The sequence below is a fragment of the Aeromonas sp. CD genome (genome assembly GCF_033349375.1).
GTDB classification, from domain to species: Bacteria; Pseudomonadota; Gammaproteobacteria; order Enterobacterales; family Aeromonadaceae; genus Aeromonas; species Aeromonas hydrophila.
Genome location: NZ_CP137631.1, coordinates 3,798,085 through 3,854,131 on the forward strand (window position 1 = coordinate 3,798,085; position 56,047 = coordinate 3,854,131).

Genomic DNA, 56,047 nt, shown 5'->3' on the forward strand with positions numbered 1-56,047 from the left:
AGTGGCGGTGGTGGCGCCACCGGTTTCGCAGCCCTGTTGCTGCTGCCGCTGGCCTGGTTGCGCCGGCGCCGCTAAGGCAAAACAACAAGGGATGACCGAGGTCATCCCTTGTTTCATCTCCGTTTCATCGCATCAGGCTTATTCGCCGACGTACTCCACCACTTCCAGACCGAAACCGCCAAGGGCATGGTACTTCTTCGGCGAGCTCAACAGGCGCATCTTGCCCACACCCAGCGCCTTGAGGATCTGGGAACCGACGCCGACCCGGCGCGAGGTGCCCTGCCACTTGGCCCCTTCCGGTGCCAGCCCCTTGTCCGCCGCCTCGAACCCCTTGACCCGGGCCAGCAGCTCGGCGCCGTGGGCTTCCGCCCCCAGGATCACCAGCACCCCGCCTTCGTCGGCGATGCGGGCCATGGATTTGGGCAACGGCCAGCTGCGGGCGCTGTGGCGATCGGTCAACAACAGATCGCTCAGCACGTCGTGCAAATGGACCCGCACCAGGGTCGGCTGTTCGGCCTGTACCTCACCCTTTTTCAGGGCGAAGTGCACCTGGTTGTCGATGGTGTCGCGGAAGGTGATGAGGTCGAACTCGCCAAACTCGGTGGGCAGCTTGCACTCGGCCACCTTCTCCACCGTAGTCTCGTGCTGGTTGCGGTATTCGATAAGGTCGGCGATGGTGCCAAGCTTGATGCCGTGCTGCTCGGCGAACAGCTCCAGATCAGGGCGGCGCGCCATGGTGCCATCTTCGTTGAGGATCTCGACGATGACGGACGCCGGCTCGTAACCCGCCAACCGGGCCAGATCGCAACCGGCCTCGGTGTGGCCGGCGCGGGTCAGCACGCCACCGTCCTGCGCCATCAGCGGGAAGATGTGGCCGGGCTGCACCAGATCGGCGGCCTTGGCATTGGGCGCTACCGCCGCCTGCACGGTCACCGCGCGGTCGGCGGCGGAGATGCCGGTGGTTACCCCTTCGGCCGCTTCGATGGTCACGGTAAAGGCGGTGGAGAACTGGGCATTGTTGCGATCGACCATCAGCGGCAGCGCCAGCTGCTTGCAGCGATCCCGGGTCAGGGTCAGACAGATGAGCCCCCGGCCGTAGCGGGCCATGAAGTTGATATCTTCCGGGCGGACACAGGAGGCGGCCATGATGAGGTCCCCTTCGTTCTCCCTGTCTTCGTCATCCATCAGGATCACCATCTTGCCAGCCTTGATATCGGCAATGATTTCCTGGGTCGTGCTTAGCGCCATGGGCTACTCCATCAACATGCTTGGGGGTGTGAGCCTGCCGGCTCGGCTTGATACTGCCTATTGTGCTCTAGATGGGGGCGCTGGGCCCCATTTCAATCGGAGCGGGATCACAGAAAGCGTTTTTCCCGCACCGTGCCGCGTCACAGGAAGCCGGACTGGGCCAGCTTCTCCAGAGTCAGGCTGGATGCGCTCTGCTCCTGTCCCCTGCCCTGCATCAGCCGCTCCAGATAGCGGGCAATCGGATCCACCTCGAGATTGACCCTGTAGCCAGGTTTCCACTGGGCGATGGTGGTCTCCTGGGCGGTGTGGGGCACTATGGTCAGCCGGAACAGATCCCCCTGCACCGCATTGACGGTGAGGCTGATGCCATCCACCGCGATCGAGCCCTTCTCGGCGATGTAGCGGGAGAGCTCGCCCGGCGCCTTGATCCAGTACTCGATGGCGCGGCCGCTGGCGGACTTGCTCTTCACCTCGCCGATGCCGTCCACATGGCCGGAGACCAGGTGGCCGCCAAGGCGGGAAGTGGGCATCAACGCCTTCTCGAGGTTGACCCGATCCCCCACCCTGGCGGTGGCGAAACCGGTGCGGGAGAGGGTTTCCAGCGACACGTCGGCGGTATAGCTCTTGTCGCCGAGCGTAATCACGGTGAGGCAGACGCCGTTGGTGGCGATGGAGTCACCCAGCTTGACGTCGCCAAAGTCCAGGGTCGGCGCGTGCACGGTGAGGGCCATGTCCTCACCCTGACGGCGCAGCTCGGCCAGGGTTCCCACCGCTTCGATAATTCCGGTAAACATGCAGATCACCTTGCTGATGACGGGGGCGGCACCGCCCCCTTTAACATTGATAAATCAGGCCAGTCTGGCCGTAATGCGGATATCCGGCCCCACCATGCGCACATCCTTGATGTTGAGCTTGGGCGCCAGGAACAGCCGGGTCAGCGCCGGCAGGTGGAACAGGCCACGCCCCTCATCCCCCATCAGTTTGGGCGCCTGATAGAGCACCAGCTCGTCCACCAGCCCCTTGTCCAGCAGGGCGCCGCACAGCCGCGGTCCCGCCTCCACCAGCACCGAGTTGACGTTCTGCTTGGCCAGCAGCATGAACAGGCTGACCAGATCCAGCTTGCCGTCCAGCAGCGGCACTTCCAGCTGCTGCACCCAGGCGGGCCACTCACCGGATGCCTTGTGGCGAGCCAGCAGTACCGGGCCCTCGCTCTGGAACAGCGGCAGATCCGGGGTGAGCCGGTTTTGCGAATCGACGATGACCCGCAGCGGCTGGCGCAGAGTCTCTTTGGGATAAGCGGCCTTGACCGAGGCAGGCAGCTCGTCCCAGCGTACGGTGAGGGAGGCGTTATCCGCCAGCACGGTTTCTGCGCTGGAGAGCACCGCATCGTGGCGAGCCCGCAGCCGCTGCACGTCGCGACGCGCCTCCGGGGAGGTGATCCACTGGCTCTCGCCGCTCGCCATGGCGGTGCGACCATCCAGGCTGGCGCCGAGCTTGACCGTCACCTGCGGAAACGCGGTGCGCATCCGCTTGAAAAAGCCCGGGTTGAGCGCCTCGGCTTCGCTTGCCAGCAGGCCGAAATCGGTCTTGATGCCCGCCTCGGAGAGCATGCGCAGGCCGCGCCCGCCCACCTGAGGGTTGGGATCCACCATGGCGGCGACCACACGGGTCACCCCGGCCTTGATCAGTGCCTCGGCGCAGGGCGGGGTGCGGCCGTGATGGGAGCAGGGCTCCAGGGTCACGTAGGCGGTGGCGCCGCGGGCGTTGTCACCGGCGGCATGCAGGGCGTACACCTCGGCATGGGGCTCGCCGGCGCGCTGGTGCCAGCCCTCTCCCACCACCACACCGGCCTTCACCAGCACGGCGCCGACGCAAGGGTTGGGGGCCGTGGTGTAACGGCCGCGGCGGGCCAGTTCGAGGGCCCGGCTCATCCATTGGTAATCGTCTTGACTAAACATCTGGGCTCCTCTGACAGCACATCCAGGCTTATGCAATATCGTAGGTTCGATTAGCGCTGCGTAATCGAACGCGGCAACCTGGTTTGGAAGAAAGACTTACTTCTCCAGCTTGGCGATCTCTTCGCCGAACTCGCGAATATCTTCAAAGCTGCGATAGACGGAGGCAAAGCGGATATAGGCCACCTTGTCCAGGCTCTTGAGCTCGTCCATCACCAGGTTGCCCACCAGCTGGGAGGCGACTTCGCGCTCGCCGGTGGCGCGCAGGCGGGACTTGATGTGGTTGACCGCCTTTTCGATGGCCTCCATGCTCACCGGCCGCTTCTCCAGCGCCCGCAAGATGCCGGCGCGCAACTTGTCTTCGTTGAACGGCTCGCGCGAGCCATTGGACTTGATGACGCGGGGCATCACCAGCTCGGCCATCTCGAAGGTAGTGAAGCGCTCGTGGCAGAGCAGGCATTCGCGACGGCGGCGCACCTGATGGCCTTCGGCCACCAGACGGGAATCGATCACCTTGGTATCTACCGCACTACAGAAAGGGCAATGCATCGGACCTCCGGCGTTGACGGAAAAGGGCGCCGGCCCCGGGGGCTGGCGCTAGGCCGGCCAGTGTAGCACGGCCATCCGGAACCGGTAAAAGCCCGTGGAAACAAGGGATGTGACAGATGCCATCAGCAACCACGGAGTGCATCAATGGCGACATCAGACAACCAGAGCACAGTATTGGCGTCGCTCTCTATCAACTCGACAATGGCTTCTCTCGGACCTGTCCGCCATGCTTCAGTGGCATAGAATGCCGCCTGTGAACGGTTCAATTCCTCAAGGTCATCGTAAGCCCGCATCAAAAAATAAACGTCCGGATCATGTAGGGAGGGTCCGTGATTCACCACATCCATCCCCCACTCACGATGTAGAGGCAAACTCTGCTCTGCCACCAACTTATGAAAAATCGCTCCACTCCCGACTTTGAGCCGATAGTTCCGAATCTCTAGCACTCTCTTCACTGAGCTATCTCCTGCAATCCATCTCTTGAAAATAGTGTTTCCGATGTTCACCCTGACTATCCAATCAACCGAGCTCAATCATCATAAGGCAGGGTATCGGGGTCGCAGCCCTGATAATCGGGTTCGGGATCCACGGCAAAGCGACGCGCCTCGATATGGCAGTGACCCAGCAGCAACGCCTTGCCCACCCGATGCATGCCATCCATCACCCGACCGGCGCTGTCCAGCAGGATGGGATAGGCGAGATCGGCCGCCATCATCAACTGGCAGTGCTCCACCACGCTGCGCACCGTGGGGCTGGCGGCGTCATGGCCATACCAGTGCACCTGATCGAGCTCGGCAATCTCGCCAAGCGCCACCGCCTGCACCGGCAGATCGCGGCTCAGTCGCACCAGCCGGCGCACATCCCAAGCCAGCAGCCCCTGTTCGCTGGCGCGAAAGTGGTACTGGGCGCGGATCGCCTGCCTGAGCGCAGCCTCCAGCGCCAGCTCTTGCTGTTCCCTGGCCATGGTCAGATTGCCTTGCCCGCTATGCTCTTCGCCGTTCAGCGTCATCAGGCCCTCCTGTGTTGCCAAACGCCACAAAAAAACAATGCCACCCGTGGGTGGCATTGGTCTCAAACCGGATGGTCTGACTTATCAGCCATAAACCGGGAAGCGGCGGCAGATATCCAGCACCTTCTCACGCACGGTGGCCAGCACGGCATCGTTGTCGTGGTTGTCCAGCACGTCGCAGATCCAGTTGGTCAGCTGGATGGACTCGGCTTCCTTGAAACCACGGCGGGTGATGGCCGGGGTACCGATCCGCACACCGGAGGTGACGAACGGGGAGCGCGGGTCGTTGGGCACGGAGTTCTTGTTGACGGTGATGTTGGCTTTGCCAAGGGCCGCATCGGCCTCTTTGCCGGTCAGCTCGCGGCCGATCAGATCAACCAGCATCAGGTGGTTGTCGGTACCGCCGGAGACGATCTTGTAACCGCGCTCGATGAAGGTCGCTGCCATCGCCTTGGCGTTTTTCACGACCTGAGCCTGGTAGGTCTTGAACTCGGGTTCCAGCGCCTCTTTGAAAGCCACCGCTTTACCGGCGATGACGTGCATCAGCGGGCCACCCTGACCACCCGGGAATACGGCGGAGTTGAGCTTCTTGTAGAGCTCCTCGTCGTCGGCGGCAGAGAGGATCAGACCACCGCGCGGACCAGCCAGGGTCTTGTGGGTGGTGGAGGTGACCACGTGAGCGTGGGGAACCGGGTTCGGGTAGACACCAGCGGCGATGAGGCCGGCCACGTGAGCCATGTCGACGAACAGCCAAGCACCGACCTTGTCGGCGATTTCGCGCATGCGAGCCCAGTCGACGATGCCGGAGTAGGCAGAGAAGCCACCGATCATCATCTTCGGCTTGTGCTCGACGGCCTGACGTTCCATGTCGTCGTAGTCGATCTTGCCGGACTCGTCGATGCCGTAGGGGATGATGTTGTACAGCTTGCCGGAGAAGTTGACCGGGGAGCCGTGGGTCAGGTGACCACCGTGGGCCAGGTTCATGCCCAGCACGGTGTCGCCCGGCTGCAGCAGGGCCATGTAGACGGCGCTGTTGGCCTGGGAGCCGGAGTGCGGCTGCACGTTGGCGTAGGTGGCACCGAACAGCTCTTTGGCGCGCTCGATAGCCAGGGTTTCAACCACATCCACATACTCGCAACCACCGTAGTAACGCTTGGAGGGGTAACCCTCGGCGTACTTGTTGGTCAGCTGGGAGCCCTGGGCTTCCATGACACGGGGGCTGGTGTAGTTCTCGGACGCAATCAGCTCGATATGCTCTTCCTGACGACGGGTCTCGTCTGTGATGGCCTGCCACAGCTCTGGATCATAGCCGGCAATGGTCATGTCACGTTTCAACATCCGTTTCTCTCCTGAAAATCGTTTGCGCGATAGGTGAAGTGGGCAGGCGCATTGTAACGTGAGCTGGATCAAAGAGACAGTCCAACCACCCAAAAATTTGTTTAAAAAATGTAAAATGTGTCGCGAAATTCACAATGCCCATGCTCCCCAATCGGCTAGACCGTCATCACCCGACACCCACGCCAGCCGTGCCATCCCCTATTACCGCCCGGGCAACATGACCGGGCCCGGACTGGCCGAACTGCCAAAACCAGAGCCAGATCATGGATATAGCATTTACTAACAGATAACATCTTTAGCTGGCACAGCGGTTGCCCGGCATGCGCAGCAACGACGCGACCGGCAACAGAAGGGCCCTCTCATCGCATCCGGTCAACTGCTGCTCACGTCACCCCCTTGCCTCTTTGCACCGCAGACCTCATGGGAGTAAGCCATGCTGGATAACCTGATGCTGTTTCTGATTATTTCGGTATTCGCGCTGTTCTATTGGATCTACTATACCGGCACTCGCAAGAGTCCCTTTGTCACGCAGTGGGATCAACTGCCCACCCGCGAGCAGTATCTGGCAGCGCACCCGGAAGCCATCGATGGCGACATCATCTTCTGTATTCACTGCGGCCACCATCAGCAACTGGATGTGGGCCTGGTGCACCAGACCGATTTCCGGCGCCAGCATATCTGCACCCGCTGCAAGAAGACGCTCTATCGCGAGGAGCTCTGACCCATCAGCCAAGGATCCGCAAGATGACATCATTGACCGCCAGCTGCCTGTGCGGCGCCGTCGCCCTTAGCCTGCCCGACCGCTTCGACTATCTGGGCAACTGCCACTGTTCCGAGTGCCGCAAATTTTCCGGCGCCGATTACGCCCCGGTGGGCGGCCTGGATGGCGCGCTCGTCACCATCACTCGAGGAGAGGAGGCCATCAGCCGCTTCCAGAAATCCCCCGAGACCACCCTCGCCTTCTGCCGCCACTGCGGCTCCAGCCTGTTCAGCGAGAAGCGCAGCAGCGGCAAGCTGAATCTGCGCCTCGGCATTCTCGACACGGCGCCGAGCCAGCGACCCGGCTTTCACATTTTCGTCGGCTCCAAGGCTCCCTGGCACGAGATCACCGATGAGCTGCCGCAGTTCGAGACTCGCCCCACCGCCTGACACCGTCGCCGACATGCCCTGAAAAGGCCGCCTCTGGCGGCGTTTTTCCCGACTTGTTCGGCGGATTGTCACCTATGGGTTAACTTTTCTGCCAAAGCCGTTAGAATCGGGCTCAGTCTGCTTCCCGCTTGCCATCCACGGAGGAAAAATGCAGGAATTTCTGGCCACTAGCGAACGTCGGGCCGAACTTTACTGGTGGTTTGCCACCCTGTTTACCGCCCAGCTCAGTGACGAACAGATCGCCGAATACGACAGCTATGATGTGCGAAGCTTCCTGAAGAGCCTCTCCACGCTCGATCCGATGCGCCCGGCCGTGGCCGAGCTCAATGACGCCATCGCCCGCCTGCTGGTGCGCCCCGAGCGGGCCAACGCGCTGGCCGGCGACTTCCATGAGCTGTTCCTGGCCAACGACGCCGTCTCTCCCCATGAATCCGCCCACCAGGACGCCGCTGCGCTCGAGCGCATGCAGGCGCGGCTGAGCCGGCTCAATATCGATGTCAGCGCCAAATACCAACAACCGGTCGATCATCTGGGGGTCGAACTGGATCTGATGGGCAATCTCATCATCCGCGCCGCCGAAGCCGCCAGCGCCGATCTGCGCGAACAGTGGCTCGGCGAGCAGGAGGCCTTGCTGCACGGCCATCTGCTGGCCTGGTTCCCGCATTTCGAGCGCGCCTGCCGCGCCGCCGATCCGTTTGGCTTCTACGGCGCCAGCGCCCGCCTGCTGGGGGTATTCCTCACCATGGATGCCAACTACCTCAGCCTGGTCAAACCGGCGCCAGCCGCCGACTGAGTTCGACATGAAGACGGCCCTGCTGCTGATCGCCTGCTGGCTGCTGGCCCTGATCCCGCTGGATCAGGGCCTTACCCCCCTCGTGACCCTGCTGTTCAACCCGGACCGCGTCCTCTACGGCACCGCCCAGCTCACCGGTTTCGCCGGCATCCTGCTGACCCTCTACCTCGCCAATCTCGGGGTGGAGGTGGTACTGCGCCGTCGCTTCCAGATAGCGGGCATGCTGGCCCTGCTGGCCGCCTGGGTCGACTTCATCAACAGCAGCGGCAGCGAGGCCCACTGGCTGCTGCTGCTCGCCCTGGCGCTGCCGTTTCACGGGCTCGGCCTGCTGGTGCTGGTGCGCGGCATCCAGGCCTTCGGCCGCCAGAAAGGCTGATAAACCGCCAAAACTATTACAAATCATGACAGCCCGATCCGCCCATCCGCCCTTGTCACAAGGGCAGACCCTCAATTGCTGGTAACATTCGCTTACATTCAGCTCCCGTTCAGTTTCGCCGCAACCGTTATAGTGCCGCTCCTTTTCCAACCAATGCAGGAGCATCAGCATGCCTCCACAGGATGCACGCATCACGGGTCTCGACCTGTTGCGAGGGCTCGTCATCTTCATGGCCGTCTTCGAGCACTACACCGGCTACCTCAACTACTGGTACATCGACTTCTTCAACCGGGAACACGCCCTGTGGGACAGCTTCTATCTGTCGCACAAGGCGATGGCCGGCCAGCTGCTGCCCATGGATCACACCACGGCTCAGGTCTCGGCCTGGCTCATTCCCTGGGTCAGCCAGATCTACCTGGCACTGGCCGCCTTCAATCTCAGTCGCCGCGATCAGGCCAGTTTCAGACCGCAACTGGGCGGCAAGCTGGTGCTGTTCGCCAGCATCATTCTGGTGCTCTATGTGGAAGGGCTGGTGATCGCCCCCAACTTCGGCGAGGCCATCTCGTTCTACCCGGTGATGCTGTGGATGTGCCTGCTGGCGCTCTTCTCGCTGGTCTACGCCTGGTTCGGCATTCGCGGCATGCTGCTGCTGACCCTGCTCAGCCTGCTGCTGGATCAGCTCGGCGTGCAGGATCTGCTCGGTCACATCGACGGCTGGATGAAGCTGCACGTGCACCCCGACTACGAGCTGGATGCCCGCCTCGACCTCTTCATGGCCAGCGGCTGCTTCGGCTTCCTCTATGGCTGGTGCTGGCATCAGCGGCCCCAATGGCGGGACCGCCTCAACGGCCTGGTGCTGACGCTCTCGCTGGTGGCGCTGGCCGTCTATCTCATGTTCGGCGAGACCAGCACGGTCGAGCTCAGCGACATCTACGCCAACGAACACGAACTGGCGATGGACATGGTCGGCCGCGCCGGCATCTGGGGCATGGAGTTTCTGGTGATCGGGGCCGTGCTCTGGCTGCATCAGCGCAACATCCGGCTGTGCTGGCGCCCGCTCAACTGGATCGGCATGTACTCGCTGACCGTCTTCATCTTCCACAAGAGCATCTTCGTGCACCTGTGGGGCCCGCTCTTGCTGTGGTGGACCGCCCGTCAGGGCACCATCTTGCCCAACAACTTCGGCCTCATCATGGCGCTCAGCGCCACCAGCGTACTGCTCATCTATGCCTTCCAGCGCTCCGGCATCATCTGCCACCTGATGGGCATGCATCAGGACCGGGACTGGGTGCGGCTCTATGGCAAATAAGTGCTGGCTGCCGCTGCTGTTCCTGACCCTGTCCCTGTCGGCCAAAGAGCCGGACAACCAGTGGCAGCTGGGCGGTCAGTGGCAGCTCGGCAGCAATCAGGCGGGGGTCAGCGCCGATGCCAGCATGCAGTTCTGGCTCGCCTATGAGCGGGAAACCCAGGTCGGCCTGCTCTTCGCCGATGGCCAGAGCGCCGGGCTGGCCTTGCCGCTCTACAAGAAGAGCTTCTTCGCGGTCGGCGTCGCGCCCATGCAGGTGGTCGATCGCAACCGCTTCAGCGCCTTCTGGCGCCTCGGCTGGCAACTGGACGACGATCACCAGCTCACCCTGGGCCAGCTCTATGACGTCAGCGGCCGTTATGGCCAGCTCTGGTACATGGAGCACAGCCTGCCGCTGCCGGCCGAGATCTCCCTCAACCTCTGGCTGACCCGAGGCAGTCAGGCCCACATGGCCGCCTATGGGGCAGATGAGGGCCTGCGGGACTGGGGAGTCACGCTGGAACGCAGCTGGCGCTGGCAGCAGTGGCGGCTTGGCACCGAGTTCGGCGCCAAGCAGTGGCTCATCAAGGAGCACGACTGGCAACCGATGATCAACCTGACCCTGAGCTATCACTTCAGCTGGTAACACCGTAAAAAAGGGGGCGAATGACGCCCCTCTCTTCCCTCCAGAATGCTTCATGCCATACTGACAGCAGTTTAAATGACAAAGAAGTCAATTCAGGAGCGCGCGATGGGCGAAGAGACTTTCAATGCCATGCCGGATCCCCCGCTGGCGGGGCAATTGAACATGAACGAGCTGCAGCAGCTGTTCGAACTGGCCCCGTTTGGCATAGGCGTGTTTGACCGCCACTTTCGCTGCCGCAGCGTCAACCAGACCCTGGCCGATCTCAACGGCCTCTCCCGAGAAGAGCACTACGGCAGATACCTGCGCGAAATCGTCCCCACGCTGGCTCCGGTGCTGGAACCCCTGTTCCAGCAGATCATCAGCAGCGGCGTCCCCCGGGTCGAGCTGAACCTGAGCGGCCATACCGCGGCCCATCAGGGTCGGCAACGCCACTGGCAGGCCATTTACAGCCCCATGCTGGACGAACAGGGGGTGCCCGACCGCATCCTCACCATAGTGCGGGACGTCACCGAGCAGGTCGAAGCGCAGCAGCGGCTGCAACTGGCCATGAGTGCCGGCCAGATCGGGGTGTGGGAGTGGCATGTGACGGAGGACAGGCTGCAGTTTGACGGCCAGGTCGAGCGCCTGCTCGGCACTGCGGCCAACCAGTTTCAGGGGGGGATGGAGCAGTTCATCAAGCGCTTCGACCCGCTCTCTGGCGAGCAGTTCAGGGCGGCGGTCAACGGCACGGCCCCCATTCACCTCACCCTCGGCTATCTCGGGCCGGATCAGTTGCGGGGCTGGGTCGACATTCACGCCGATCACGTGGCAGCCACCGACCATCAGGGGCGGCGCATCACCGGGGTGATCCACGATGCCACCAGTCGCTGCAACCAGGAGGACAAGCTGCGCCAGGCCAACGTGGTATTCGAGACCGCTGCCGAAGGCATCATCATCATGGATGGCCAGCGCCAGATCATCTCGGTCAACCCGGCCTTTTCCAGCATGACCCAATATGAAGAGGCGGAGATCGTGGGCAAGTCGCCGGAGGCCATCATGCATCCGCGCCGCCACACCGACATCGATTATCCCTGGCATACCCTGCTGCCCGGCAGTCACGCCTGGCATGGCGAGATGATGTGCCTGCGCAAGGATGGCGGCTACTTCACCTCCTGGCAGCATGTCAGCGCCGTGCACGACAGTCGCCACAACACCACCAACTACGTCATCGCCTTCTCCGACATCAGCGCCATTCGCAAGGCCGAAGCACAGCTCAACCACCTCGCCTATCACGATCCCCTGACCGAGCTCGGCAACCGCAACCTGCTGCAGGAGCGGCTGGAGCTGGAACTCAAGACCGCCCAGCTCAACCACCAGCAACTGGCCCTGCTGTTTATCGATCTGGATGGCTTCAAACTAATTAATGACACCCTGGGCCATAGCGCCGGCGATGAGCTGCTCAAGCTGCTGGCCGAGCGGATCCGCCGCGTCCTGCGCCACAACGACGTGGCTGCCCGGCTCGGTGGCGATGAATTCCTGGTGCTGATCCCCTTCTTTGAACGGCCACAGGAGCTGGAGCGACTCGCCGAACAACTGCTGGCCAGCCTGCGCGAGCCGGTCGAACTCGGCCACGAGCAGGTGGCCGTCTCCGCCAGCATCGGCATCGCCCTCTATCCAGAACACGCCACCAGCCCGGATACCCTGGTCAGCGCCGCCGACAGCGCCATGTACGAGGCCAAGAACCGGGGCCGCAACGGCTATCTGTTCTATACCCCGGACATGACCGAGCAGACCCGGGAGCGAATGAGCATGGAGCAGGGACTGTTCAAGGCCATCGAGCAGCATCAGCTCTGCGTCCTCTATCAGCCCATGACGGAGCTAGCCAGCAACCGCATGAGCGGGCTGGAGGCCCTGCTGCGCTGGCAGCACCCCAGCGAGGGGATGATAGGGCCCACCCGCTTCATCCCGGTGGCCGAGGAGTGCGGGCTCATCGAACAGATCGGTGAGTGGGTGATGCGCACCGCCTGCCGGCAGGGACAGGCGTGGCTGGCCGCCGGGCTGGCGGTCCCCAGGCTGTCGATCAATGTGTCGGTGCGGGAGATGCGCTCGGCAGGTTACGTGGAGCGGGTCGCCGCCATCCTGGCCGAGACCGGCTTTCCGCCAGCGAAGCTGGAGATAGAGGTCACCGAGAGCATCATCCAGCGGGTCGATCAGAGCCTGCAGCTGTTCAGACGCCTGAAAGCGCTGGGGGTACAGATCGCCATCGACGACTTCGGCACCGGCTTCTCATCCCTGAGCCTGCTCAAGAGCCTGCCCATCGATCGCATCAAGATTGACCGTACCTTCGTGCAGGCACTGCCCGATGACAAGCACAGCCGGGAGCTGTGCCGCACCATCATCAACCTGGCCGACAGCCTGGGCATGGTGGTTACCGCCGAAGGGATTGAGACCCAGGCCCAACGCCAGTTTCTGCAATCACTGCACTGCCAGGAGGGGCAAGGCTATCTGTTCAGCCACCCGCTGGCCGAGCCCCATCTGGCCGAGCAGCTGGGCTCGCGCAAGGGCGCCTGGTGCTAGCGGTGCGCCGGGATCCGCGCCGCGCCAGCGGTTCAGGTGACGCTCATCAGTTGAAGGTCAGCCTGGCATCCCACCCTTCGTCCTGCTGCCGGCGTGACTCTTCCAGCAACGAGCCCTGCGGATAGGAGGATTTTTTCTCTTCGAGGGTGACGGACACCGACGGCTTGCGCGCCAGCCAGGCCTCGCTCAACTGACCGCTGATGTGGTCCCGCAGGGATGGCGAAGCGGGCTGTGCCGGTGTCAGCGCAAGGTCGTTGGCATGGGGGGCAGCCAATGCGGCCTCATCGGTGGCCTGCGGGGCCTCGAACTGCCAGAGGGAGGAGCACAATAGCAGGGTCAACATGGGACTATCTCCGTCGCTAAAACGACGTTTTACCCAATCAGCGATGAATTGTCATCGACTCGACTGTAAGCGGATGTTGCCATCTATCCAAAAGTCTAATTGCCCTCCCCCGCCAAAGGTATAAGTTGTTACCTAATCATTACAAGAATGTATTCAAAGGAGTGACACATGAGCGAGAGCAAGGTCTACCCGGTCAAAGCCCACATCAGCAACGGCGCCCTGCTGGACAAGGCAGGCTATGAAGCCATGTACCGGGCCTCGGTGCAGGATCCGGATGCCTTCTGGGGCGAGCAGGGCAAGATCCTCGACTGGATGAAGCCCTACACCAGGGTCAAGAACACCTCCTATGATCCGGGCCACGTCTCCATCAAATGGTATGAAGACGGCCTGCTCAACGTCTCTGCCAACTGTCTGGACCGCCATCTGGCCCAGCGCGGCGACAAGGTTGCCATCATCTGGGAAGGGGACAACCCGGCCGAAGATCGCAAGCTCACCTACCGCGAGCTGCACACCGAGGTGTGCAAGTTTGCCAACGTCTTGAAGGCGCAGGGAGTGCATCGCGGCGACGTGGTCTGCCTCTACATGCCCATGGTGCCGGAAGCCGCCATCGCCATGCTGGCCTGTACCCGCATCGGCGCGGTGCACAGCATCGTGTTCGGCGGTTTCTCGCCGGAAGCCCTGGCCGGTCGCATCATAGACTCTGGCTCTTCCATCGTCATCACCGCCGATGAAGGGCTGCGCGGCGGCCGTCCGGTGCCGCTCAAGAAGAACGTGGATGAAGCGCTCACCAACCCGGAGACCAAGGTCAACAAGGTGATCGTGCTCAAGCGCACCGGCGGCAACATTGCCTGGCACAACCACAGGGACATCTGGTGGCACGACGCCGTCGCCACCGTCAGCGCCGACTGCCCGCCCGAGGCGATGGGGGCCGAAGATCCGCTCTTCATCCTCTACACCTCCGGCTCCACCGGCAAACCCAAGGGGGTGCTGCACACCACCGGCGGCTATCTGGTCTATGCCACCCTCACCTTCAAGTACATCTTCGACTACCACGAAGAGGACATCTACTGGTGTACCGCCGACGTGGGTTGGGTCACCGGCCACTCCTATCTGGTCTACGGGCCGCTTGCCAACGGCGCCACCACCATCATGTTCGAAGGGGTGCCCAACTACCCGGCCACCAACCGCATGAGCCAGGTGGTGGACAAGCACCAGGTCAGCATTCTGTATACCGCCCCTACCGCCATCCGCGCGCTGATGGCCAAGGGCAACGAGGCGGTAGCCGGCACCTCCCGTTCGAGCCTGCGCATCATGGGGTCGGTAGGCGAGCCCATCAACCCGGAAGCCTGGGAGTGGTACTACCGCACCATAGGCGAGGAACGCTGCCCCATCGTCGATACCTGGTGGCAGACCGAGACCGGCGGCATCCTCATCAGCCCGCTGCCCGGCGTCACCGACCTCAAGCCAGGCTCGGCTACCCGTCCCTTCTTCGGCGTGCAGCCAGCGCTGGTGGACAACATGGGCGAACCGCTGGAGGGGGCCACCGAGGGCAACCTGGTGATCACCGACTCCTGGCCGGGCCAGATGCGCACCGTGTTCGGCGATCACGAGCGATTCGAGCAGACCTACTTCTCCACCTTCCCCGGCCGCTACTTCACCGGCGACGGTGCCCGTCGCGACGAGGATGGCTACTACTGGATCACCGGACGGGTGGATGATGTACTGAACGTCTCCGGTCACCGCATGGGCACCGCCGAAATTGAATCCGCGCTGGTTTCCCATCCCAAGATCGCCGAAGCGGCGGTGGTGGGCGTGCCGCACGAGATCAAGGGTCAGGGCATCTACGCCTATGTCACCCTGATCGCCGGCGAGGAGCCGAGCCGGGAGCTGCACAAGGAGGTGAAGGAGTGGGTCCGCAAGGAGATCGGCGCCATCGCCACCCCGGACGTGATCCACTGGGCCGAGGGGCTGCCCAAGACCCGCTCCGGTAAGATCATGCGGCGAATTTTGCGCAAGATCGCCACCGGCGAGACCGACAGCCTGGGGGATATCTCCACCTTGGCGGATCCCGGGGTCGTGGACAAGCTTATCCGCGAGAAGTCAGAAGCGGCTTGATCATGCGCACCATATTTCCGCGCAAGATCGCCACCGGCGAGACCGACAGCCTGGGGGATATCTCCACCCTGGCGGATCCAGGGGTCGTGGACAAGCTTATCCGCGAGAAGTCGGAAGCAGCCTGATCCTGACTGCGTTCCTGCCTCCAAAGCCGGCCTCGAGCCGGCTTTGTCGTCTTTGCTACTGAGCGTTTCAATAACGCACCAATTAGCGCAAAAAATAGACAGATGTAGAGATTAGACCAGTAAAATGCTGCTAATTTTCACGAAATCAATATAATTGCGAAATCTGTGTGCCAGTGCACATCGATTTGCGCAGAAAATGACTAGATTTCTGATAGTCCACAAGATGGCTGACAGATAGCAGCATTATCATCGAGGATGTACTCAATATGTCGCAAAAACACCGAATTCTCCTGCTCAACGGGCCGAACCTGAACCTGCTGGGCAAACGGGAACCGGGCATCTACGGCAGCAAGACGCTCGATGAGATCGTCGCCGATCTGACGCACAACGCCGGCGAACTCGGGGTCACACTGGAACACCTGCAATCCAATGCCGAACATGAGTTGGTCGGCCGCATCCACCAGGCCATGGGTCAGGTGGATTTCATCATCATCAACCCGGCCGCCTTCACTCACACCAGCGTCGCCATCCGCGATGCGCTGCTGGGTGTGGCTATCCCCTTTATCGAGGTTCACCTGTCCAACGTCCATGCCAGGGAACCCTTCCGCCATCACTCCTATCTGTCTGATGTCGCCAAGGGGGTCATTTGTGGGCTGGGGGCCGATGGCTACCAATTCGCTTTAACCGCGGCCGTGCACCAGTTGCGCGCGGCTTGATAATCACTGATCAGATAAAGAAGAAAGAGAATGCTAATGGATATCCGCAAAATCAAGAAGCTGATTGAACTGGTTGAAGAGTCCGGCATCGCCGAACTGGAGATCTCCGAAGGTGAAGAGTCCGTTCGCATCAGCCGCAACTTCTCCGGTCAGGTGACCGCTGCTCCGCAGATGATCATGCAACAAGCTGCCGCCCCGGTTGCCGCGCCTGCCGCCGCACCGGCTGCTGCTGCCCCGGCTGCCGACGCCATCCCGAGCGGTCACCTGATGCGCTCCCCGATGGTTGGCTCCTTCTACCGCTCCTCCAGCCCGGAAGCCAAGCCGTTCGTGGAAGTCGGTCAGCACGTCAATGTCGGCGATACCCTGTGCATCGTCGAAGCCATGAAAATGATGAACCAAATCGAGTCTGACAAGGCCGGTGTGATCAAAGCGATCCTGGTTGAAAATGGTCAGGCCGTCGAATTCGACGAGCCGCTGTTCATCATCGAATAAGGGAAGTCGCCACCCATGTTGGACAAAGTAGTCATCGCCAACCGCGGTGAAATTGCCCTGCGGATCCTGCGCGCCTGCAAAGAGCTCGGGATCAAGACAGTGGCCGTTCACTCCACCGCCGACCGGGAGCTCAAGCATGTGCTGCTGGCCGACGAAACCATTTGTATCGGCAAGCCGGCCAGTACCGACTCCTACCTCAATGTGCCGGCCATCATCGCCGCCGCCGAGGTGACCGGTGCCGTCGCCATCCACCCGGGTTACGGTTTCCTCTCCGAGAACGCCGACTTCGCCGAAGTGGTCGAGAAATCCGGCTTCATCTTCATCGGCCCGCGCGCCGAGACCATTCGCCTGATGGGTGACAAGGTCTCCGCCATCGAGGCGATGAAGAAAGCGGGCGTGCCCTGCGTACCGGGCTCCGACGGTCCGGTCGACAGCGATGCCAAGCACAACGCCGCCATCGCCAAGCGCATTGGCTATCCGGTGATCATCAAGGCCGCCGGTGGCGGTGGTGGTCGCGGCATGCGCGTGGTGCGCAGTGAAGCCGAGCTGTCTGCCGCCATCGCGCTGACCAAATCCGAAGCGGGCCAGTTCTTCAAGAACGACATGGTCTACATGGAGAAGTACCTGGAGAACCCGCGCCACATCGAAATTCAGGTGTTGGCAGACGGCCAGGGCAACGCTCTCTACCTGGGCGAGCGCGACTGCTCCATGCAGCGTCGTCACCAGAAGGTGGTCGAAGAGGCGCCGGCACCCGGCATCACCGAAGAGATGCGCAAGTTCATCGGCGAGCGCTGCGTGCGCGCCTGTATCGAGATCGGCTACCGCGGTGCGGGCACCTTCGAGTTCCTGTACGAGAACGGCGAGTTCTATTTCATCGAGATGAACACCCGTATCCAGGTTGAGCACCCGGTCACCGAGCTGGTCACCAGTGTGGATCTGATCAAGGAGCAGCTGCGCATCGCCGCCGGTCAGCCCCTGTCGATCACCCAGCAGGACATTCGCATCCGTGGCCATGCCATCGAATGCCGGATCAACGCCGAAGACCCGGCCACCTTCATGCCGTCTCCGGGCCTGATCCAGCGCTTCCACGCGCCGGGCGGTCTGGGCGTACGCTGGGATTCCCACATCTACGCCGGCTACAAGGTACCGCCTTACTACGACTCCATGATCGGCAAGCTGATCTGTTACGGTGAAAACCGCGACGTCGCCATCGCCCGCATGCGTCAGGCGCTGGACGAGCTGGTGGTGGAAGGGATCAAGACCAACGTCTCCCTGCAAAAAGAGATCATGAAGGACGAAAACTTCCAGCACGGTGGGACCAACATCCACTACCTGCACAAGAAGCTGGGTCTGTAAGGATCCTTGACGAAGACCGCCATGTCGGTGGGCGTCGGCTCCACAAGGAGCCTCTGTTGAAAAAGGGCCATGGCGACATGGCCCTTTTTTGTTATCCTTGCGCCCCTCAAAATTGTCGGAGGCCAAGGTGAATCGTTTCGCGCTCGCTCGCCGGGAAGCAGCCCTCTGCCTGCTGCTGACCCTGCTCTACTTCCTTGCCTGGTATGGCACGGCCTATTTCATCCCCGCAGAGATCGAATGCTGGGACATGCCGCTCTGGTTCCTGCTCAGCTGCATCCTGATGCCGCTGCTGTTCATCGTGCTGTGTGGCCTGATGGTGGATCGTCTGTTCGTGGACATCCCCCTCGACTCCCCTCCCCTCGATGCCAAGGAGCCGTCCCATGAATCTTGAGCTGATGCTGCCGCTGTGCATCTATCTGGTGCTGGTGCTGGGAGTCGGCTTCTGGGCCAGCCGCCATCGGGTAGGCGGCGACTTCGTGCAGGAGTACTTCATCGGCAACCGCAGCATGGGCGGGCTGGTGCTGGCCATGACCCTGGTGGCTACCTACACCTCTGCCTCCTCCTTCATCGGCGGGCCGGGGGCGGCCTACAAGATCGGGCTGGGCTGGGTGTTGCTGGCGATGATCCAGCTGCCCACCGTCTGGCTCACCCTGGGGGTGCTTGGCAAGAAGTTCGCCATCATCGCCCGCCGGGTCAATGCGGTGACCATCAACGACATGCTGTGGGCCCGCTACCAGAGCAAGGCGGTGGTGGTGCTAGGCTCGGTCACCATCATCCTCGCCTTCATCGCCACCATGGTGGTGCAGTTCATCGGTGGCGCCCGTCTGCTGGAGACCGCCACCGGCCTCAGCTATCAGCAGGGGCTCCTGCTGTTTGCCAGCTGCGTGCTGCTCTACACGGTGATCGGCGGCTTTCGCGCCGTGGTGATGACCGATGCGCTGCAGGGGATCATCATGCTAATTGGCACCGGCGCGCTGCTGGCGGGCATTCTGGTGGCCGGTGACGGCCTGCCCAACCTCATCCACCAGCTCAAGGTAATAGATCCCAAGCTGGTGAGCCCGCAGGGAGCCGGCGACCTGCTGACCCAGCCCTTCATGCTGAGCTTCTGGGTGCTGGTCTGCATCGGGGTGGTGGGGCTGCCCCACTCGGCGCTGCGCTGCTTCGGCTATCGCGACAGCAAGGCGCTGCACCGCGGCATCCTCATCGGTACCATCGTCAGCGCCTTGCTGATGTTCGGCATGCACCTGGCCGGCGCCCTGGGCCGCGCCATCCTGCCCGGCATGGACAGCCCGGACAAGATCATGCCCTCCCTGATGATGGAGGTACTGCCCCCCTGGCTGGCGGGGGTCTTCCTGGCGGCGCCCATGGCGGCCATCATGTCTACCATCGACTCCCAGCTGATCCAGGCCTCCGCCACCCTGGTGAAGGATCTCTACCTCAACTACCTGAGTCCGGAGAAGGCCGGCCAGGAGAAGCTGGAGGTGCGGGTGCCGCGCCTCTCCCTGCTCTGCACCCTGATCCTGGGCACCCTGGTGCTGCTGGCGGCGCTGCAGCCCCCCGAGATGATCATCTGGCTCAATCTGCTCGCCTTCGGCGGCCTGCAGGCGGTGTTCCTGTGGCCGCTGGTGCTCGGCCTCTACTGGTCGCGGGCCAATGGCCCGGGGGCCCTGGCCAGCATGGTGTGCGGCATCCTCTGCTACGCCATCCTGAGCCAGTGGGAGATCAAGCCGGCCGGTCTGCACGCCATCGTGCCGAGCCTGGCGCTGGGGCTGATTGCCTTCGTGCTGGTCAGCCTGCTGACCCCGGCCCCGAGCCAGCATGTGCGGCGCTTGTTTGAGCCGCAATCATCGATGGATTAATAAAGGGTTCCGAAACTATCCCAAAATGGGTGTTTTACGGGTAAACTGTGCGCCATGTCACAAAATGCCGCGCCCTTATGCCCGTACAGAACGCCAGACAGATCCTGACCCAAGCCCTGCAGCGACTCGGTTACGCCCTGTTGCTGCCGGTCTCCATCCTGCCGCTGGCCGCGCTGCTCTATCGGCTCGGCCAGCCGGACGTGCTGGATCTGGCGGTGCTCTCCCTCACCGGCCGCGCCCTGTTCAGCCAGATGCCGCTCATCTATGCGGTGGCCATCGCCTTCGGGCTGAGCCGCCAGGGTGAAGGCACCCAGGCGCTGGCCGGTGCGGTCAACTTTCTGCTGCTGAGCTCGGCGCTCGGCACCCTGGCCCCCGGCCTGCACAGCGACATGATCTGCGGCCTGCTGGCGGGATTGACCACCGCCATCGTCTACCCCTGGCTCAAGCGCCACCCCATGCCCCACTGGCTGCGGCTGGTCAACGGCGATTTCACCAGCCTGCTCGCCTCGGCGCTCACCTGTCTGCTGCTGGCCTTCCCCCTCGCGCTGCTCTGGCCGCTGCTGGAACAGGGCATCACCCTGCTCGCCTCCGAACTGCTCACCACCCCGTTCGGCGCCTTCTGCTACGGCGTGCTGAACCGGCTGCTGATCCCGCTCGGCCTGCATCAGGTGCTGGGCAGCCTCATCGGGCTGGGGGAGAGCAACCTGCAGGCGCTGGCCAGCGCCCAGCCGCTGCACGAAGGCTATGTGGCCGGGCTCTACCCCATCATCATGTTTGGCCTGCCGGGCGCCTGCTTCGCCATCTGGCTGCACCGCCAGCGCATGCAGCGATTGCCGCAGGGGGGATTGCTGCTCACCCTGGCGCTCACCTCGGCGCTGGTGGGCATCACCGAACCCATCGAGTTCCTGTTCGCCTTCACCGCCCCCTGGCTGTTTCTGGCCCACGCCCTGCTGACCGGCCTGTCGCTCGCCACCTGCAGCGCGCTCGGCATCAAGGTGGGCAGCTACTTCTCCGCCGGCCTGCTGGATCTGGTGCTGAGCTACCACGCCGGCGAGCACAGCTTCTGGCTCATTCCGGTCGGCATCCTGTTCTTCGTCGCCTACACATTGCTGTTCTATCAGCTGCTGGAGCGCACGCCCCTCAGCCTGCCGAGCAAGCCCATCGCCCCGGAACACCCACGCCTGGCCAGCGTCGCCCCCTCCGATCCCCAGATGCTGGCAATCCAGTACCTCAAGGTGCTGGGCGGCATGGACAACCTGCAGGCGATGAGCGTCTGTCTGACCCGCCTCAGCCTGCGGGTACGCGACATCTCGCTGGTGGATCAATCCCGCCTGCTGGGGCTGGGCTGTCTCTCCTGGATCCAGCTCAACGACCATCAGCTGGTACTGGTGCTGGGCCCCAACGCCAGCCTGATCGAGGGGCAGATCCGCATGCTGGCGGAGCGCCAGTCGGTGCCACTCGGCCTCAAGCCCAATCAGGAGTCCGCCGGCCAGAGCGGCTGGTAGCCTCAGGCAAACGGCAACCGCTCGGCGACAAAGTCCATCAGGCTGCGCAGGGCGGGGGCCAGATGCTCCCGACTCGGATAGATAAGGTAGAACGGGTTGGCCGGAATGGGGTGGCTCGGCAGTACCTTCTGCAATCGGCCACTCGCCAGATCCCCTTCGCAGACATGATGCGGCAGCAGGGCAATTCCCCCCTCGTTGATGGCCAGCTCCCGCAGCGCCAGCAGGCTGTTGCTCAGACAAGCCCCCTGCGGCCGCCAGCCTCCCTCCTGCAACGGCCACACCGGCAGCGACGTGTGCACCAGGCAGGCGTATCGCCCCAGCTCGCTCAGCTGTTGCGGCGTGCCGTGGGCCGCCAGATAGGCGGGCGCCGCCACCAGATGGCGCGGCACCTGACCGATGCGCCGGCAGATCAGGCTGGAGTCTTTCAGCGGCGCCGCCCGCAGCGCCAGATCGTAACCCTCCCCCACCAGATCGAGCTGCTCATCGCAGAGGGTCAGCTCCAGCACCACCTCCGGATAGAGGGCCCGAAACTCGGCCAGGATCCGGCCGAGCAGCAGGGTGCCGGTGGCCTCCGGTGCGGTGATCCGCACCCGGCCGGCCGGGGCCGCGCGCAGTCGCGCCATCGCCAGATTGGCGCTGCGAGCCAGCGTCAGCAGCCCCTGACAATGCTCCACATAGACCTCCCCCTGCGGGGTCAGGCTCAGCCGGCGGGTGGTGCGCTGCAACAGGCGCACCCCGAGCTGGGACTCGAGCCGCGAGATCTTCTGGCTGACCGAGGATTTGGGCATGCCGAGCAACTCGGCCGCCCCGGTGAAACTGCCCTGCTCCACCACGGTGGCGAACAGCCCCATCAGCTCCAGTTCGACATTGTTCATATATTCAAACAGTCTTTACCAATTACCCATCTTAATCTGAATAATCAACCAGACTAGAGTGGCTGGCAATCCCCATCCAACCGATTTGAAAGGAACTGCCATGAAAGCCATCGCCCTGACCCACTATCTGCCGAGCGATCACCCCCACTGCTTCATCGAAGCCAATCTGGCCGACCCGACACCGGGCCCGCGCGACCTGCTGGTGCGGGTCAAGGCCACCTCCATCAACCCGGTGGACACCAAGGTGCGTGCCCCCAAGGCCAAGGTCGAGAGCAGCCCGCGGGTGCTGGGCTGGGACGCCGTGGGCGAAGTGATCGCCGTCGGCCGCGAGGTGACCCTGTTCAAGGCGGGCGACCGGGTCTGGTATGCCGGCGACATCAGCCGCCCCGGCAGCAACAGCGCCCTGCAACTGGTGGATGAGCGCATCGCCGCCCTCGCCCCCACCAGCCTGAGCGACCTGGAAGCAGCCGCCCTGCCGCTCACCGCCATCACCGCCTGGGAGACCCTGTTCGAGCGCATGCGCCTCACCCGCGAGAGCCGCGGACGGCTGCTGATCATCGGCGGCGCCGGCGGGGTCGGCTCCATCGCCATCCAGCTGGCCCGCCAGCTCACCGGCATGGAGGTGATCGCCACCGCCTCGCGCCCCGAGACCGGGGCCTGGTGCCTGCAGATGGGGGCCCACCAGGTGGTGAGCCATCACCAGTTGCAGGAGGAGCTCACCGCCCTCGGCATCACTCAGGTGGACGCCATCTTCTGCACCAATGCCACCGAGCAGCACTGGGATGCCATGGCCAGCCTCATCAGCCCGTTCGGCCATATCTGCACCATCGCCGAATCGAGCGTGCCCTGGGACCTCTCCCTGCTCAAGAGCAAGAGTGTCACCTTCAGCCAGGAGTTCATGTTCACCCGCTCCCTGTTCCAGACCCCGGACATGGTCGAGCAGCACAACCTGCTGGGGCTGGTCGCCGCGCTGGTGGACCAGGGCGTGGTCAAGACCACCCTCAGCAAGGTGGTGGCCGAGCTGACCCCGACTACCCTGGCTCAGGCCCATGCCGAAGTGGAAGCCGGCCGCATGGTGGGCAAGCTGGTGATCGACATGAGCCAGTTCGGCAACTAATCCCTTATGGGTAAAAACTGCACCATCATGGGGTGAACTCACCAGTGACAAGCCCCATCACAGCACAGCTCACCTCAGGCAACAGACAGTCACCACGCAGCATCACCATAAAAAGAGCCAAAAAAAGGGGCCATCCCGCCGGGATGGCCCTAAATACCTGAACGTTGGGGTAACAATCACACACATATCCTTATGCAGGACCTCTGTATCTTTGCAGCTAGTGTGCCAATCCCGCCCCTATCCCCGCTTGCTTGCCACATTGCACCCTGCCACCGGGGTCTGCAGCCCCCGGCCAATCTGCAGGCAAAAAAAAAGCCACCCGAAGGTGGCTGAAAAAGATGACGGAACTTTCCTAGAGCAAAGCATTCAGCGGGAACAGGTTGCTTCCCGTCACCCAATGAGGAATACACGAACCGTGCCAACTCGGCAAAGTCCGCCTCCTCCACCACACTGCATGGGCAAACCACGACAGCACACGCCCATGATGATAGAATCCCGCGGTTTCACATTTATGAAGAGTCGACGCCATGCCCTGGATACAAATTCGAATCAACGCCACTGCCAAGACCGCAGACAAGGTGAGCAACATGCTGCTGGGGCGTGGTGCCCAGGCGGTGACCTTTATGGATGCCAAGGATGTGCCCGTCTATGAACCCATGCCGGGCGAAACCCCGCTGTGGGGCGAGACCGAAGTAATGGGGCTGTTCGACGCCGAAACCGATCCGGCCCCCACCATCGCCTTCTTCCAGCAGATCTTCGGTGAAGACGTGGGTTACAAGGTGGAGCAGCTGGAGGACAAGGACTGGGTGCGCGAGTGGATGGATCACTTCCACCCCATGCAGTTCGGCGAGCGGCTCTGGATCTGCCCGAGCTGGCGCGACGTGCCGAACCCCGATGCGGTCAACGTCATGCTGGACCCGGGTCTGGCCTTCGGTACCGGTACCCACCCCACCACGGCGCTCTGCCTGCAGTGGCTGGACGGGCTGGATCTGGCCGGTAAAACCGTGGTCGACTTTGGTTGCGGCTCCGGCATCCTCGGCATCGCCGCCCTGAAACTGGGCGCCGCCCGGGTCATCGGCATCGACATCGATCCGCAGGCCATCCAGGCCAGCCGTGACAACGCGATGCGCAATGGCGTCGCCGATCAGATCGAGCTCTACCTGCCGGCGGATCAGCCGCAAGATGTCGAAGCGGACGTGGTGGTCGCCAACATCCTGGCCGGCCCGCTGCGCGAGCTGGCGCCGCTTATCGCCGGCCACGGCAAAGCGGGCAGCCTGATGGCCCTCTCCGGCGTGCTGGAAAGCCAGGCGCCGGAGCTGGAAACCATCTACGGCCAGTGGTTCGAGATGGACCCGACCGCCGTCAAGGAAGAGTGGTGCCGCCTCTCCGGCCGCAAACTCGGCTGATAACCAACAAGCCACGGCAGCGGCCAACCCATCGGCCGCAAACTCGGCTGATAAACAACAAGCCACGGCAGTTGCCAACCCATCGGCCGCAAACTCGGCTGATAAGCAGCAAGCCACGGCAGCTGCCAATCCATCGGCCGCAAACTCGGCTAAGCGGCACTTGCCAAACTATCAACGGGGCTCCCACACGGGAGCCCCGTCTGTTTTCAAGCAACCATCTCTCTGATGCTGCCCGTAGCGGGCCGCTGATCACGGTTATCCGGCGGCCGGACCGCTAACATGTGAACCCCATGCGCCACCAAGGCAAGCCACAGGAGCCGCCATGACCGAGTACGACAAGATGATCGCCAGCCAGCCTTACAACTGCATGGCGCCGGAACTGGATCTGTTGCGCCGGGAGACGGCCCGCCTGTACCGCCGCTTCAATCGCAGCGACGAGGAGAATGAACAGCTGGCGCTGCTGCAGCAGATCGTCGGCGAGCTGGCCCAGGGGGCCTTCATCTGCCCGCCCCTCTACTGCACCTATGGCCGCCACATCCACCTTGGCGAGCGCAGCTACATCAACATGGGGGCCACCCTGCTGGACAACGCCCCCATTCGCATCGGCGCCGAGGTGATGATTGGGCCGAACGTGCAGATCTACACCGCCGCCCACGCGCTGGACGCCGATGAACGGATCCAGGGGATCGAAACGGCGCTGCCGGTCACCATCGAGGACAGGGTCTGGATCGGCGGCGGCGCCATTCTGCTGCCCGGTGTCACCATAGGGCGGGAGGCCATTGTGGGTGCTGGAGCCGTGGTCACCAAAGACGTGCCGGCCGGCGCCCGGGTAGTGGGCAACCCGGCCCGCGTGCTGCCCGCCAAAGGCAAGACGCCGGTGAGCTAGCAACACGTACCGAGAACTACCCGTAAAAGGTGAGTTTGCCGATCCTAAAGAGTTGAGGGTACCGGCACCTGCAAAGCGCCCATAAAAATGAAGCTCAATGTCATCAAGACCATGATGGCCTGTAAAAAGGTGGGTTTGCCGGTATTAGGGAGTTAAGGATACCGGCGCCTGAACAGCACCCATAAAAATGAAATCCAATGCCATCAAGACCATGATGGCCTGTAAAAAGGTGGGTTTGCCGGTTAAGGGTATTGGCATCTGAAAAACGCCCATAAAAATGAAGCCCAATGTCATCAAGACGTTGGGCTGTAAAAAGGTGCTACGGAATTGCGACTCTCATCGCAGAAAATTAGAAGGGGTCACCTTCTAAACTGGCACAGGGATATTAACGAGGCGCAAACGTTTTACATAGCGTAATAAACCAGGATTGAGAACGACATCTCACTATTTAAAAAATTCCCTGCCAGCCACGGCCTCCCTCTTGGCAATCTTCCAAATATCAGTACAGCCCGCCACCAGAAACAAAAAAGCCCTGACGAGTCAGGGCCTTGCCGGTAATGAAGCAGACTAGAAGCGGCGCACGAACTCGCTCACCGGCAGCTCGCGCAGCTTGCGGGCCTCCAGCATGGGGGTACCGAGGTAGAGGAAGCCCACCAGCTGATCCTCCGGTGTCAGTCCCAACCCTTCATTGATCTGCTCGTCGAAAATGAACCAGCCGGAGCGCCAGATGCCGTTGAAGCCCTGGGCCTGGGCCGCCATCTGCATCGCCATCAGGGCGCAGCCGGCGGAGAGCTCCTGCTCCAGCCGCGGCACCTTGGGATGCTCCTGATAGCGGGTTGCCACCGCAATCAGCAGCGGTGCGCGCAGCGGGGCCTCCTGACACTTCTTGATGCTCTCCTCATCCTCGCCGCGGCTGCGAGCGGCCTGTGCCAGCAGGGTGCCGAGCCGTTCACGCCCCTCCCCTTCGAACAGAATGAACTGCCAGGGGGTCAGGGTGCCGTGATCCGGCGCCCGCAGCCCGGCCTTGAGGATATTGTCGAGTACCTCGCCGCTCGGGGCGGGCTCGGCCAGACGACCACAGGAGTGACGATTCAGTAACAGGTGGAGGGCATCCATGGGCAGTTCCTTGTCAGGGGCTATGATGGCGCTACCTTAGCACAGCACCAGATGAAGAAAACCCCTGAGCATCAGGGGTTTGTCGCAATACGTGGCGGCCCGTCGACTAGATGACCGCCGCCAGTTCGGCCCCCTGGCGGATGGCGCGCTTGGCGTCCAGCTCGGCGGCCACGTCGGCGCCGCCGATGATGTGTACCGGTTTGCCCGCCGCCTGCAGACCGGCCTGCAACTCCTTGAGCGGCTCCTGGCCGGCGCAGATGATCACCTGATCCACCGGCAGGCACTGCTGCTGTTCACCCACCTGAATGTGAAGCCCCTCGTCGTCGATGCGCAGGTACTGCACGCCGGAGAGCATCTCCACCCTGCGGTTCTTGAGCACGGTGCGGTGGATCCAGCCGGTGGTCTTGCCAAGGCCGTCGCCCACCTTGCTCTCCTTGCGCTGCAGCAGCCAGACCTGGCGCTCGGGGGCGTCGATCACCGGGGCCATCAGGCCGCCGCGCTCGCCGAGCTGCTTGTCGATGCCCCACTCCTTGAGCCAGTGATCGCGACTGCGATCTCCCTTGCCCTCTACCAGGTATTCCGCCACGTCAAAGCCGATGCCGCCGGCGCCAATCACCGCCACCTTCTCGCCCACCGGCTTGTGATCCCGCAAGACATCGAGGTAGCTCATCACCTTGGCATGCTCGATGCCCGGGATGTTGGGGGTGCGCGGGCGGATGCCGGTGGCGAGGATCACCTCGTCAAAACCGCCGCCCAAGAGGCTCTCGGCACTCTGGCGTTGGCCCAGATAGAGCTCGACGCCGCACTTCTCCAGCCGCCTGGCAAAGTAGCGCAGGGTTTCGTGAAACTCCTCCTTGCCCGGGATCTGCTTGGCGAAGTTGAACTGGCCGCCGATTTCGCTGGCCTGATCGAACAGGCTCACCTGATGGCCGCGCTCGGCGGCGTAGCAGGCAAACGCCAGCCCGGCGGGACCGGCGCCCACCACCGCCAGCTTCTTGGGCTGGGGCACCCGGCCGAAGGTGAGCTCGGTCTCGAAGCAGGCGCGCGGGTTGACCAGGCAGGAGGCCCGCTTCTGTTTGAACACGTGATCCAGGCAGGCCTGGTTGCAGGCGATGCAGGTGTTGATCTCGTCCGCCCGGTTCTCGGCAGCCTTGATGACAAATTCGGGGTCGGCCAGGAAGGGGCGCGCCATGGAGACCATATCCGCCTCGCCGCCCGCCAGAATGCGCTCGGCCACCTCGGGGGTATTGATGCGGTTGGTGGTGATGAGCGGTACCTTGAGGTGTTTTTTCAGCTCGGCGGTCACCCAGCTGAAGGCGCCGCGCGGGACGCTGGTGGCGATGGTGGGAATGCGCGCCTCGTGCCAGCCGATGCCGGTGTTGATGAGGGTGACCCCCACCTGCTCCAGCGCCTTGCCAAGGGCGATCACTTCCTCCAGGGAGGAGCCCTGCTCCACCAGATCCAGCATGGAGAGGCGGAAAATGATGATGAAATCCGGCCCGACCCGCTCGCGGATGGCGCGGACAATCTCCACTGGGAAGCGCATGCGGTTTTCGCTGCAGCCACCCCAGCCATCGGTGCGCTTGTTGGTGCGCTCGCAGATGAACTGGTTGATGAGATAGCCTTCCGACCCCATCACCTCGACCCCGTCGTAACCCGCACTCCTGGCCAGTTGCGCGGTGGCGGCGAAGTCGCGGATGGTGCCGCGGATCTGGCGCTCGCTCATGGCGCGCGGCTTGAATGGAGAGATGGGGGCCTTGAGGGCGCTCGGCGCCAGGCTGAATGGATGATAGGCGTAGCGGCCGGCATGGAGGATCTGCAGCGCTATCTTGCCCCCCCCCTGATGCACCGCACTGGTCACCTTCTTGTGCTTGGCCACCTGCCAGGGAAAGCTCAGCTGGGAGCCGTGGGGCACCAGCCGGCCACGCAGGTTGGGGGCGATGCCGCCGGTCACGATGAGGCCGACCCCGCCCCGGGCCCGCTCGCCATAGAAGGCGGCCAGCTTGTCAAAGCCCCCCTTCTCCTCTTCGAGGCCGGTGTGCATGGATCCCATCAACACGCGGTTGCGCAGCTGGGTAAAGCCGAGATCGAGGGGGGTCAGCAGGGTCGGGTAACGGCTCATCATGAACTCCTTTTCGAGGCCGGGCTGGATGGCACCACGCCCATCCTCCGCCGTCCGGGCTCAAGCCCAAGACACGGCAGCTGGATGCGTGGGCGGCTCACAGGGCCTCCAGTTAATTTTTTGTTATCAAACCGAGGCTAGAGTAAAGAATCGAAAATGCTTTTTCAAACAAATGTTTGGACAATTTTTCGGCGAACAGACGTGTTCCGAACAACCGGGCTCCGATCCTGTCCAAGCGGAAATGGCATTTCACCGGCCAACTGGTTAATAATGGCGCTTCCCTCCCCATTAACAGGGCGATAACGCGACTATGTCTATTTTCAAAGGTCTGGGTTGGCTGTTTCGCAGCCTGTGGCGCCTGCTCAATTTCACCCGGCTGATGCTGGTCAATCTGCTGTTTCTCGTCGTGGTCTTGATCATCGTCTTCAGCGTCAGCCAGAAAGAGGCGCCCAGCGCCCCCATCGAAGGGGCCCTCACCCTCAATCTCTCCGGCGTGCTGGTGGAACAGCGCTCGCAGACCGATCCCACGGTGCAGCTGCTGCGCCAGGTGGACAACAGCGACGAGCTGCCCAGCGAGATCGTCCTCTCCGATCTGCTGTGGGCCATCAAAAGCGCCAAGGATGACGATCGCATCAAGGCGCTGGTGATCAAACCGCAGGGGCTGCAGGGCACCAGCTTCTCCAAACTGCAGGAGGTGGCGAGCGCCATCGATGCCTTCAAGGAGAGCGGCAAGCCAGTCATTGCCATGGCCGACTTCTACACCCAGGGCCAATATCTGCTGGCCGCCCACGCCGATCACGTGCTGCTCAACCAGAGCGGCGCCGTGGTGATCGAGGGGCTCGGCGTCTACCAGACCTACTACAAGTCGGCGCTGGAGAAACTCAACATCACCCCGCACGTGTTCAAGGTCGGCACCTACAAATCCTTCGTCGAACCCTATACCCGTGACGAGATGTCCCCCGAGAGCAAGGAGGCGAACCAGCGCTGGCTGGATCAGCTGTGGCAATCCTATGTGGCCGACGTGGCCGAGCAGCGGGAGATCGAACCGGACGCCGTGGCGCCGGGCAAGGATCGCTTCCTCGAGCTGCTGCGCAAGGCCGGCGGCAACGCCGCCAACTACGCCCTCGACAACGGTCTGGTGGACCAGCTGGCCACCCGCGACGAGATGACCCAGGCGGTGATCAAGGAAGTGGGCGAGAGCGATGACCACGGCTGGAAGGGCGTGGGCCTCAAGGAGTACCTGGCCGCCATTCCGAGCCAGTATCCCCAGAGCGGCAAGGATGAGGTGGGCCTCATCGTCGCCAGCGGCGCCATCATGGATGGCGTCCAGCCAGCCGGCACCATCGGCGGCGACAGCCTCGCCGACCTGCTGGCCGATGCCCGCCGCGACGACACGGTGAAAGCCCTGGTGCTGCGGGTCGACAGCCCGGGCGGCAGCGCCTTCGCCGCCGAGCAGATCCGCGCCGAGCTGCTGGCCCTCAAGCAGGCCGGCAAGCCGGTGGTGATCTCCATGGGCAGCTACGCCGCCTCCGGCGGCTACTGGATCTCCGCCGATGCAGACAAGATCTTCGCCTCCCCCACCACCCTCACCGGCTCCATCGGGGTGTTCGGCATGTTCGCCACCATCGACAAGGCGCTCTCCCAGTACGGGGTGCACACCGACGGCATCGGCACCACCGACTATGTCGGCGTCGGCCTGACCCGAGCCCTGCCGGAACACGTCGGCCAGGCGATCCAGCTGAGCGTGGAAGATACCTACCAGCGTTTCGTCGGTCTGGTCAGCAAGGGCCGTGGCCTGAGCCCGGAAGAGACCGAGAAAGCGGCCGAGGGCCGGGTCTGGACCGGTCAGGATGCCAAGGCGCTGGGACTGGTGGACGAGTTTGGCGATCAGGAGGCGGCCATCAAGGCGGCAGCCGAGCTGGCCAACCTCAAGGAGTGGCAGGTCACCCCCATCGAGCAGGAAGAGTCGGCCAAAGACAAGTTCCTGCGCCAGCTGTTCGACAGCAGCGCCCAAGTGCTGGCTTCCCACCTGCAGAGCTGGTTGCCGGCCGGGCTCGGCAAGGCGCTGGTGGAGGTAAACCGCAACCTGGGCCCGCTGACCCGCTTCAACGATCCGCAGGGCACCTACGCCCTCTGCCCGGTCTGTACGCCCTGAGCGGCAGCAAACGCAAAAAACCGCCCTAGGGCGGTTTTTTTACATCTGCCTCAAGGGGCCCGAGTCACGCCAGCAGGCCGGATTCGTGCCAGTGGTGCAGTTCGGCCAGCACCCGGGTCTCCCGCACCGTCCACTGGGGGCAAGGGCCCGCCAGCTGGGTCTTGTTGGTCTGCAGCGCCTCGGCCAGCTCGAACCAGCCGGGGGTGAAACCGAGCCTTATCTCGTAGGGCTGGGGCTGGGGTTCGCACCACGCCTCCCCCACCTGACAGAGGTAGTAGAAGGAGCGGATGCAGTAGGCGTCGTAGTCGGTCTCGCGGGCCGGCCGGTACTCCCGCGTCTCGCCGAGCAGGGCACCGACCGCCACCAGCTCGGCGCCGCACTCTTCGCGCAGCTCGCGCGCGAGGGCCGTGCGGTGGGACTCCCCTTGCTCGATACCGCCACCGGGAAACATCAGATCGCCGTTGACCCGGGAATGCACCAGCAGCAGTTGATCACCGCGCAGCACGACGGCCCTGACGGTGACCCGCTCCAGCTGGCGGCCATCGGTGTTGACCCGACCGTGGGTGAGCCGGATGTCGAAGGGGTGTGGCCAGTCGCTGGCCAGGGATTCAATGTGGTTCATCAGGGTTCAGGGACGATAGGTCCCGCTTTTCAGTTGTTCGACCAGGGTGGCGGCCTGGCTGTCTAGGCTCTCCTGCTCTTGCTTGCTCAGGGAGTGATAGAGGCTAAAACGGGTGGCCGACACCTCGGCGGCATTCTGGAACGACTCGCTCACCTTGCCCCACAGATAAGCCTGCCCGTACTGCTTCTGGCCCATGTAGAGGGTGCTGAGGGAGGTGAGGATCCGGCCGTTGACCTGCTCCCCTTCCCGGTAGAGGGAGAGGGCGTGCTGCATCAGCGCGATGGCCTTTTGCGGCTCGCTCTTGGCATAGATGCCGCCGAGCGCCAGTTGCAGCTCGGGCTCCTCCAGCACGGGTTGCCCCTCCAGCGCCAGAAACTGCTGGCGAGCCAGCTCGTTGGTGTTGTTGGTCCAGTGCCACAGCAGCAGGTAGGGATCTGTGGCGTTGCGGGTGGCGGCATCAAGCTGGGCCAGCTGTTCGCCGGCCGCCAGCATCCCCTCCACCCGCGGGCTCTTCTGCTCGCGGGCCCGCTTGTACTCGATGTTGGTGGAGCGTTCGGCGCATTTGAGATAACGCTCCAGGCTGCGCATCAACTCGTACTGGCGCCGCTCACTCCCCTCCGCCTGCAGGTAGTAGCGGGCCCGGATGATGTCGCTGCGCTCGTAACGACACCAGCCATCGTCCACCAGATCCTGACAGAGGGCCGGGTAATTGGCGCAGATGTTGTGGATCCTGTCATCGTCACAGGCGGTGAGCAGCAGGCCGCAACAGAGGCCAAACAACAGGGAACGAGCTGGAAAAGGGGTCATGGTTCATATCTTGTTGGTAACAATTGCAGCCTGCCATGGCCACCCTTGGCTAGCAAACAGATTACATATCCATTACAATGCGCGCGCCGTATAAGGCCGCGACTGCAGAATAATATAACGAAATATACACCCCTACACTGATCTGCATTCGACGAATTTCTATTTGCCCCAACAACGTGAAATAAAGGATCTGGTTAATGACCCACGAGCACTATCTGCAGGCGTGGCAGGAGAGCCAGGAGCTCGCCGAAGCCATGCAACCCTTGATCGGTCGCCTCTACCGCCAGCAGGGGATCGAGATCACCATCTTCGGCCGCCCGCTGCAAAACGCCTCCACCATCGATATCCTCAAGGCCCACCGGGTCGTTCGCCGCCACCAGGGAGCTCCCCTCCCGATCCAACAGAGCTTCCCCCTGCTGCAAGCCATCCAGGCCCTGAACCCGACCGCCGCCGAGATCGATCTGGGCAAGCTGGCCGTGGGTTACTGGCAGGATCACCAGGATGAAGCCGGCATCGACGACTACCTGCGTGCCAAGCTGGCACCGGCCCTGGGCCGCGGCGTGCCAGCCCCCACCGACGTTGTGCTGTACGGCTTTGGCCGCATCGGCCGCCTGCTGGCCCGGCTGCTGATCGAGCGCACCGGCGCCGCCAACTCCTTGCGGCTGCGCGCCATCGTGGTGCGCGGCGGCCGCGACGGTGATCTGGAGAAGCGTGCCAGCCTGCTGCGCCGCGACTCGGTGCACGGCCCCTTCAACGGCTCCATCGAGGTGGATGTGGAACGCAGCGCCATCATCGCCAATGGCACCTTCATCCAGGTGATCTACGCAAACAGCCCGGCCGACATCGACTACACCGCCTACGGCATTCACGATGCGCTGATCGTCGACAACACAGGGGTCTGGCGAGACGAGGCCGGTTTGTCTGAACACCTCAAGGCGCGCGGCGCCGCCCGGGTGCTGCTGACCGCTCCCGGCAAGGGGGAGATGAAGAACGTGGTGTTCGGGGTCAACCACGAGGTGATCGGGCCCGATGACAAGATCATCTCCGCCGCCTCCTGCACCACCAACGCCATCACCCCGGTGCTCAAGGTGATGCAGGACAAGTACGGCATCCGCCACGGCCACGTGGAGACGGTCCACTCCTACACCAACGACCAGAACCTCATCGACAACTATCACAAGGGCGAGCGCCGCGGTCGCAGCGCGGCCCTCAACATGGTGATGACCAGCACCGGCGCCGCCAAGGCGGTGGCCAAGGCGCTGCCCGAGCTCAAGGGCAAGCTGACCGGCAACGCCATCCGGGTGCCCACCCCCAACGTGTCGCTGGCCATCATCAACCTGTCGCTGGACCAGACCACCGATCGGGAGAGCCTCAACGCCTATCTGCAACAGATGGCGCTGAGCTCGGCCCTGCATCGCCAGATCGACTTCAGCGCCAGCACCGAGCTGGTCTCCTCCGACATGGTGGGCTCCCGTTTTGCGGGTATCGTCGACTCCCAGGCCACCATCGCCGAGGGGGATCACTGCGTGCTCTACGTATGGTATGACAACGAGTTCGGGTACAGTTGTCAGGTAGTGCGGGTGATGGAGCAGATGGCTGGCGCAGTCCGCCAGGATCTGCCGGCCTGATCCCGATTCGTCATGGCTCAATGTGCAAGGAGAAGGCCGGATGTCGTTTCAACAAGGTGAGTTTCTACAAGCAATCAGGCAGATGCCCACAGAGGTGTACGAGCGCCTCAAGACGGCAGTCGAGCTCGGCAAGTGGCCCGATGGCAAGCCGCTCACCGACGAGCAGAAGGCCACTTCCCTGCAGGCGGTGATGGCCTGGCAGGCGATGCACCTCGACAACCCCGAGCACATGAACATCGGCCGTGACGGCGAGATAGTGATGAAGAGCAAGAGCGAGCTCAAGCGTCAGTATCGCGACGAGGAAGAGATAGTGCGGGTCGACCTCAACCATTGAGTCAGACCCGCCAGGCCGCCCGTGGCGGCCACAACAGAGAGGGGAGCCAATATGGCTCCCCTCTCTTTTTCCTGACATATCCCCCTCATCCCCGGCCCTTCTCCCGCCAGGGGAGGGCTCACACCTGCGAACAGTAAGCAGGCCACCTGCCAGCAATCTTCATGGCAAACCTCGCCACCTCGCTCTATCCCCTCTCCCGCTGGGAGAGGGTTAGGGTGAGGGGGAAACCAGTCAGGGGGTCAGCTCCCCGCGCAGGGATTGCTGCATCAGCTCGCGGATGCGCGGCGCCGGCAGATCCTGGCTCAGCAGGAAGTGCAGCTTGGTCAGCGCCGCCTCGGCGGTCATGTCGAAGCCCGAGATGACCCCGGCCCGCGACAGCGCATTGCCGGTGGCATAGCCCCCCATGTTGACCTTGCCGTGCAGGCACTGGCTCAGGTTGACGATGATGACGCCGCGGGCCGACGCCTCGGAGAGCAGCGCCAGCATGGCCGGATTCTGCGGCGCATTGCCCACCCCGAACGAGAGCAGGATCAGCGCCCGCACCGGCTGCTGCAGGATGTTGGCGATCACCTCGGCCGAGATGCCCGGATAGAGGGTCACCACGCCGATGGGCTGGGGGGTGATGTCGTGCAGCACCAGCGGCCGCTCGGACGGCACGCCCAGCTCGCCCGCTTCCAGCGAGATGGCGATGCCGGCGTTGAGCAGCGGCGGGTAGTTGGGCGAATCGAAGGCGTGGAAGCCGTCGGCGTGCACCTTCTTGCTGCGGTTGCCGCGATAGAGCTGGTTGTTGAAAAACAGCGTCACCTCGTGGATCGGGTAGTTGGCCGCGATGTAGAGGGCGTTGAGCAGGTTCTGCTGACCGTCGGAGCGCAGCTCGGCGAGCGGGATCTGGGAGCCGGTGATGATGACCGGCTTGTGCAGATCTTCGAGCATGAAGGAGAGCGCCGAGGCGGTGAACGACATGGTGTCGGTGCCGTGCAGAATGACGAAACCGTCGTACTTGTCGTAGTTGCCTTTAATATCCTCGGCGATGCGCTGCCAGTCCGCCGGCGTCATGTCGGAAGAGTCGATGAGGGGCGCATATTCGTGAATATGGTAATCCGGCATCTCGGGGCGATGGAACTCGGGCATCCGCGCCAGACAGTCTTCCATGAAGCCCGCCATCGGCACATAACCGTGGTCGGAACGCTGCATCCCAATGGTGCCGCCTGTGTAGGCGATGTAGATGGACTTCTTCACACCCTCTCCTCTTTGATGGGCACAACACCCGCGAATCGTGGCTCACACGGGGCGAAACAGCGGCATCGACTGCCCGCCGCGTTCGCCATGGGCCGAAAGCCCGCCCATGATAGCGCGCCGGGCCGCCGGCTCACATCCCACCAGTGCCGTCCGGCGGGCCAAAAACCGCCGAATTATAGGGACTGGCGCCCCAAATGACAGCCGGGAAATAGCCTGCGGCCGGTATTAAACGGCGACTAACCCAATAGTGTTAAATGTCACAAGATACATCAAGAGTGACCATTTATCTGACAAATGTGGATATAAGTGGTGCTTTTTGCTACCATCCGCTCGATTTTTCATAAATCTCATCTAGAAGCCTGATCCGTTCAGGCCCGCACTGGTCCCATTTTTACGTGGGGCGGGGGCATGTCGCCCCTTCTTTGTTGGCACCTGAGCCACACTGTTTTTATCCCGGCTGAATCTGTGAGTCTGCATCAACGAAAGACACAGCCAATCAACATGGGAGTACTGAATGCTACAACTTGATTCCTACGCCACCCTGGTCGCAGCCACCCTGGTGTTGCTGCTCGGTCGTTTGCTGGTGACCCGAGTCGGGCTGCTGCGAACCTTCAACATCCCCAAGCCGGTTGCCGGCGGCCTGGTGGTCGCCCTGGTGCTGCTGCTGCTGCGCTCCACCCTGCAGATGGAGCTGCAGTTCGATACCAGCCTGCAAACCCCGCTGATGCTGGCGTTCTTCGCCTCCATCGGTCTCTCCGCCGATCTCGCCAGCCTCAAGCGCGGCGGCAAGGCGGTGCTCACCTTCCTGCTGGTGGTCACCGGTCTGCTGCTGGTGCAAAACAGCCTGGGCGTGGGTCTGGCGACCCTGCTCGGTCTGGATCCCCACATGGGGCTGCTGGCCGGCTCCATCACCCTCTCCGGCGGCCACGGCACCGGGGCGGCCTGGGGTGCCACCTTCACCGAGAAGTACGGGGTGCAATCCGCCGCCGAACTGGCCATCGCCTGTGCCACCTTCGGCCTGGTGCTGGGCGGCCTCATCGGCGGCCCGGTCGCCCGCTATCTGGTGAAAAAGGTGAAAGTACCCGGCGAGGAACACAACCGGGATGACGCGCCGCAAGGCTTCGAGATGCCGGACATGGAACGCCCGCTTACCACCTTCAGCCTGATCGAGACTCTGGCGCTGATCGCCATCAGCCTGAAGGGGGGCGAGATGCTCTCCGCCTACCTCAAGGGCGGCGCCTTCGAGCTGCCGGTATTCGTCTGCGTGCTGTTCGTCGGCGTGCTGCTGCGCAACGTGCTGACCCTGCTGAACTGGCACGAGGTGAGCGACCGCGAAGTCTCCCTGCTCGGCAACGTCAGCCTGTCGCTGTTCCTGGCGATGGCGCTGATGAGCCTGCGACTGTGGGATCTGGCCAACCTGGCGCTGCCCATCTTCGTCCTGCTGGCGGCCCAGACCGTGGCCATGGCGCTCTACGCCATCTTCGTCACCTTCCGGGTGATGGGCAGCAACTACGACGCAGCCGTGCTGGCGGCAGGCCACTGTGGTTTCGGTCTGGGGGCCACCCCCACCGCCATTGCCAACATGCAGGCCATCACCCAGCGCTTCGGCCCCTCCCACCTGGCGTTTCTGGTGGTGCCCATGGTGGGCGCCTTCTTCATCGACATCATCAACGCCATGGTGATCAAGCTGTTCCTGGCACTGCCCTTCCTGTAATTCCTTTCCCGTCAGACGTCTATGAACAGAGCCCACCCCTTGGTGGGCTCTGCCTTTTCTGCTCGCCAGCGGCGCTCCCCCCCATCCTTCATGGCTGCCCGCTGCGAGACCCATAAACAAAAAGCCCCGCGCTCGGCAGAGGGCGGGGCTTTGTCATGGCGGCCGTGCTCGCCGCGTTTCAGCACTTACAGGATAAAGGTCGAGACCTGCTGGTTCAGGTCGGTGGCCCGGCCCTTCAGGCTCTCGGCCTGATCCAGATCGCGCATGGCGGCGGCGGTGATCTCGTCACTCACATCCTTGATGGCGGTGGTGTTCTGAGTGATCTCGCCAGTCACCTGGGTCTGCTCCTCGGCGGCCGTGGCGATCTGACCCGCCATGTCGGAGATGAGCGACACCGCCTGGGTGATCTCTTCGAGCGCGGCAGCGGCGGCATCGGCGTCTTTCACGCTGTTGTCCGCCAGCCCCTGGCTGGTCTGCATCAGGCTCACCGCACGGGCCGTGGTCTGCTGCAGGGTCTCGATGGTGGACTGGATCTCCTGGGTGGAGTCCTGGGTACGGCGCGACAGCACCCGCACCTCGTCCGCCACCACCGCGAAACCGCGACCCTGTTCACCGGCGCGGGCCGCTTCGATGGCGGCGTTCAGCGCCAGCAGGTTGGTCTGCTCGGCGATGCCCTGAATGGTGGAGAGGATGCCGGAGATGGCCTGGGCGTGGCGGCTCAGCTCGCCGATCACCTCGGTCGCCTGCCCCACTTCCTCGGCCAGACCATTGATGGACTGACGGGTCTGGTTCACCAGCATCTTGCCCTGCTCACTGCTCTGGGCGGATTGCTGGGCCGCAGCGGCGGTGTTCTCGGCGTTGCCGGCGATCTCCATGGTGGCGCTCGCCATCTCGGTGACGGCGGTGGCGACCATGGTCACTTCCTGCTGCTGGCGCTGCAGCTCGTCCACGGCGGCCTGGTTGGTCACCAGACTGCGCTCGGCATCGGCGTTCAGCTCGTTGGCCAGCTTGCGGATATTGCCGATCAGCTGGTGCTGGCTGCCGACGAAGCGGTTGAAGCTGTTGGCCAGCTGACCCACTTCGTCGTTGGTGTCGATCTTGATGCGCTGGGTCAGATCGCCGTTACCGTCGGCGATGCGCGCCAGGGCCTGGGAGACCTTGCTGAGCGGGCCGAGCAGCATGCTGACCAGCCAGGAGATGGCGAGGATGCTGCCCACCAGCACCAGCAGAGCCAGGCCGAGCTGGGTCATCAGCAGGGAAGAGAGCGGCGCCTCCAAGGTCTCCTTGTCCAGTACCAGCACCAGCTCCCAGTCGGTATCGGGGATGTCCACCGCCCACAGCAGCTTGTCGCGCCCTTCGTTGTCGAAGTAGGCCGGCACCAGGCTGTTGCTGGTCTTGCTCTGCTCGATCAGGGCATTGGTCAGATCGTTGTCGATCTCGGTGGCCGGTTTCATCGCCTTGGCGGCGTCCTTGTAGGCGATGACGGTGCCATCCTTGTGCATCATGATGGCGAAACCGTCGGCCGGCAGCTTCATCTTGGTGACGTCTTCCACCAGCGAGGCGATGGAGAGGTCGCCGCCGACCACGCCGCCCTGAGCCGGCTGGGCCAGGGTCACCACCATGATGTTGTAGGCCACATCCAGATAGGGTTTGGTCACGATCAGGCCGCCCTTACTCATGGCTTCCTGATACCAGCCACGGGAGCGGGGATCGTAACCGTCACGGTTGATGGAGGGGTCGGAGTCGTTCATCTTGCCGCTGCTCTCGCCAAAATAGGTGAGCTGGAAGCGACCGGAGACTTGCGCCTGTTGCAAGGCGTTGAGGGGTTCGGCACCGGCCTTGTTGCCGAGCGCCTGAATCACGTCGCGACGGGCCGCGAGCCAGTCACTGACACTGGCCGCCTGCTGGCTGCCGAGGCGTTGTACCTGTTCCTGACTGCCTTGCAGCAACAGGGACTTCTGGCTGGTATAGCTCTGCCAGGAGAGCAGCAGGATCACCAGCGACAGGGCGATCACCACCGACAACAGTATCTTCTGCTTGAGTGATAGGTTTTTCATCATGCGTTCTTCTTATGAGGTCAGGAACAGGATTTCCCAAAAAGTGCACAGCACTGCGTAGTTATTAACGACCCGTCGGCGCAAAACTAAACCGGAAAATGGGCCGGCGGGCGATATTTTCCACCGAGTTGGGGAAAACTGCACCAGAAATTGACTACGAGGCACGCACAAGGACAGCCGACCCTGTTTATTCCTTCCACAATTGGCTAGAATATCCCGTTTTTAAATCACATCGACCCCGAGAGTTTTCACGATGTTTGAAGTCAATCCTGTATTAAACAAGCTTAAGGAGCTGTCTGAGAGGACCGAGCTGCTTAGGGGGTACCTTTGACTATGACGCCAAGAAAGAGCGTCTAGAAGAGGTCAACGCCGAGCTGGAACAGCCGGACGTCTGGAATGAACCCGAGCGCGCACAGGCGCTGGGCAAGGAGCGCGTGGCGCTGGAAAACGTGGTCGGCACCATCGACACCCTGACCCAGGGCGCCGACGACGTGGCCATGCTGGTCGAGCTGGCCGTGGAAGGTGAAGACGAAGACACCTTCAACGAAGCCGTGGCCGAAGCCGACGTGCTGGAAACCAAGCTGGTGGATCTCGAGTTCCGCCGCATGTTCTCCGGTCAGCACGATCCCTCCGACTGCTACATCGACATCCAGTCCGGCTCCGGTGGTACCGAAGCGCAAGATTGGGCCAACATGGTCCTGCGCATGTACCTGCGCTGGGGCGATGCCCACGGCTACAAGCCCGAGCTCATCGAATGCTCCGAAGGCGACGTGGCTGGCATCAAGTCCGCCACCATCAAGTTCACCGGTGAATACGCATTCGGCTGGCTGCGTACCGAGACCGGCGTGCACCGCCTGGTGCGCAAATCCCCGTTCGATTCCGGTGGCCGTCGCCACACCTCGTTCTGCTCGGTGTTCGTCTACCCCGAGATCGACGATGACATCGACATCGAGATCAACCCGGCCGACCTGCGTATCGACGTCTACCGCGCCTCCGGCGCCGGTGGTCAGCACGTCAACCGGACCGAATCCGCGGTACGTATTACCCACATTCCTACTGGGGTCGTGGTACAGTGCCAGAACGATCGTTCCCAGCACAAAAACAAAGATCAGTGTATGAAGCAGCTGAAAGCCAAGCTCTACGAGCTGGAGATTCAGAAGCAGAATGCCGAGAAGCAAGCCCTCGAAGAGACCAAGTCCGATATCGGCTGGGGCAGCCAGATCCGTTCCTATGTGCTGGATGATGCGCGCATCAAGGATCTACGTACCGGCGTCGAAACCCGCAACACCCAGGCGGTACTCGACGGCGACTTGGACAAGTTTATCGAAGCTAGCCTGAAATCAGGCCTGTAAAAAAACAGAACAGCAGGAATCACCATGTCTGAACAAACCACTACTCCGGAAGTCGACCAAACTCTCGATCTGAACAACGAGATGCAGGAGCGTCGTTCCAAGCTGGCCGCCTTGCGCGCCCAGGGCAACCCCTTCCCCAACGACTTCCGTCGTGACAGCCTCTCCGGCGATCTGCACGCCGAGTTTGGTGACAAGAGCGCCGACGAACTGGCCGCACTGGGTAAACGGGTGAAGATTGCCGGTCGCATCATGACCCGCCGGATCATGGGCAAGGCATCTTTCGCCACCCTGCAGGACATGGCTGGCAAGATCCAGGTCTACGTCACCCGTGACGACCTGCCGGAAGGCTTCTACAACGAGCAGTTCAAGAAGTGGGATCTGGGCGACATCGTGGGTGTCGAAGGTACTCTGTTCCGCACCAACACAGGCGAACTCTCCGTTCACGTCTCCGACATTCGCCTGCTGACCAAGGCCCTGCGCCCGCTGCCCGAGAAGCACAAAGGTCTGACCGACCAGGAAGCCCGCTGCCGTCAGCGTTACCTGGATCTGATCGCCAACGAAGAGTCCCGCAAGACCTTCGTGACCCGTACCAAGGTCGTGGCCGGTATCCGCAAGTTCCTGAACGACAAGCGCTTCATGGAAGTGGAAACCCCCATGATGCAGGTCATCCCGGGTGGCGCCTCGGCCCGTCCGTTCATCACCCACCACAATGCGCTGGACATCGACATGTACCTGCGTATCGCTCCGGAACTCTATCTGAAGCGTCTGGTGGTTGGTGGTTTCGAGCGTGTGTACGAGATCAACCGCAACTTCCGTAACGAAGGTATCTCCGTTCGCCATAACCCCGAGTTCACCATGCTCGAGTTCTATATGGCCTACGCCGACTACATCGATCTGATGGATCTCACCGAAGAGATGCTGCGCACCCTGGCGCAAGACATCCTGGGCGACACCAAGATCCGTTACGCCAAAGAGGGCGAAGAGGGTCTGACCATCGATTTCGGTCAGCCGTTCCAGCGTCTCTCCATGGTTGACTCCATCCTGAAGTACAACCCGGATGTGACCCGTGACGATCTGGCGACCCTGGAGAAGGCCACCGCCGTCGCCAAGCGCCTGCACATCGAGCTGATGAAGAGCTGGGAACTGGGCCACGTGATCACCGCGATCTTCGAAGAGACCGTGGAGCACATGCTGCTGCAGCCGACCTTCATCACCGAGTACCCGGCCGCCGTTTCTCCGCTGGCCCGTCGCAACGACCAGAACCCGGACGTCACCGACCGCTTCGAATTCTTCATCGGCGGCCGCGAGCTGGCCAACGGCTTCTCCGAGCTGAACGATGCAGAAGATCAGGCCGAGCGCTTCCAGGCTCAGGTTGACCAGAAAGCCGCAGGCGATGACGAAGCCATGTTCTACGACGCCGACTTCGTGACCGCGCTGGAACACGGTCTGCCGCCGACTGCCGGTCAGGGTATCGGTATCGACCGTCTGGTCATGCTGTTCACCAACAGCCACACCATCCGCGACGTCATCCTGTTCCCGGCTCTGCGTCCACAAAAGTAAGAGCCGAAGAAACAGGGCCGCAGCAGCGCAGCTGCCGTCCATGACAATCAAAACGCCCCGCAACTGCGGGGCGTTTTTTTATGGCGGGCACAAACCGGTGACGAATCTTCAAGACGCCGCCAGCTTACCGATTATCAGGCCGGCGGCAGCAGCCACTCCCCCTGCCACAAGGTGATGGCCTGGCCGGCCATCAGCACCCGATTCTCCTGCAGTTCTAGCCGCAGCTCGCCACCTCTGGCCGAGATCTGGCGGGCCCGCAGCTGCCGTTTGCCGAGCCGCTCGGCCCAGAAGGGTACCAGGGCGCAGTGGTTGGAGCCGGTCACCGGATCCTCATCTACCCCGACCCAGGGGGCGAAGTAGCGGGAGACGAAGTCATGGTCCGGGTCGCGCGAGGGTGCCGTCACCATGAGACCGCGACCGGGCAGGGCGCGCAAGGCCTGAAAGTCTGGGGTGAGCGCGCGGACCTCCTCCTCGCAGGCGAGCTCCAACAAGAACTTGGCGCCAGCCGCCAGGGTTTGCAGCGGCTGGCAACCGACCGCAGCCGCATAGGCCGGATCCAGAATGAGCGGCGCCGGGGCAATGCGCGGGAAATCGAGCCAGATCCACGCCCCTTCACGCCGGGCCAGCAGCTCGCCGCTGCGGGTCTCAAAGCGAATGACCTCATCCCCGGCCACCGCCCCCGTCTGCCACAACACGTGGGCCGCTGCCAGAGTGCCGTGACCACAGAGATCCACTTCCAGCTCGGGGGTGAACCAGCGCAGCTGGTAGCGGGCCCGGCCCTGGGGCACCAGAAAGGCGGTCTCCGACTGGTTGAACTCGGCCGCCATGGCCAGCAGGGTGGCATCCGGCTGACTCGGCCCCAACGCCACCACCGCCGGGTTGCCGCCAAAGGGGTGGCGGCTGAAGGCATTGACATGAAACAAGCTGATGGTCGACATTCACGCTTCCTGTGTGGGTAATACGGGCTCATTTATCGCCCTTTATACCATGAGAGCCCTGTCGACCTGAGTCGCGTTGCGCCCCTCTCCATCGCCTTTTTAATGCAGTAATAGAATAAAAAAGACATTTTTATTCTTTGTTGTTATCCATCGCACCCCTTAACCTGACCAAAAATCAGACCATGGAAGACGTGTGTGATGCAATTGAAGGACTCCCTGACCAACCTGACTCCCCTCTCCGACGAGCAGCAGCGACAGCTGAGCCAGGCGCTATCGACCCTCAACACCCAGCAACTGGCCTGGGTGAGCGGTTATCTCTACGGTCTCTCCCAGGCGGGCAGCCAGCCGGCCGTGACCGGCGCAGCCGCCACAGCCCCCAGCGGCAATCTGACCATTCTCTACGGCTCCCAGACCGGCAACGCCAAAGGCGTGGCCAGCGCCATCAAGGCACAGGCCGAGGCCCGTGGCCTGCCGGTGACCCTCACCTCCATGGCGGACTACAAACCCAAGCAGCTCAAGAAAGAGACCCACCTGCTGGTGGTAGTGAGCACTTACGGGGAGGGTGAACCGCCGGAGAGCGCGGTCGATCTGTTCGAGCAGCTCAAGAAGGGCAAGGTCGGCAAGCTGGAAGGGCTCAAGTTCGCCGTGCTGGGGCTGGGTGACAGCTCCTATGAATTCTTCTGCCAGACCGGCAAGGACTTTGACAGCCTGCTGACCAAGGCTGGCGCCGATCGGGTGCATGAACTCGCCAGCCTGGACGTGGATTATCAGGATGCCGCCCAGGCGTGGGGCGAGCTGGCGCTCAATGCCATCGCCACCACCCTCTCCGCCGGCCCTGCCGGCAGCAGCGTGGCCAGCGCGGTACAACAGGCGGTCGGCCACAGCCAGTACAGCAAGGAGAACCCCTTCCCGGCCAGACTCTCGGTCAATCAGAAGATCACCGGCCGCGACTCGACCAAGGATATCCGCCACATCGAGATCAGCCTTGAAGAGTCTGGCATCCGCTACCAGCCGGGCGATGCCCTCGGCATCTGGTTTGACAACGACCCCGCACTGGTGAACGAGATACTGGCGCTGGCCGGTCTCTCCGGCGACGAGGCTACCGCCCGCGGCAGCCTGCGCGAAGTGCTCAGCCGCGAGCTGGAGCTGACCCGCTTGCACGGCGGCTTCATCACCGGTCTTGCCGAGATCTCGGGCAACGCAGCACTGAAAGATCTGGCTGGCGACAAGGCCCAGGTCAATGCTCTGGTGGCCTCTGCCCAGGTGGTGGATGTATTGAAACGCTTCCCGACCGCGCTCACAGCCGAACAGCTGCTGGGCCTGCTGCGCCCGCTCACCCCGCGCCTCTACTCCATCGCCTCCAGCCAGAGCGAGGTGGAGGAAGAGGTGCACCTGACCGTCGGCGTGGTGCGCTACCCACAGGAAGACGGCACGGTACGCAGCGGCGCCGCCTCCTCCTACCTGGCGGATCGGCTGGCTGAAGATGCCGAGGTGCGGGTATTCGTCGAGCACAACGACAACTTCCGCCTGCCGTCAAACCCCGACACCCCAGTCATCATGGTGGGGCCGGGTACCGGCATCGCCCCGTTTCGCGCCTTCCTGCAGGAGCGTGAGGCCCAGGGGGCCGAGGGCAACAACTGGCTGTTCTTCGGCAACCCGCACTTCACCCAGGATTTCCTCTATCAGGTGGAGTGGCAGCGTTATGTGAAGAGCGGGCTGCTCAACAAGATATCGCTGGCCTTCAGCCGGGATCAGGCCGAGAAGGTCTACGTACAGCACCGCCTGCGGGAAGCGGGCCAGGAGCTCTACCAGTGGCTGGAAGCAGGCGCTCACTTCTATGTGTGCGGCGATGCCAACCAGATGGCGAAAGATGTGCAGGAAGCCCTGCTGGATGTGATTGCGGAACATGGCCACAAGAGCCGTGAGGAAGCAGAAGAGTATTTGAGCGAATTGCGTCGTGCCAAACGTTATCAAAGGGATGTCTATTGATGAGCAAGCAACTGATTCCAGGGCCGGTGGAAGGACCGCTGGCCGACAACGAACGTCTGAAACGCGAGAGCGATCATCTGCGTGGCACCATAGCGCAGGATCTCACAGACCCGCTCACCGGTGGCTTCAACGGCGACAACTTCCAGCTGATCCGCTTTCACGGCATGTATCAGCAGGATGACCGCGACATCCGCCCGGAGCGCACCGCCCAGAAGCTGGAGCCGCTGCACAACGTCATGCTGCGCGCCCGCCTGCCCGGCGGCATCATCACTCCCGCCCAGTGGCAGGTGATCGACAAGTTCGCCGAGGATCACAGCCTGTACGGCAGCATCCGCCTGACCACCCGCCAGACCTTCCAGTTCCACGGGGTGCTCAAGCGCGACATCAAGATGATGCACCAGACCCTCAACAGCACCGGCATCGACAGCATAGCCACCGCCGGCGACGTGAACCGCAACGTGCTCTGTACCAGCAACCCGGTGGAGTCAGAGCTGCATCAGGAGGCCTACGAGTGGGCCAAGAAGATCTCCGAGCACCTGCTGCCCAAGACCCGCGCCTACGTGGAGATCTGGCTGGACGGCGAGAAGCTGGGGGGTGACGAAGAGCCGATCCTGGGTTCCAACTACCTGCCGCGCAAGTTCAAGACCACTGTGGTGATCCCGCCCCACAACGACGTGGACATCCACGCCAACGATCTCAACTTCGTGGCCATCAGTGATCACGGCAAGCTGGTGGGCTTCAATGTGCTGGTGGGCGGGGGTCTGGCCATGACCCACGGCGACACCAGCACCTACCCGCGCAAGGCGAGCGATTTCGGCTTCGTGCCGCTCTCTCACGTGCTGGAAGTGGCGGCCGCCGTGGTCAGCACCCAGCGCGACTGGGGCAACCGGGTCAACCGCAAGAACGCCAAGACCAAGTACACCCTCGAGCGCGTCGGCGTCGAGGCCTTCAAGGCCGAGGTGGAGAACCGCGCCGGCATCCAGTTCGGGCCGGTGCGCCCCTATGAGTTCACCAGTCGTGGCGATCGCTTCGGTTGGGTAGAGGGGATCGACGGCAAGCACCACCTGACCCTGTTTATCGAGAACGGCCGCCTGCTGGACTTCCCGGGCAAGCCCCTCAAGACCGGCATGCTGGAGATCGCCAAGGTGCACCAGGGGGATTTTCGCCTGACCGCCAACCAGAACCTGATCATCGCCGGCGTACCTGCCGGCGAGAAGGCCCGCATCGAAGCACTGGCACGCCAGTACGGCCTGCTGGATGACGGCGTCAGCGAACAGCGCAAGCAGTCCATGGCCTGCGTGGCCCTGCCCACCTGCCCGCTGGCGATGGCCGAGGCCGAGCGCATGCTGCCGGCCTTCGTCACCGACCTTGAAGGGCTGCTGGCCAAGCACGATCTCGCCGATGATGCCATCATCTTCCGGGTCACCGGCTGCCCCAACGGCTGCGGCCGCGCCATGCTGGCGGAGGTGGGACTGGTGGGCAAGGCGCCGGGACGCTACAACCTGCACCTGGGTGGCAACCTCGAGGGAACCCGCATCCCGCGTCTGCACCTGGAGAACATCACCGAGCCGCAGATCCTGGCCGAGCTGGATGCCCTGATCGGTCGCTGGGCCAAGGATCGCAACGCGGGCGAGTGCTTCGGCGACTTCGTCATCCGCGCCGGCATCATAGCCCCGGTCATCGACTCCGCGAGGGACTTCTATGCAGCCTGATCAGACCGATACAGCCCGGCTGGCACGCACCGCTGACGGCCGGCTCGACCTCGACGCCCTGCTGGCCTTGAGTCGCGAGGAACAGGTCGAGGCGCTGGCCCCTATCAATCGGGCTCTCGATGCCATCAGCGCCCCCGAGCGGGTGCGCTGGGCCCTGGCCAACCTGCCGGGAGAGCACGTGCTGTCATCAAGCTTCGGCATCCAGGCGGCGCTGATGCTGCACCTGGTGAGCCGCGAGCGGGCCGATGTGCCGGTAGTGCTGACCGATACCGGTTATCTGTTCCCGGAGACCTACCGCTTCATCGACGAGCTGACCGAGCGCCTCGCCCTCAACCTCAGGATCTATCGGGCCGCGCTCACGCCGGCCTGGCAGGAGGCCCGCTTCGGCCTCCTGTGGGAGCAGGGGGTGGAGGGGATCACCCGCTACAACCAGCTCAACAAGGTGGAGCCGATGGACCACGCCCAACAAGAGCTCGGTGCCCGCACCTGGTTCTCGGGCCTGCGCCGGGAGCAGTCCGGCAGCCGAGGCAAGCTGCCGGTGCTGGCCATCCAGCGCGGCCGCTTCAAGTTCCTGCCGGTGATCGACTGGAGCAACAAGGACGTCTTCTACTACTTCAAGGAGTTCGACCTGCCCTACCACCCGCTGTGGGAGCAGGGCTACCTGTCGGTAGGCGACGTGCACACCACCACCAAGTGGGAACCCGGTATGAGCGAGGAGCAGACCCGCTTCTTCGGCCTCAAGCGCGAATGCGGCCTGCACGAGGAGAACGGCGAGAACGACGGCTCCGGCATCTGAGCCAGAGGGCCCGCCCGCACGGCTCCCATAAAAAACGCCCGGCAACTGCCGGGCGTTTTTCTTTGCGCAAAGAGCGAGCTACCGCCCCTCATTACTTGGCGGCGGCGCGCGCCTGGGTCAGCCAGTCGTTCACCAGCGCCTCGTGGCCCTTGAGCCAGGCGTCGGCGTGACGCTCCACGTCCGCCGGCTTGTTCTGACCCTTGTTCATCAGGCCGTTCTGGACGTTGATGTCATTAAGCGGCAGCTTGACGATGGAGAACAGCCTGGCGGCTGCCGGGTTGGCCTCGGCGAACTGCTTGTTGGCGACGATGTGCATGGTGTTGACCGGGAAGCCGTAGTTCTTGCCGTTCGGCAGCCGGGTCTTGGCCGCATCAGGGCCGTCGGCGGGCACCTCCAGCCACACCACGTCCTTGCCCGGCACCAGCTCGCTGCTGAGCCAGTAGGGAGTCCAGGTGTAGTAGAGCACCGGCTTGCCGGCCTGGTAACGGGCACGGGTATCGGCGATCAGCGCCGCGTAGTTGCCCTGCTTGTGGGTGACGGTCGGGGTCAGGCCAAACCCGGCCAGATGACGGTTGATCGCCTCTTCGCAGCCCCAGCCCGGGTTGCAGCCCACCAGATCGGCCTTGCCGTCGCCATCGCCGTCAAACAGCGCCGCCAGCTTGGGATCCTTGAGCTGACCCAGGTTGGTGATGCCGTAGCGGGTCGCGGTCTGCTTGTCGATGAGATAGCCCTGGGCGGCTCCGGCCACATAGGTGCCCTCACGGAAGAACACCTTGTCCCCCCCCGCCTGCTCATACTTGTTGTTTTGCAGCGGTATCCAGTTGAAGGCGAGGAAGGTGCCATCCCCCTGCGCCACCGAGGCGTAGGCCACGTTGTAATCCACCTCCTGGGCTGGCTGGACGTCATAACCCAGGCGCGCCATCAGCTTGCTGACCAGCAGGGTCTGGAAGCTCTCCTCCGGCAGCGAGCTCTGCAAGGGCTGGACGCGCACGCCCTCCCCCGGCAGCTCGGTGCTGGCCATGGCGAGCGGGCCGAGCAGTTGGGAGCTCAACAGCAGGGAACCCAGGGTCAGCCTTTTGGTGATGAGTCTCATGCATTTACTCCTTTGTAATCGATTGACTTGTCGCGGCCGAGCAGGCGCAGCAGCAGGGCGGCGGGGCCGCGTTGATACCAGCGGCCGCTACGGCTGCGATCCGGCTGCCCCATCGCCTGGGTCAGGCGGTCGAGCACGATGGCCAGCAGCACGATACCGAGGCCACCGATGGAGGCGAGACCCATGTCGAGTCGGCCGATGCCGCGCAGCACCATCTGGCCTAGGCCCCCCACCGCGATCATGGAGGCGATCACCACCATGGAGAGTGCCAGCATCAGGGTCTGGTTGACCCCGGCCATGATGGTGGGCATGGCGAGCGGCAGTTGTACCTTGAACAGCAGCTGAGAGGGGCTGGCACCGAACGAGTGGGCCGCCTCCACCAAATCGGCGGGCACCTGGCGAATGCCCAGCATGGTCAGCCGGATCATCGGCGGCAGCGCGAAGATGACGGTCACCACCACCCCGGGCACGTTGCCGATACCAAACAGCATGACGATGGGGATGAGGTAGACGAAGGCCGGAGTGGTCTGCATCGCATCCAGCAGCGGCCGGGTCCAGCGCGACAGCCGCTCGCTCCTCGCCAGCAAAATGCCGACCGGCAGCCCGATCAGCACGCAGAAGAACAGCGAGGTCAACACCAGCGACAGAGTCACCATGGCATCGGACCAGGCGCCGATCAGCCCCACCACTACCAGTGAGAACAGGGTACCCAGCGCCATGCGACCGTTCACCAGTTGCCAGGCGATCAGGGTCAGCAGGCCGATCATCAGGGTGGAGGGCACCGTCTGCAGCAGATGGGTCATGCCGCCCAGCGCCAGTTCCACCGGCGCACGGATCAGCTGAAACACGGGACGCAGGTTGTCCACCAGCCAGCCGATGCCGCCCTCGACCCAGCTATCCAGCGGCACCAGCGCCTGCTGGAAGGGATCCAGCCAGTCGACGGCGGCAGTGGTGTCAACAGTCTCGATCTGGTTCTGCCAGTCGGTCGCCTCAGTGTCGGTACTGCCCCAGGGATCGGCAACCTCGGTGGCGGCCGCACTGGCCCCCCAGAGGTCGGCTGCCGCCTCGTCCGCATGCAGGGAGGGGCTCGCCAGCAGCACCAGGGCCAGCAGCCCGCTCAGTAAAAAATGGGGATTCATCTGCTTCATGCCGGGGTACTCCTGTCCAGGGTGTTCAGCAGGTTGGCCTTGGAGATGAGACCCAGGTAAGTGCCATCCTCCTCGACCACGGGTACCTGACAGGGGGCGGCCGCCACCTGGCTGATCAGTTCGTTGAGGGCGGTGTCCGCCAGAATGGGCTGGATGTCTGCCAGCAGCGCCTGCTCCAGGCTACCTTTGGCCCTGACCGCCTGACCGAGCGACTCCACCGAGACGACCCCGATGAAGCGACGCCGGCGATCCACCACGTAACCGAACTCCCGCTCCTGCTCCTTGAGCTGGCGCAGGGCGTTGCCCGGCCCGTCGGTGGTGTGCTTCTTGATGAGCGGCATCTGCTTGCGGCTGGCCACGTCGCGGGCGCTGAACACGTTGGCCAGATCCACCCCGCGAAAGAAGGCGCGCACATAGTCGTTGGCGGGCTGGTTGAGGATCTCGTCCGGGGTGCCGACCTGCACCAGCTGGCCGTCCTGCATGATGGCGATGCGATCGCCGATGCGCATCGCCTCGTCCAGATCGTGGGAGATGAAGACGATAGTGCGCTGCTGGCTGGCCTGCAGCTTGAGCAGCTCATCCTGCATCTCGGTGCGGATCAGCGGATCCAGCGCGGAGAAAGCCTCGTCCATCAGCAGGATGTCGGGGTCGTTGGCAAGCGCGCGGGCCAGGCCGACTCGCTGCTTCATGCCGCCGGAGAGGGCATCGGGGAAAGCATCTATCCACTGACCCAAGCCCACCTGATGGAGCGCCTGGCGGGCGCTCTGCTGGCGCTCCGCCAGCGGCACTCCGGCCAGCTCCAGCCCGAAGGCGGTGTTTTCCAGCACGCTCAGGTGCGGCATCAGGGCGAAGGACTGGAATACCATGCTGATCTTCTTGCGCCGCACCTGACGCAGCTCGCTGTCGGAGATGGCGGCGATGTCCTCGCCATCGATCAGTACCTGGCCGCGGGTCGGCTCGATCAGCCGGTTGAAGAGACGCACCAGGGTGGATTTGCCCGAGCCGGAGAGGCCCATCACCACGAAGATCTCCCCTTCGTCGATGGCCAGATTGACATCCTGGACCCCCAGGGTCTGCCCGGTTTTTTGCAGGATGCTGGCGCGGTCATGCCCTTTCGCCAGCAATTTGAACGCTTTTTCCGGCTGATCGCCGAAGATTTTGTAGAGTGATTTAACCTCGAGTTTGACTGTCATATTGTCCTTTTTTCTTGGCCGACGACTTGCCTGGCAAACCGTCGAACGTGAGCCAATTACTTTTAACACTAAGTAATTTGCAGCCAAAACAAAAGAACCAAAAGAGTCCAAACAAAAAGATTGAATCATAATTTATTGATTTTTAAGGGTTATTTAACATCATAAAAATTCATCAAAAGATGGTACAAGCCCCTGTATCAGGCCATGAAATGCAAACAAACTCAATCGAAATGCCGGATTTATTGAGGAAGAAAGCCGGGAAAAGGTCAAGATAATGCGCCAGACAAGGAAGGCACCTCGCTTATCTGCCAAGGGCAATAAAATAATTAGATAGCTAATGATTTTTAAATCCGCTTTAGGGAGAAAAGCAGAGAGGGCGCTGGTCAATCGATACCCTGACCAACGGCTCCATTCATCCCTCGCGCGGCAGCTACGGACAACAAAAAGGCCCCTTGTGCAGCACAAGGGGCCTTTTATCTGCCAGAGAGTTAACGTCGCCCGTCAGCGCCGCTGCCAGGTCTCGAAACAGTAGGGATGGGGGTTCTTCTCGTCGGGCTGATGCGGCTCGCGCTCGATGCAGGACCAGTCGCCCTCGTCGAAGGCCGGGAAGCGGGTATCCCCTTCCACCGCCAGATCGATGCGGGTCAGATAGAGCCTGTCGGCCCGTGGCAGCAACTGGCCGTAGAGATGACCGCCCCCGATCACCATCAGCTCCTCTGGCGCCTCGGCCTCAGACAAGGTGGCCAACACCTCGTCGACGGATGAAAAAACCTCTATGCCTGGCGCTTTGAACCCTAGATTACGGCTAATGACCAAGTTTCGACGCCCGGGCAGCGGCCGTCCGATGGATTCAAAAGTCTTGCGCCCCATCAACACCGGCTTGCCCAGGGTCACCCGTTTGAAGTGGGCCAGATCCGCCGGCAGGTGCCAGGGCATCTGGTTGTCCAGCCCTATCACCCGATCGTGGGCCATGGCGGCAATCATGGAGATTTTCATGGTGTCAGCCTCTCACACAACCATTCATATTATGGGCCGGTTACGGTACACGACCAAGGAGGGTATCGCCAGCCCGAAGCTCAATGCGCCTACTATAAAGATAGCCTTCAAGCCGTTCTCCACCGCGCTCTGGATAAGCTCCATGGTCACCCCGGAGATATTGAGCTCCACCACCGCGATCATCGCCTTGAACGCGTAGCTACCCGGGATCATGGGGATGATGGAGGCAACGCTGAACACCGGGCGCGGCGCCAGCAGCCGGCGCGACCAGTAGACGCAGACAAAACCGACCGTGGTCGCCGCCGCCAGGGTGGCCCACTCGATGGGCATGCCCTGATGGATCAGCAGGGTGCGCAGGCTGTGAGCCAGTGCGCCGCCCATGGCGCAGTACTTCAACATCCGTGGCGGCACGTTGAACAGCATGGCAAACCCCACCGCTGGAATGGCCGACCAGAAGGCATCCTTGGCCAGCAGCCAGATGAAATCCATCATACCTTCCACCCCCAGATGCCAGTCACCGAAATGGCGAGAATGATCCCGATATGGTTCCGCGCGCTGATGGATGGCCGGGTTGATACAGCGTCAAATCCCTTCATACCTTCCACCCCCAGATACCGGTCACCGACATAGCGAGAATAATCCCTATCGCTGCGCTGATGGTCAGCAGGGTCGCCGTGCCCCAGCGGGCCAGCCCCATGTTGAAGTAACCCTTCACCATGTCGGAGACCGCATTGATGAGCGGAAAGCCCGGCACCAGCAGCAGTACGCTGGCCGCCATGGCGAGATAGGGCTGCGCCCCCCAGTTGAAGAAGGTGGCGCTGGAGGCGAGCAGGGTGGCGATGAAACCGGTGGCGGCAAAGTTGATGAGGGGGCTGTGGTGATGGCGGGCGATCAGCTGGCGTACCCGCATGGCGACCGAGGCCGAGAAGCAGGTCACCAGGAAGATGGGCCAATCGCCGCCAAACAGCAGGCTGAAAGCGCCGCAGGAGAGCCCCACCATGGGCACCACCAGCCAGGGATGATAGTGAAACGGCACTATGGCATCGAGCCGCTGACGCACTTCCCGCGCGCCGATCAGCTCCTTCTCCGCCATGATGCAGATACGCTGGATCTCGCACACCACCTGCATGTTGATGCCATGCTCGCGCACCCGCCGGGTGGTGGTGACGCAACTGCCCTGATAGAGGCTGGTGAGCACGATGGCGCTGGAGGAGATGGCCATCTCGACGCTCTCCAGCCCGAGCGCCATGCCGAGCCGGACCGTGGTCTGCTCGATGATGCGACTCTCGGCGCCGAACTGGGCCAGCATCTGGCCCACCTTGACGATAATGCGGGTGATCTCCGTCTGCTGCTCCCGCGACAGCACCCGTCTTGGTGTGATACTTCTCATAATCCCTTCGAGTCGTAGCAAATTAAAAAAGTCTCGCCATATTAGCCTAACAATCGGCGCCATACATCTACACATATCACGCCAATAACCAAACTCAAATAAAATAAAAGGCGACACAAAAATACATCAAATGGATTACAAATCACGCCAAACTATACAACGTTGGTCAGCCGGCCTCACCCGGCAACTGCGCAGAATAACGGGGATACATTTCAATAATTACTCTGGAATAATATTATTTTTTCTTGCGGTAATAATTGCTGAAATAGAGGACATTGTTCTCCTTATATTCAGGCAATGGTTCAGCATAATCAGGATCATTGAGATGAACCATTTCACAGCGCATGGAATAAAAGGAGTCGTGCATCATGGCGGCAATCCGGATGCAGCTGTCCAGGTTGTTTTTGGCCAGCTGGCGCTGACAGTCGATGCGAAATTGCAGGCCGCGCAGACGCATTTGCTGCTGCGGGCTGACCCGGTCGATCAGCCCCTCAATCTGCTGCTGCAGCAACTCGTCGAGCCGCTCGGGCTCCGCTACCGCCAACCGTTTCAAGGTATCAAAATCAGGCAACTCCATATGCCCTCCCGCGGCCAGCCGCTGCATGGTGATACTCAAACAACAACAATCGGTTCATATTTTCACCAATCGCATATGGAGTTATATAAGCCGAACCCCGCCGCGGTTCAATCCGCCGGGCCTGCTTTCCCCCTCTCTTGCGCCAAAAGATGACGGCGCGGCGGGACCTCCGGCGGGTTATTCGTTATGGATCAACCGATTATTCCTGAATATCGATGGCGGGTTCGTTTATACATTTTTGGCACGGCAATATGCCGATGTTATGTCTTATTGAAAGGAGGCTGCCAATATGGTTTTCCATTTGGCGCTCGCCTTCGCGCCACCATCCGGCTGGTTTAACATATCTTGCTGATTATGTTATTTTATTTGCCACTTATAGCGGCAACCAAGAGCAGACCATGAGCAAGGCAAGAATCGGTATTGTCACCGTCAGCGATCGCGCCAGTGCAGGCATCTATGAAGACCTGTCCGGCAAGGCCATCATCGACACGCTGAACGCATATTTGACCTCGGCGTGGGAGCCCGTCTATCAGGTGATCCCCGATGAACAGGAGCAGATCGAAGCGACCCTGATCCGGCTGGCGGACCAGGAGCAGTGCAGTCTCATCGTCACCACCGGCGGCACCGGGCCGGCCAAGCGGGACGTCACCCCGGAGGCCACCGAGGCGGTGTGCGATCGCATGATGCCGGGCTTTGGCGAGCTGATGCGGGCCGAATCCCTCAAGTTCGTGCCGACCGCCATCCTGTCGCGCCAGACCGCCGGTTTGCGCGGCAGCTCGCTCATCGTCAACCTGCCGGGCAAACCCAAGTCGATCCGCGAGTGCCTGGATGCAGTCTTCCCCGCCATCCCCTACTGCATCGACCTGATGGAAGGCCCCTATCTCGAGTGCGACGAGACCGTCATCAAGCCGTTTCGTCCGAAGAAATAAAAGCTGAGCGGGGATTTGCCCCCGCCCTTTGCTTATTTGCGGCCGTATACCTTGACCCCGGCCTTGCTCCCTTCCGAATTGCCGTACACCTCGATCCGCTTGATGCAGAGCCGGCTGCCGAGGGATTTCCACCCCGACTCCTGATCCTCTTTCAGATCCTTGTCGAAATAGAGGGTCTTGCTGCGATCGTTGCCATAAAACACCTTGACCCGCTCCAGGGTCAATTCCCGCCCAGCCTTGACCATGATGGATTTGGTCGGCCGGCAGGAGAGCATGGGAATGATGGCGGGATGATCGCCGACCCCGAGCAGAATGGTCTTGCCCAGCCGAAATTCATCATCGGCCATGGCGGGGGCGGCCAGCGCCCACAACAAGCTGGATAACAGAACGCCCTGCAGGATACGCAGCCGCGCGGCGGCAAAAGAAAAACCAGATAACAAAGACATGGTGCCTCCCGAAAAAAACGGGGGGCATATTAATTCATCAAGGCTAAACCCAGCCTGTACCGGTGCCCTGCCAGGCAGGGCACCGACCCTCAGGACCAGCGTTTGAAGATGAGGGAGGTGTTGATGCCGCCGAAGGCGAAGTTGTTGGACATCAGGTACTCCACCGCCAGCGTGCGGCCGCTGCCCACCACGTGATCGAGCGGGGCGCAGGCCGGGTCCGGCTCGGTCAGATTGATGGTGGGGGCAAACCACCCCTCCTGCATCATCTCAAGCGCCAGCCAGGCCTCGATGGCACCGCAAGCCCCCAGGGTGTGGCCGAAGTAGCTCTTGAGCGACGAGATGGGGGTACGGTCGCCAAAGATGGCGGCGGTGGCGTGGCTCTCGGCGATGTCACCGCGCTCGGTGGCGGTGCCGTGAGCGCTGATGTAGCCGATG

Annotated in this window: 55 protein-coding genes (2 of these 55 running past the window's edge); 29 read left to right on the top strand and 26 right to left on the bottom strand. The window is 62.6% G+C overall.

What is annotated here, in order from left to right:
• A protein-coding gene (locus R2E40_RS17520) for a serine protease (protein ID WP_318164007.1) crosses the window boundary here: on the top strand, positions 1-75 show its 3' end. It extends 1,137 nt beyond the left edge of the window; only the last 75 of its 1,212 coding nucleotides appear in the window; its start codon lies off the left edge, out of view; the stop codon is at positions 73-75.
• A 63-nt stretch (positions 76-138) separates the two neighbouring features.
• On the opposite strand, the gene ribBA is transcribed toward R2E40_RS17520, so the two are convergent.
• The 7 genes from ribBA to glyA form a co-directional block, all read right to left on the bottom strand.
• Positions 139-1,248, bottom strand: coding sequence for a bifunctional 3,4-dihydroxy-2-butanone-4-phosphate synthase/GTP cyclohydrolase II (ribBA, locus tag R2E40_RS17525; protein WP_016351734.1), 1,110 nt, complete (start codon positions 1,246-1,248; stop codon positions 139-141).
• A 140-nt stretch (positions 1,249-1,388) separates the two neighbouring features.
• On the bottom strand, positions 1,389-2,042 hold the full coding sequence (locus tag R2E40_RS17530; RefSeq protein ID WP_318164008.1) for a riboflavin synthase: 654 nt from the start codon (positions 2,040-2,042) through the stop codon (positions 1,389-1,391).
• Positions 2,043-2,096: 54 nt separating this feature from the next.
• Positions 2,097-3,206 carry a bifunctional diaminohydroxyphosphoribosylaminopyrimidine deaminase/5-amino-6-(5-phosphoribosylamino)uracil reductase RibD gene (gene ribD, locus R2E40_RS17535; protein WP_318164009.1) on the bottom strand — a complete coding sequence of 370 codons (1,110 nt, stop codon included), beginning with the start codon at positions 3,204-3,206 and terminating at the stop codon, positions 2,097-2,099.
• Between the two features lie 96 nt (positions 3,207-3,302).
• Entirely contained in the window at positions 3,303-3,752 is a 450-nt protein-coding gene (gene nrdR / locus R2E40_RS17540; protein ID WP_010675395.1) for a transcriptional regulator NrdR, read from the bottom strand.
• A 122-nt stretch (positions 3,753-3,874) separates the two neighbouring features.
• A complete protein-coding gene (locus R2E40_RS17545; protein WP_318164010.1) occupies positions 3,875-4,207 on the bottom strand; it encodes an NIPSNAP family protein in 333 nt (110 codons plus the stop codon).
• Between the two features lie 74 nt (positions 4,208-4,281).
• A complete protein-coding gene (locus R2E40_RS17550; protein ID WP_318165572.1) occupies positions 4,282-4,716 on the bottom strand; it encodes a hypothetical protein in 435 nt (144 codons plus the stop codon).
• A 129-nt stretch (positions 4,717-4,845) separates the two neighbouring features.
• Complete coding sequence (gene glyA, locus R2E40_RS17555) at positions 4,846-6,099, bottom strand: serine hydroxymethyltransferase (RefSeq protein ID WP_318164011.1); 1,254 nt, start codon at positions 6,097-6,099, stop codon at positions 4,846-4,848.
• A gap of 433 nt (positions 6,100-6,532) precedes the next feature.
• On the opposite strand from glyA, the gene R2E40_RS17560 reads away from it, so the two are divergent.
• The 7 genes from R2E40_RS17560 (at position 6,533) to R2E40_RS17590 (ending at position 12,904) form a co-directional block, all read left to right on the top strand.
• Positions 6,533-6,820 (top strand): hypothetical protein, encoded by a 288-nt coding sequence (locus R2E40_RS17560; protein ID WP_017409302.1) that lies wholly within the window; start codon positions 6,533-6,535, stop codon positions 6,818-6,820.
• A 23-nt stretch (positions 6,821-6,843) separates the two neighbouring features.
• The gene (locus tag R2E40_RS17565; protein WP_024944278.1) at positions 6,844-7,248 is read left to right on the top strand and encodes a GFA family protein; all 405 of its coding nucleotides are present in this window, start codon (positions 6,844-6,846) and stop codon (positions 7,246-7,248) included.
• A gap of 148 nt (positions 7,249-7,396) precedes the next feature.
• A complete protein-coding gene (torD, locus tag R2E40_RS17570; protein WP_017409304.1) occupies positions 7,397-8,041 on the top strand; it encodes a molecular chaperone TorD in 645 nt (214 codons plus the stop codon).
• A gap of 7 nt (positions 8,042-8,048) precedes the next feature.
• Entirely contained in the window at positions 8,049-8,417 is a 369-nt protein-coding gene (locus R2E40_RS17575; RefSeq protein WP_016351742.1) for a hypothetical protein, read from the top strand.
• 169 nt (positions 8,418-8,586) lie between these two features.
• On the top strand, positions 8,587-9,726 hold the full coding sequence (locus tag R2E40_RS17580; RefSeq protein ID WP_318164012.1) for a hypothetical protein: 1,140 nt from the start codon (positions 8,587-8,589) through the stop codon (positions 9,724-9,726).
• Entirely contained in the window at positions 9,716-10,348 is a 633-nt protein-coding gene (locus R2E40_RS17585; RefSeq protein ID WP_318164013.1) for a hypothetical protein, read from the top strand. Before R2E40_RS17580 ends, R2E40_RS17585 begins: the two co-directional genes overlap by 11 nt.
• A gap of 105 nt (positions 10,349-10,453) precedes the next feature.
• Positions 10,454-12,904 carry an EAL domain-containing protein gene (locus tag R2E40_RS17590; RefSeq protein ID WP_318164014.1) on the top strand — a complete coding sequence of 817 codons (2,451 nt, stop codon included), beginning with the start codon at positions 10,454-10,456 and terminating at the stop codon, positions 12,902-12,904.
• Between the two features lie 46 nt (positions 12,905-12,950).
• On the opposite strand, the gene R2E40_RS17595 is transcribed toward R2E40_RS17590, so the two are convergent.
• Positions 12,951-13,247 (bottom strand): hypothetical protein, encoded by a 297-nt coding sequence (locus R2E40_RS17595; protein WP_318164015.1) that lies wholly within the window; start codon positions 13,245-13,247, stop codon positions 12,951-12,953.
• A 168-nt stretch (positions 13,248-13,415) separates the two neighbouring features.
• Here R2E40_RS17595 and acs point away from each other — a divergent pair, with 168 nt between their 5' ends.
• From acs to R2E40_RS17635, 8 genes are all read left to right on the top strand, one after another.
• Positions 13,416-15,362: an acetate--CoA ligase gene (acs, locus tag R2E40_RS17600; RefSeq protein ID WP_041216250.1), complete on the top strand. Its 1,947-nt coding sequence runs from the start codon at positions 13,416-13,418 to the stop codon at positions 15,360-15,362.
• 2 nt (positions 15,363-15,364) lie between these two features.
• Complete coding sequence (locus R2E40_RS17605) at positions 15,365-15,487, top strand: hypothetical protein (protein ID WP_256042660.1); 123 nt, start codon at positions 15,365-15,367, stop codon at positions 15,485-15,487.
• 266 nt (positions 15,488-15,753) lie between these two features.
• Positions 15,754-16,203 (top strand): type II 3-dehydroquinate dehydratase, encoded by a 450-nt coding sequence (gene aroQ / locus R2E40_RS17610; protein WP_016351748.1) that lies wholly within the window; start codon positions 15,754-15,756, stop codon positions 16,201-16,203.
• A gap of 36 nt (positions 16,204-16,239) precedes the next feature.
• A complete protein-coding gene (gene accB, locus R2E40_RS17615) occupies positions 16,240-16,695 on the top strand; it encodes an acetyl-CoA carboxylase biotin carboxyl carrier protein (RefSeq protein ID WP_011707112.1) in 456 nt (151 codons plus the stop codon).
• A 15-nt stretch (positions 16,696-16,710) separates the two neighbouring features.
• Positions 16,711-18,051, top strand: coding sequence for an acetyl-CoA carboxylase biotin carboxylase subunit (gene accC / locus R2E40_RS17620; RefSeq protein WP_011707113.1), 1,341 nt, complete (start codon positions 16,711-16,713; stop codon positions 18,049-18,051).
• Between the two features lie 112 nt (positions 18,052-18,163).
• Positions 18,164-18,442: a YhdT family protein gene (locus R2E40_RS17625; RefSeq protein WP_016351749.1), complete on the top strand. Its 279-nt coding sequence runs from the start codon at positions 18,164-18,166 to the stop codon at positions 18,440-18,442.
• Positions 18,432-19,910 (top strand): sodium/pantothenate symporter, encoded by a 1,479-nt coding sequence (gene panF, locus R2E40_RS17630; protein ID WP_043120971.1) that lies wholly within the window; start codon positions 18,432-18,434, stop codon positions 19,908-19,910. The genes R2E40_RS17625 and panF overlap by 11 nt, the downstream gene beginning before the upstream one ends.
• Positions 19,911-19,987: 77 nt before the next feature.
• Positions 19,988-21,415: a PTS transporter subunit EIIC gene (locus R2E40_RS17635; protein ID WP_024944285.1), complete on the top strand. Its 1,428-nt coding sequence runs from the start codon at positions 19,988-19,990 to the stop codon at positions 21,413-21,415.
• Between the two features lie 2 nt (positions 21,416-21,417).
• Here R2E40_RS17635 and R2E40_RS17640 read toward each other — a convergent pair whose 3' ends face one another.
• Positions 21,418-22,290, bottom strand: a complete 873-nt coding sequence (locus R2E40_RS17640; RefSeq protein ID WP_318164016.1) for a LysR family transcriptional regulator — start codon at positions 22,288-22,290, stop codon at positions 21,418-21,420.
• Positions 22,291-22,390: 100 nt separating this feature from the next.
• Between R2E40_RS17640 and R2E40_RS17645 the strand changes: the two genes are divergently transcribed.
• From R2E40_RS17645 to R2E40_RS17655, 3 genes are all read left to right on the top strand, one after another.
• On the top strand, positions 22,391-23,407 hold the full coding sequence (locus R2E40_RS17645; RefSeq protein ID WP_318164017.1) for a zinc-binding alcohol dehydrogenase family protein: 1,017 nt from the start codon (positions 22,391-22,393) through the stop codon (positions 23,405-23,407).
• 527 nt (positions 23,408-23,934) lie between these two features.
• Positions 23,935-24,813 carry a 50S ribosomal protein L11 methyltransferase gene (prmA, locus tag R2E40_RS17650; protein ID WP_005298012.1) on the top strand — a complete coding sequence of 293 codons (879 nt, stop codon included), beginning with the start codon at positions 23,935-23,937 and terminating at the stop codon, positions 24,811-24,813.
• 322 nt (positions 24,814-25,135) lie between these two features.
• Positions 25,136-25,699, top strand: coding sequence for a sugar O-acetyltransferase (locus R2E40_RS17655; protein WP_318164018.1), 564 nt, complete (start codon positions 25,136-25,138; stop codon positions 25,697-25,699).
• Positions 25,700-26,266: 567 nt separating this feature from the next.
• On the opposite strand, the gene R2E40_RS17660 is transcribed toward R2E40_RS17655, so the two are convergent.
• Entirely contained in the window at positions 26,267-26,815 is a 549-nt protein-coding gene (locus R2E40_RS17660) for an NAD(P)H nitroreductase (RefSeq protein WP_011707121.1), read from the bottom strand.
• A gap of 106 nt (positions 26,816-26,921) precedes the next feature.
• Positions 26,922-28,937, bottom strand: coding sequence for an NADPH-dependent 2,4-dienoyl-CoA reductase (locus R2E40_RS17665; protein ID WP_318164019.1), 2,016 nt, complete (start codon positions 28,935-28,937; stop codon positions 26,922-26,924).
• A 310-nt stretch (positions 28,938-29,247) separates the two neighbouring features.
• Between R2E40_RS17665 and sppA the strand changes: the two genes are divergently transcribed.
• Complete coding sequence (gene sppA / locus R2E40_RS17670; RefSeq protein ID WP_318164020.1) at positions 29,248-31,092, top strand: signal peptide peptidase SppA; 1,845 nt, start codon at positions 29,248-29,250, stop codon at positions 31,090-31,092.
• Positions 31,093-31,156: 64 nt separating this feature from the next.
• Here the strand turns inward: sppA and R2E40_RS17675 are convergent, their stop codons facing one another.
• Together R2E40_RS17675 and R2E40_RS17680 are read right to left on the bottom strand one after the other, a co-directional pair.
• Positions 31,157-31,714, bottom strand: a complete 558-nt coding sequence (locus tag R2E40_RS17675; RefSeq protein ID WP_318164021.1) for an NUDIX domain-containing protein — start codon at positions 31,712-31,714, stop codon at positions 31,157-31,159.
• A gap of 6 nt (positions 31,715-31,720) precedes the next feature.
• Positions 31,721-32,521, bottom strand: coding sequence for a DUF2989 domain-containing protein (locus R2E40_RS17680; RefSeq protein ID WP_202001721.1), 801 nt, complete (start codon positions 32,519-32,521; stop codon positions 31,721-31,723).
• Between the two features lie 197 nt (positions 32,522-32,718).
• Between R2E40_RS17680 and R2E40_RS17685 the strand changes: the two genes are divergently transcribed.
• Together R2E40_RS17685 and R2E40_RS17690 are read left to right on the top strand one after the other, a co-directional pair.
• Positions 32,719-34,149, top strand: a complete 1,431-nt coding sequence (locus tag R2E40_RS17685; RefSeq protein ID WP_318164022.1) for a glyceraldehyde-3-phosphate dehydrogenase — start codon at positions 32,719-32,721, stop codon at positions 34,147-34,149.
• Between the two features lie 40 nt (positions 34,150-34,189).
• Complete coding sequence (locus tag R2E40_RS17690) at positions 34,190-34,483, top strand: YeaC family protein (protein ID WP_318164023.1); 294 nt, start codon at positions 34,190-34,192, stop codon at positions 34,481-34,483.
• Between the two features lie 231 nt (positions 34,484-34,714).
• Here the strand turns inward: R2E40_RS17690 and ansA are convergent, their stop codons facing one another.
• On the bottom strand, positions 34,715-35,722 hold the full coding sequence (gene ansA / locus R2E40_RS17695) for an asparaginase (protein WP_011707130.1): 1,008 nt from the start codon (positions 35,720-35,722) through the stop codon (positions 34,715-34,717).
• A 514-nt stretch (positions 35,723-36,236) separates the two neighbouring features.
• Between ansA and gltS the strand changes: the two genes are divergently transcribed.
• Positions 36,237-37,436: a sodium/glutamate symporter gene (gltS, locus tag R2E40_RS17700; RefSeq protein ID WP_016351764.1), complete on the top strand. Its 1,200-nt coding sequence runs from the start codon at positions 36,237-36,239 to the stop codon at positions 37,434-37,436.
• 185 nt (positions 37,437-37,621) lie between these two features.
• On the opposite strand, the gene R2E40_RS17705 is transcribed toward gltS, so the two are convergent.
• Positions 37,622-39,493 (bottom strand): methyl-accepting chemotaxis protein, encoded by a 1,872-nt coding sequence (locus tag R2E40_RS17705; RefSeq protein ID WP_016351765.1) that lies wholly within the window; start codon positions 39,491-39,493, stop codon positions 37,622-37,624.
• 253 nt (positions 39,494-39,746) lie between these two features.
• Between R2E40_RS17705 and prfB the strand changes: the two genes are divergently transcribed.
• Both prfB and lysS read left to right on the top strand, forming a co-directional pair.
• Positions 39,747-40,845 (top strand): peptide chain release factor 2 gene (gene prfB, locus R2E40_RS17710; protein WP_011707133.1). Its coding sequence is split into 2 segments (ribosomal slippage): positions 39,747-39,821 and positions 39,823-40,845, totalling 1,098 coding nucleotides; the frame shifts between segments, so codons are not numbered across the junction.
• A 24-nt stretch (positions 40,846-40,869) separates the two neighbouring features.
• On the top strand, positions 40,870-42,405 hold the full coding sequence (gene lysS / locus R2E40_RS17715) for a lysine--tRNA ligase (protein ID WP_011707134.1): 1,536 nt from the start codon (positions 40,870-40,872) through the stop codon (positions 42,403-42,405).
• Positions 42,406-42,539: 134 nt separating this feature from the next.
• Here lysS and R2E40_RS17720 read toward each other — a convergent pair whose 3' ends face one another.
• A complete protein-coding gene (locus R2E40_RS17720; RefSeq protein ID WP_318164024.1) occupies positions 42,540-43,343 on the bottom strand; it encodes a PhzF family phenazine biosynthesis protein in 804 nt (267 codons plus the stop codon).
• 198 nt (positions 43,344-43,541) lie between these two features.
• Here R2E40_RS17720 and R2E40_RS17725 point away from each other — a divergent pair, with 198 nt between their 5' ends.
• The 3 genes from R2E40_RS17725 to R2E40_RS17735 are packed head-to-tail and all read left to right on the top strand — an operon-like array spanning position 43,542 to position 47,840.
• Entirely contained in the window at positions 43,542-45,332 is a 1,791-nt protein-coding gene (locus R2E40_RS17725; RefSeq protein WP_318165573.1) for an assimilatory sulfite reductase (NADPH) flavoprotein subunit, read from the top strand.
• Entirely contained in the window at positions 45,332-47,044 is a 1,713-nt protein-coding gene (gene cysI / locus R2E40_RS17730) for an assimilatory sulfite reductase (NADPH) hemoprotein subunit (protein WP_318164025.1), read from the top strand. The genes R2E40_RS17725 and cysI overlap by 1 nt, the downstream gene beginning before the upstream one ends.
• On the top strand, positions 47,034-47,840 hold the full coding sequence (locus tag R2E40_RS17735) for a phosphoadenylyl-sulfate reductase (RefSeq protein ID WP_318164026.1): 807 nt from the start codon (positions 47,034-47,036) through the stop codon (positions 47,838-47,840). The genes cysI and R2E40_RS17735 overlap by 11 nt, the downstream gene beginning before the upstream one ends.
• 91 nt (positions 47,841-47,931) lie before the next feature.
• Here R2E40_RS17735 and proX read toward each other — a convergent pair whose 3' ends face one another.
• The 8 genes from proX to R2E40_RS17775 form a co-directional block, all read right to left on the bottom strand.
• Positions 47,932-48,933 carry a glycine betaine/L-proline ABC transporter substrate-binding protein ProX gene (proX, locus tag R2E40_RS17740; protein WP_318164027.1) on the bottom strand — a complete coding sequence of 334 codons (1,002 nt, stop codon included), beginning with the start codon at positions 48,931-48,933 and terminating at the stop codon, positions 47,932-47,934.
• A complete protein-coding gene (gene proW / locus R2E40_RS17745; RefSeq protein WP_318164028.1) occupies positions 48,930-50,081 on the bottom strand; it encodes a glycine betaine/L-proline ABC transporter permease ProW in 1,152 nt (383 codons plus the stop codon). Before proW ends, proX begins: the two co-directional genes overlap by 4 nt.
• A complete protein-coding gene (gene proV / locus R2E40_RS17750; protein ID WP_011707141.1) occupies positions 50,078-51,274 on the bottom strand; it encodes a glycine betaine/L-proline ABC transporter ATP-binding protein ProV in 1,197 nt (398 codons plus the stop codon). Before proV ends, proW begins: the two co-directional genes overlap by 4 nt.
• A 159-nt stretch (positions 51,275-51,433) precedes the next feature.
• Complete coding sequence (locus R2E40_RS17755; RefSeq protein ID WP_257685551.1) at positions 51,434-51,661, bottom strand: hypothetical protein; 228 nt, start codon at positions 51,659-51,661, stop codon at positions 51,434-51,436.
• A gap of 114 nt (positions 51,662-51,775) precedes the next feature.
• Positions 51,776-52,270, bottom strand: coding sequence for a type 3 dihydrofolate reductase (gene folA, locus R2E40_RS17760; protein WP_318164029.1), 495 nt, complete (start codon positions 52,268-52,270; stop codon positions 51,776-51,778).
• A 24-nt stretch (positions 52,271-52,294) separates the two neighbouring features.
• On the bottom strand, positions 52,295-52,762 hold the full coding sequence (locus tag R2E40_RS17765; RefSeq protein ID WP_318164030.1) for a threonine/serine exporter family protein: 468 nt from the start codon (positions 52,760-52,762) through the stop codon (positions 52,295-52,297).
• Between the two features lie 100 nt (positions 52,763-52,862).
• Positions 52,863-53,660 (bottom strand): threonine/serine exporter family protein, encoded by a 798-nt coding sequence (locus R2E40_RS17770; RefSeq protein ID WP_011707144.1) that lies wholly within the window; start codon positions 53,658-53,660, stop codon positions 52,863-52,865.
• A 235-nt stretch (positions 53,661-53,895) separates the two neighbouring features.
• Complete coding sequence (locus R2E40_RS17775; protein ID WP_011707145.1) at positions 53,896-54,237, bottom strand: DUF3135 domain-containing protein; 342 nt, start codon at positions 54,235-54,237, stop codon at positions 53,896-53,898.
• A gap of 398 nt (positions 54,238-54,635) precedes the next feature.
• Here R2E40_RS17775 and mog point away from each other — a divergent pair, with 398 nt between their 5' ends.
• Positions 54,636-55,166, top strand: a complete 531-nt coding sequence (gene mog / locus R2E40_RS17780; RefSeq protein ID WP_016351777.1) for a molybdopterin adenylyltransferase — start codon at positions 54,636-54,638, stop codon at positions 55,164-55,166.
• Between the two features lie 32 nt (positions 55,167-55,198).
• Here the strand turns inward: mog and R2E40_RS17785 are convergent, their stop codons facing one another.
• Positions 55,199-55,537 (bottom strand): DUF2541 domain-containing protein, encoded by a 339-nt coding sequence (locus R2E40_RS17785; RefSeq protein WP_412055143.1) that lies wholly within the window; start codon positions 55,535-55,537, stop codon positions 55,199-55,201.
• Positions 55,538-55,701: 164 nt separating this feature from the next.
• Positions 55,702-56,047: the 3' end of a beta-ketoacyl-ACP synthase gene (locus tag R2E40_RS17790; protein WP_045528370.1), read on the bottom strand. The gene runs 881 nt beyond the window's last position; only the last 346 of its 1,227 coding nucleotides appear in the window; its start codon lies off the right edge, out of view; the stop codon is at positions 55,702-55,704.

Bases quoted from the DNA above. Each gene is read 5' to 3' on its own strand.
- ribBA (WP_016351734.1), bottom strand. From the start codon at position 1,248: ATGGCGCTAAGCACGACCCAGGAAATCATTGCCGATATCAAGGCTGGC.
- R2E40_RS17530 (WP_318164008.1), bottom strand. From the start codon at position 2,042: ATGTTTACCGGAATTATCGAAGCGGTGGGAACCCTGGCCGAGCTGCGC.
- ribD (WP_318164009.1), bottom strand. From the start codon at position 3,206: ATGTTTAGTCAAGACGATTACCAATGGATGAGCCGGGCCCTCGAACTG.
- nrdR (WP_010675395.1), bottom strand. From the start codon at position 3,752: ATGCATTGCCCTTTCTGTAGTGCGGTAGATACCAAGGTGATCGATTCC.
- R2E40_RS17550 (WP_318165572.1), bottom strand. From the start codon at position 4,716: ATGGCCAGGGAACAGCAAGAGCTGGCGCTGGAGGCTGCGCTCAGGCAG.
- glyA (WP_318164011.1), bottom strand. From the start codon at position 6,099: ATGTTGAAACGTGACATGACCATTGCCGGCTATGATCCAGAGCTGTGG.
- R2E40_RS17560 (WP_017409302.1), top strand. From the start codon at position 6,533: ATGCTGGATAACCTGATGCTGTTTCTGATTATTTCGGTATTCGCGCTG.
- R2E40_RS17565 (WP_024944278.1), top strand. From the start codon at position 6,844: ATGACATCATTGACCGCCAGCTGCCTGTGCGGCGCCGTCGCCCTTAGC.
- torD (WP_017409304.1), top strand. From the start codon at position 7,397: ATGCAGGAATTTCTGGCCACTAGCGAACGTCGGGCCGAACTTTACTGG.
- R2E40_RS17575 (WP_016351742.1), top strand. From the start codon at position 8,049: ATGAAGACGGCCCTGCTGCTGATCGCCTGCTGGCTGCTGGCCCTGATC.
- R2E40_RS17580 (WP_318164012.1), top strand. From the start codon at position 8,587: ATGCCTCCACAGGATGCACGCATCACGGGTCTCGACCTGTTGCGAGGG.
- R2E40_RS17585 (WP_318164013.1), top strand. From the start codon at position 9,716: ATGGCAAATAAGTGCTGGCTGCCGCTGCTGTTCCTGACCCTGTCCCTG.
- R2E40_RS17590 (WP_318164014.1), top strand. From the start codon at position 10,454: ATGGGCGAAGAGACTTTCAATGCCATGCCGGATCCCCCGCTGGCGGGG.
- R2E40_RS17595 (WP_318164015.1), bottom strand. From the start codon at position 13,247: ATGTTGACCCTGCTATTGTGCTCCTCCCTCTGGCAGTTCGAGGCCCCG.
- acs (WP_041216250.1), top strand. From the start codon at position 13,416: ATGAGCGAGAGCAAGGTCTACCCGGTCAAAGCCCACATCAGCAACGGC.
- R2E40_RS17605 (WP_256042660.1), top strand. From the start codon at position 15,365: ATGCGCACCATATTTCCGCGCAAGATCGCCACCGGCGAGACCGACAGC.
- aroQ (WP_016351748.1), top strand. From the start codon at position 15,754: ATGTCGCAAAAACACCGAATTCTCCTGCTCAACGGGCCGAACCTGAAC.
- accB (WP_011707112.1), top strand. From the start codon at position 16,240: ATGGATATCCGCAAAATCAAGAAGCTGATTGAACTGGTTGAAGAGTCC.
- accC (WP_011707113.1), top strand. From the start codon at position 16,711: ATGTTGGACAAAGTAGTCATCGCCAACCGCGGTGAAATTGCCCTGCGG.
- panF (WP_043120971.1), top strand. From the start codon at position 18,432: ATGAATCTTGAGCTGATGCTGCCGCTGTGCATCTATCTGGTGCTGGTG.
- R2E40_RS17635 (WP_024944285.1), top strand. From the start codon at position 19,988: ATGCCCGTACAGAACGCCAGACAGATCCTGACCCAAGCCCTGCAGCGA.
- R2E40_RS17640 (WP_318164016.1), bottom strand. From the start codon at position 22,290: ATGAACAATGTCGAACTGGAGCTGATGGGGCTGTTCGCCACCGTGGTG.
- R2E40_RS17645 (WP_318164017.1), top strand. From the start codon at position 22,391: ATGAAAGCCATCGCCCTGACCCACTATCTGCCGAGCGATCACCCCCAC.
- prmA (WP_005298012.1), top strand. From the start codon at position 23,935: ATGCCCTGGATACAAATTCGAATCAACGCCACTGCCAAGACCGCAGAC.
- R2E40_RS17655 (WP_318164018.1), top strand. From the start codon at position 25,136: ATGACCGAGTACGACAAGATGATCGCCAGCCAGCCTTACAACTGCATG.
- R2E40_RS17660 (WP_011707121.1), bottom strand. From the start codon at position 26,815: ATGGATGCCCTCCACCTGTTACTGAATCGTCACTCCTGTGGTCGTCTG.
- R2E40_RS17665 (WP_318164019.1), bottom strand. From the start codon at position 28,937: ATGAGCCGTTACCCGACCCTGCTGACCCCCCTCGATCTCGGCTTTACC.
- sppA (WP_318164020.1), top strand. From the start codon at position 29,248: ATGTCTATTTTCAAAGGTCTGGGTTGGCTGTTTCGCAGCCTGTGGCGC.
- R2E40_RS17675 (WP_318164021.1), bottom strand. From the start codon at position 31,714: ATGAACCACATTGAATCCCTGGCCAGCGACTGGCCACACCCCTTCGAC.
- R2E40_RS17680 (WP_202001721.1), bottom strand. From the start codon at position 32,521: ATGACCCCTTTTCCAGCTCGTTCCCTGTTGTTTGGCCTCTGTTGCGGC.
- R2E40_RS17685 (WP_318164022.1), top strand. From the start codon at position 32,719: ATGACCCACGAGCACTATCTGCAGGCGTGGCAGGAGAGCCAGGAGCTC.
- R2E40_RS17690 (WP_318164023.1), top strand. From the start codon at position 34,190: ATGTCGTTTCAACAAGGTGAGTTTCTACAAGCAATCAGGCAGATGCCC.
- gltS (WP_016351764.1), top strand. From the start codon at position 36,237: ATGCTACAACTTGATTCCTACGCCACCCTGGTCGCAGCCACCCTGGTG.
- R2E40_RS17705 (WP_016351765.1), bottom strand. From the start codon at position 39,493: ATGAAAAACCTATCACTCAAGCAGAAGATACTGTTGTCGGTGGTGATC.
- lysS (WP_011707134.1), top strand. From the start codon at position 40,870: ATGTCTGAACAAACCACTACTCCGGAAGTCGACCAAACTCTCGATCTG.
- R2E40_RS17720 (WP_318164024.1), bottom strand. From the start codon at position 43,343: ATGTCGACCATCAGCTTGTTTCATGTCAATGCCTTCAGCCGCCACCCC.
- R2E40_RS17725 (WP_318165573.1), top strand. From the start codon at position 43,542: ATGCAATTGAAGGACTCCCTGACCAACCTGACTCCCCTCTCCGACGAG.
- cysI (WP_318164025.1), top strand. From the start codon at position 45,332: ATGAGCAAGCAACTGATTCCAGGGCCGGTGGAAGGACCGCTGGCCGAC.
- R2E40_RS17735 (WP_318164026.1), top strand. From the start codon at position 47,034: ATGCAGCCTGATCAGACCGATACAGCCCGGCTGGCACGCACCGCTGAC.
- proX (WP_318164027.1), bottom strand. From the start codon at position 48,933: ATGAGACTCATCACCAAAAGGCTGACCCTGGGTTCCCTGCTGTTGAGC.
- proW (WP_318164028.1), bottom strand. From the start codon at position 50,081: ATGAAGCAGATGAATCCCCATTTTTTACTGAGCGGGCTGCTGGCCCTG.
- proV (WP_011707141.1), bottom strand. From the start codon at position 51,274: ATGACAGTCAAACTCGAGGTTAAATCACTCTACAAAATCTTCGGCGAT.
- folA (WP_318164029.1), bottom strand. From the start codon at position 52,270: ATGAAAATCTCCATGATTGCCGCCATGGCCCACGATCGGGTGATAGGG.
- R2E40_RS17765 (WP_318164030.1), bottom strand. From the start codon at position 52,762: ATGATGGATTTCATCTGGCTGCTGGCCAAGGATGCCTTCTGGTCGGCC.
- R2E40_RS17770 (WP_011707144.1), bottom strand. From the start codon at position 53,660: ATGAGAAGTATCACACCAAGACGGGTGCTGTCGCGGGAGCAGCAGACG.
- R2E40_RS17775 (WP_011707145.1), bottom strand. From the start codon at position 54,237: ATGGAGTTGCCTGATTTTGATACCTTGAAACGGTTGGCGGTAGCGGAG.
- mog (WP_016351777.1), top strand. From the start codon at position 54,636: ATGAGCAAGGCAAGAATCGGTATTGTCACCGTCAGCGATCGCGCCAGT.